At 66.3% G+C, this 57,671-nt stretch carries 47 protein-coding genes (1 of these 47 running past the window's edge); 24 read left to right on the top strand and 23 right to left on the bottom strand.

Features of this window, described 5'->3' with window-relative positions; all coding sequences use genetic code 11:
• Positions 1-642, bottom strand: the beginning of a protein-coding gene (locus G0A00_RS14110; protein WP_066111304.1) for an AAA family ATPase. Its footprint begins 762 nt before the window's first position; the window shows 642 of its 1,404 coding nt (coding positions 1-642); it begins with the start codon at positions 640-642; its stop codon lies beyond the left edge, outside the window.
• A gap of 589 nt (positions 643-1,231) precedes the next feature.
• Between G0A00_RS14110 and G0A00_RS14105 the strand changes: the two genes are divergently transcribed.
• Positions 1,232-2,431 carry a replication initiation protein gene (locus tag G0A00_RS14105; protein ID WP_164180615.1) on the top strand — a complete coding sequence of 400 codons (1,200 nt, stop codon included), beginning with the start codon at positions 1,232-1,234 and terminating at the stop codon, positions 2,429-2,431.
• A gap of 24 nt (positions 2,432-2,455) precedes the next feature.
• Here the strand turns inward: G0A00_RS14105 and G0A00_RS14100 are convergent, their stop codons facing one another.
• The 7 genes from G0A00_RS14100 to ectA form a co-directional block, all read right to left on the bottom strand.
• Positions 2,456-3,697 (bottom strand): MFS transporter, encoded by a 1,242-nt coding sequence (locus G0A00_RS14100; protein WP_164180613.1) that lies wholly within the window; start codon positions 3,695-3,697, stop codon positions 2,456-2,458.
• A gap of 249 nt (positions 3,698-3,946) precedes the next feature.
• Positions 3,947-5,182 (bottom strand): saccharopine dehydrogenase family protein, encoded by a 1,236-nt coding sequence (locus G0A00_RS14095; protein ID WP_066111298.1) that lies wholly within the window; start codon positions 5,180-5,182, stop codon positions 3,947-3,949.
• Between the two features lie 41 nt (positions 5,183-5,223).
• A complete protein-coding gene (locus tag G0A00_RS14090) occupies positions 5,224-6,315 on the bottom strand; it encodes a carboxynorspermidine decarboxylase (protein WP_164180611.1) in 1,092 nt (363 codons plus the stop codon).
• 304 nt (positions 6,316-6,619) lie between these two features.
• Positions 6,620-8,044, bottom strand: coding sequence for an aspartate kinase (locus G0A00_RS14085; protein WP_066111294.1), 1,425 nt, complete (start codon positions 8,042-8,044; stop codon positions 6,620-6,622).
• A gap of 3 nt (positions 8,045-8,047) precedes the next feature.
• Complete coding sequence (locus tag G0A00_RS14080) at positions 8,048-8,440, bottom strand: ectoine synthase (RefSeq protein ID WP_164180609.1); 393 nt, start codon at positions 8,438-8,440, stop codon at positions 8,048-8,050.
• Positions 8,441-8,444: 4 nt separating this feature from the next.
• On the bottom strand, positions 8,445-9,734 hold the full coding sequence (gene ectB / locus G0A00_RS14075) for a diaminobutyrate--2-oxoglutarate transaminase (protein WP_164180607.1): 1,290 nt from the start codon (positions 9,732-9,734) through the stop codon (positions 8,445-8,447).
• 61 nt (positions 9,735-9,795) lie between these two features.
• Positions 9,796-10,332, bottom strand: coding sequence for a diaminobutyrate acetyltransferase (gene ectA, locus G0A00_RS14070; protein WP_066111288.1), 537 nt, complete (start codon positions 10,330-10,332; stop codon positions 9,796-9,798).
• 215 nt (positions 10,333-10,547) lie between these two features.
• Here ectA and G0A00_RS14065 point away from each other — a divergent pair, with 215 nt between their 5' ends.
• Entirely contained in the window at positions 10,548-11,048 is a 501-nt protein-coding gene (locus G0A00_RS14065) for a MarR family winged helix-turn-helix transcriptional regulator (RefSeq protein WP_164180605.1), read from the top strand.
• A 24-nt stretch (positions 11,049-11,072) separates the two neighbouring features.
• On the opposite strand, the gene G0A00_RS14060 is transcribed toward G0A00_RS14065, so the two are convergent.
• Positions 11,073-14,807, bottom strand: coding sequence for an AAA family ATPase (locus G0A00_RS14060; RefSeq protein WP_164180603.1), 3,735 nt, complete (start codon positions 14,805-14,807; stop codon positions 11,073-11,075).
• Between the two features lie 326 nt (positions 14,808-15,133).
• Here G0A00_RS14060 and G0A00_RS14055 point away from each other — a divergent pair, with 326 nt between their 5' ends.
• From G0A00_RS14055 to G0A00_RS14045, 3 genes are all read left to right on the top strand, one after another.
• On the top strand, positions 15,134-16,417 hold the full coding sequence (locus G0A00_RS14055) for a hypothetical protein (RefSeq protein ID WP_164180601.1): 1,284 nt from the start codon (positions 15,134-15,136) through the stop codon (positions 16,415-16,417).
• Between the two features lie 19 nt (positions 16,418-16,436).
• Positions 16,437-17,309 (top strand): histidine decarboxylase, pyruvoyl type, encoded by an 873-nt coding sequence (locus G0A00_RS14050; RefSeq protein ID WP_083191476.1) that lies wholly within the window; start codon positions 16,437-16,439, stop codon positions 17,307-17,309.
• 131 nt (positions 17,310-17,440) lie between these two features.
• Positions 17,441-18,394, top strand: coding sequence for a 2-hydroxyacid dehydrogenase (locus G0A00_RS14045; RefSeq protein WP_164180599.1), 954 nt, complete (start codon positions 17,441-17,443; stop codon positions 18,392-18,394).
• Positions 18,395-18,410: 16 nt separating this feature from the next.
• Here G0A00_RS14045 and G0A00_RS14040 read toward each other — a convergent pair whose 3' ends face one another.
• Positions 18,411-19,334, bottom strand: a complete 924-nt coding sequence (locus tag G0A00_RS14040) for a LysR substrate-binding domain-containing protein (RefSeq protein ID WP_164180597.1) — start codon at positions 19,332-19,334, stop codon at positions 18,411-18,413.
• A 101-nt stretch (positions 19,335-19,435) separates the two neighbouring features.
• On the opposite strand from G0A00_RS14040, the gene pcaD reads away from it, so the two are divergent.
• The 7 genes from pcaD (at position 19,436) to G0A00_RS14005 (ending at position 26,653) form a co-directional block, all read left to right on the top strand.
• On the top strand, positions 19,436-20,218 hold the full coding sequence (gene pcaD / locus G0A00_RS14035; RefSeq protein ID WP_164180595.1) for a 3-oxoadipate enol-lactonase: 783 nt from the start codon (positions 19,436-19,438) through the stop codon (positions 20,216-20,218).
• The gene (gene pcaC / locus G0A00_RS14030; protein ID WP_066111273.1) at positions 20,219-20,602 is read left to right on the top strand and encodes a 4-carboxymuconolactone decarboxylase; all 384 of its coding nucleotides are present in this window, start codon (positions 20,219-20,221) and stop codon (positions 20,600-20,602) included.
• Entirely contained in the window at positions 20,599-21,342 is a 744-nt protein-coding gene (gene pcaH, locus G0A00_RS14025; protein WP_066111271.1) for a protocatechuate 3,4-dioxygenase subunit beta, read from the top strand. The genes pcaC and pcaH overlap by 4 nt, the downstream gene beginning before the upstream one ends.
• Before the next feature lie 2 nt (positions 21,343-21,344).
• Entirely contained in the window at positions 21,345-21,944 is a 600-nt protein-coding gene (gene pcaG / locus G0A00_RS14020; protein ID WP_083191474.1) for a protocatechuate 3,4-dioxygenase subunit alpha, read from the top strand.
• Positions 21,945-22,017: 73 nt separating this feature from the next.
• Positions 22,018-23,088, top strand: a complete 1,071-nt coding sequence (locus G0A00_RS14015; RefSeq protein WP_164180593.1) for a 3-carboxy-cis,cis-muconate cycloisomerase — start codon at positions 22,018-22,020, stop codon at positions 23,086-23,088.
• Between the two features lie 252 nt (positions 23,089-23,340).
• On the top strand, positions 23,341-24,804 hold the full coding sequence (locus G0A00_RS14010; RefSeq protein WP_164180591.1) for an aldehyde dehydrogenase: 1,464 nt from the start codon (positions 23,341-23,343) through the stop codon (positions 24,802-24,804).
• A gap of 172 nt (positions 24,805-24,976) precedes the next feature.
• Complete coding sequence (locus tag G0A00_RS14005) at positions 24,977-26,653, top strand: BCCT family transporter (protein ID WP_083191473.1); 1,677 nt, start codon at positions 24,977-24,979, stop codon at positions 26,651-26,653.
• A gap of 11 nt (positions 26,654-26,664) precedes the next feature.
• Here G0A00_RS14005 and G0A00_RS14000 read toward each other — a convergent pair whose 3' ends face one another.
• From G0A00_RS14000 to G0A00_RS13970, 7 genes are all read right to left on the bottom strand, one after another.
• Entirely contained in the window at positions 26,665-27,498 is an 834-nt protein-coding gene (locus tag G0A00_RS14000) for a 3-keto-5-aminohexanoate cleavage protein (protein ID WP_164180589.1), read from the bottom strand.
• Positions 27,499-27,590: 92 nt separating this feature from the next.
• Positions 27,591-29,156, bottom strand: coding sequence for a phospholipase D family protein (locus G0A00_RS13995; protein ID WP_164180587.1), 1,566 nt, complete (start codon positions 29,154-29,156; stop codon positions 27,591-27,593).
• A 181-nt stretch (positions 29,157-29,337) separates the two neighbouring features.
• A complete protein-coding gene (locus G0A00_RS13990; protein WP_164180585.1) occupies positions 29,338-30,402 on the bottom strand; it encodes a patatin-like phospholipase family protein in 1,065 nt (354 codons plus the stop codon).
• A gap of 181 nt (positions 30,403-30,583) precedes the next feature.
• Complete coding sequence (locus G0A00_RS13985; protein ID WP_203595382.1) at positions 30,584-32,731, bottom strand: pyrroloquinoline quinone-dependent dehydrogenase; 2,148 nt, start codon at positions 32,729-32,731, stop codon at positions 30,584-30,586.
• On the bottom strand, positions 32,728-33,072 hold the full coding sequence (locus G0A00_RS13980; RefSeq protein ID WP_235952976.1) for a hypothetical protein: 345 nt from the start codon (positions 33,070-33,072) through the stop codon (positions 32,728-32,730). Before G0A00_RS13980 ends, G0A00_RS13985 begins: the two co-directional genes overlap by 4 nt.
• A gap of 152 nt (positions 33,073-33,224) precedes the next feature.
• A complete protein-coding gene (locus G0A00_RS13975) occupies positions 33,225-34,148 on the bottom strand; it encodes a TatD family hydrolase (RefSeq protein WP_224901428.1) in 924 nt (307 codons plus the stop codon).
• A complete protein-coding gene (locus tag G0A00_RS13970; protein ID WP_164180583.1) occupies positions 34,145-34,888 on the bottom strand; it encodes an EboA domain-containing protein in 744 nt (247 codons plus the stop codon). Before G0A00_RS13970 ends, G0A00_RS13975 begins: the two co-directional genes overlap by 4 nt.
• Before the next feature lie 109 nt (positions 34,889-34,997).
• Here G0A00_RS13970 and G0A00_RS13965 point away from each other — a divergent pair, with 109 nt between their 5' ends.
• Positions 34,998-36,383, top strand: coding sequence for an alkaline phosphatase family protein (locus G0A00_RS13965; RefSeq protein WP_164180582.1), 1,386 nt, complete (start codon positions 34,998-35,000; stop codon positions 36,381-36,383).
• Here the strand turns inward: G0A00_RS13965 and G0A00_RS13960 are convergent.
• The 5 genes from G0A00_RS13960 to G0A00_RS13940 all read right to left on the bottom strand — a co-directional run bounded on the left by G0A00_RS13960 (position 36,380) and on the right by G0A00_RS13940 (position 42,731).
• Positions 36,380-37,237: a UbiA family prenyltransferase gene (locus tag G0A00_RS13960; protein WP_164180580.1), complete on the bottom strand. Its 858-nt coding sequence runs from the start codon at positions 37,235-37,237 to the stop codon at positions 36,380-36,382. The genes G0A00_RS13965 and G0A00_RS13960 overlap by 4 nt on opposite strands.
• Positions 37,234-38,424, bottom strand: coding sequence for a metabolite traffic protein EboE (gene eboE / locus G0A00_RS13955; RefSeq protein WP_164180578.1), 1,191 nt, complete (start codon positions 38,422-38,424; stop codon positions 37,234-37,236). Before eboE ends, G0A00_RS13960 begins: the two co-directional genes overlap by 4 nt.
• Complete coding sequence (locus G0A00_RS13950) at positions 38,424-40,325, bottom strand: 3-dehydroquinate synthase (protein WP_164180576.1); 1,902 nt, start codon at positions 40,323-40,325, stop codon at positions 38,424-38,426. The genes eboE and G0A00_RS13950 overlap by 1 nt, the downstream gene beginning before the upstream one ends.
• A 235-nt stretch (positions 40,326-40,560) precedes the next feature.
• Positions 40,561-42,003 carry a sensor histidine kinase gene (locus G0A00_RS13945; RefSeq protein WP_368667705.1) on the bottom strand — a complete coding sequence of 481 codons (1,443 nt, stop codon included), beginning with the start codon at positions 42,001-42,003 and terminating at the stop codon, positions 40,561-40,563.
• Positions 42,000-42,731: a response regulator transcription factor gene (locus tag G0A00_RS13940; RefSeq protein ID WP_164180574.1), complete on the bottom strand. Its 732-nt coding sequence runs from the start codon at positions 42,729-42,731 to the stop codon at positions 42,000-42,002. Before G0A00_RS13940 ends, G0A00_RS13945 begins: the two co-directional genes overlap by 4 nt.
• 214 nt (positions 42,732-42,945) lie before the next feature.
• Here G0A00_RS13940 and G0A00_RS13935 point away from each other — a divergent pair, with 214 nt between their 5' ends.
• From G0A00_RS13935 to G0A00_RS13905, 7 genes are all read left to right on the top strand, one after another.
• Complete coding sequence (locus tag G0A00_RS13935; RefSeq protein ID WP_164180572.1) at positions 42,946-44,190, top strand: ABC transporter substrate-binding protein; 1,245 nt, start codon at positions 42,946-42,948, stop codon at positions 44,188-44,190.
• A gap of 87 nt (positions 44,191-44,277) precedes the next feature.
• Positions 44,278-45,150 carry a carbohydrate ABC transporter permease gene (locus G0A00_RS13930; protein ID WP_066111233.1) on the top strand — a complete coding sequence of 291 codons (873 nt, stop codon included), beginning with the start codon at positions 44,278-44,280 and terminating at the stop codon, positions 45,148-45,150.
• Complete coding sequence (locus G0A00_RS13925) at positions 45,143-46,048, top strand: carbohydrate ABC transporter permease (RefSeq protein ID WP_224901407.1); 906 nt, start codon at positions 45,143-45,145, stop codon at positions 46,046-46,048. Before G0A00_RS13930 ends, G0A00_RS13925 begins: the two co-directional genes overlap by 8 nt.
• A gap of 5 nt (positions 46,049-46,053) precedes the next feature.
• On the top strand, positions 46,054-47,151 hold the full coding sequence (locus tag G0A00_RS13920) for an ABC transporter ATP-binding protein (protein WP_164180570.1): 1,098 nt from the start codon (positions 46,054-46,056) through the stop codon (positions 47,149-47,151).
• A gap of 255 nt (positions 47,152-47,406) precedes the next feature.
• Positions 47,407-48,546 (top strand): isochorismate synthase MenF, encoded by a 1,140-nt coding sequence (locus G0A00_RS13915; RefSeq protein WP_164214211.1) that lies wholly within the window; start codon positions 47,407-47,409, stop codon positions 48,544-48,546.
• Positions 48,547-48,565: 19 nt separating this feature from the next.
• Complete coding sequence (locus G0A00_RS13910; RefSeq protein ID WP_164185438.1) at positions 48,566-49,213, top strand: isochorismatase family protein; 648 nt, start codon at positions 48,566-48,568, stop codon at positions 49,211-49,213.
• Positions 49,214-49,667: 454 nt separating this feature from the next.
• The gene (locus G0A00_RS13905; protein WP_164185440.1) at positions 49,668-51,380 is read left to right on the top strand and encodes a type I secretion protein; all 1,713 of its coding nucleotides are present in this window, start codon (positions 49,668-49,670) and stop codon (positions 51,378-51,380) included.
• A 33-nt stretch (positions 51,381-51,413) separates the two neighbouring features.
• Here the strand turns inward: G0A00_RS13905 and G0A00_RS13900 are convergent, their stop codons facing one another.
• Positions 51,414-52,376, bottom strand: coding sequence for a GlxA family transcriptional regulator (locus G0A00_RS13900; protein ID WP_368667704.1), 963 nt, complete (start codon positions 52,374-52,376; stop codon positions 51,414-51,416).
• 112 nt (positions 52,377-52,488) lie between these two features.
• Here G0A00_RS13900 and G0A00_RS13895 point away from each other — a divergent pair, with 112 nt between their 5' ends.
• From G0A00_RS13895 to G0A00_RS13880, 4 genes are read left to right on the top strand one after another with little or no spacing between them, the layout of a single operon-like run.
• A complete protein-coding gene (locus tag G0A00_RS13895; RefSeq protein ID WP_164185441.1) occupies positions 52,489-53,769 on the top strand; it encodes a sarcosine oxidase subunit beta family protein in 1,281 nt (426 codons plus the stop codon).
• Between the two features lie 9 nt (positions 53,770-53,778).
• A complete protein-coding gene (locus tag G0A00_RS13890; RefSeq protein WP_164185442.1) occupies positions 53,779-54,069 on the top strand; it encodes a sarcosine oxidase subunit delta in 291 nt (96 codons plus the stop codon).
• Positions 54,066-57,011, top strand: coding sequence for a sarcosine oxidase subunit alpha family protein (locus G0A00_RS13885; protein WP_164185443.1), 2,946 nt, complete (start codon positions 54,066-54,068; stop codon positions 57,009-57,011). Before G0A00_RS13890 ends, G0A00_RS13885 begins: the two co-directional genes overlap by 4 nt.
• Entirely contained in the window at positions 57,004-57,561 is a 558-nt protein-coding gene (locus tag G0A00_RS13880) for a sarcosine oxidase subunit gamma (protein WP_164185444.1), read from the top strand. Before G0A00_RS13885 ends, G0A00_RS13880 begins: the two co-directional genes overlap by 8 nt.
• Positions 57,562-57,671 lie beyond the last annotated feature (110 nt).

Genomic DNA, 57,671 nt, shown 5'->3' with positions numbered 1-57,671 from the left:
CACCTTGTTCTCTTGCTGCAGATGCTGCGCGTAATCGCGCGCCAGCATCGGGAACACGGTCTGCCATTCGTCCTCGACCTTGCCGCCCATGATCGAGGTCATCGAGCCTTGGCTGTCGAGATCGATCACCAGCACCTTGTAGCCATCAAGCGCGGCGGACATCGCCAGATGCGCGCAGGTCGAGGTCTTGCCGACGCCGCCTTTGAAGTTGGCCACAGAGACCACCTTCGCGGGCTGCCCCTCGGGACGCCACGCGCGATACTCGCGGTCCTTGGCACCTTCCTCGGCGAAATGGTCGCGCAGCCGCAGCACTTCTTCGAGGGTGAACCACTTCGAGCCGCCCTCGCCTTCGCCCTGCGGCAGGTCCGGGTTCTGGCGCAGCACACGGCGCAGATGCGCGGCGTTCACCGGGATCAGATAGCGGCAGACTTCCCATGTGGAGAACCGCCGCAGACGCTTGGCGCCATCGGGGGCATAGCCGCGCCGGGCCAGATCGTCGCGCCCGCGCATGGCAAAGGCGGCGGCCTTCGCAAAGCGCGCGGTATCGATCGGATCAGAGAGCTTGGCAGCCGCCTCCGCTGGGTCGATATTGAAATAAGGGGGAAGATCAGCCTTCGGGGAACTGCCCGGTTTATGTGCCATGTCGCCTCACCACGTTCGCTGTTTGCCGCGATATCGCTGAAACTATGGCACATGGGTCTGGCGAAGTTAACCAGCTTGAGACCCTAAGTCCTCTAAATATGGATCATTCTGGCACATCGGCACCAGATGTTTGAGAGTATTTGGATCTTCTTTTGAATCTTTAGGCTGTAGAAAATTCATAGTTACAAACACTTACGTGGCCTAGGGTGCCTGCGTCCGGGTTAAAGGGCATCCGATTCCGGGACCAAAGGCACCCATTTCCGGGATCAAGGGCCCCGATTCTCGGGTTCCCGAGTCCCAGAGCCTTAATCAGTGTCGATTTTCCCCGTCTTAGGGTCTTTTCGCCACGAATCGGACTCGCCCTGCCCGGCCCCGGATCCGAGGAATCCCGCAAATGGATACCTTTCCTGACCCCGCCAAAACCATGGGTACCCGTTTCCGGGAATGCCCTGAGGTGCCAGAGAGCCACTTGCCCGTGGATACCTTTTGGCCGATCATAGCCGCAACCGGACCATGGCGACTCGCCTCCACGCGCCCGGAGCCTTGAGGATCGAGACTGGGGCCCGACGGCCCGGAAAGCGAGAGCAGAATGGACGACATTCCCCGCGAGCGGCTGAGCGGCCCCCTGCGCCGCGGCGCGGTCAAGAAACACGTGGCGGCGATCCACGTTTCGGGCAAGCTGACGCTGTTGCAGCGCAAGCTGTCGAACGTGCTGCTGCTTAACGCTTACGACACGCTGACCTCGCAGAGTCGTCACCAGATCGACGCGCGCACCCTGTGCCTGATGATCGGCTACAATTCGAACGACATGGAGACGCTGAAACAGTCTCTGCGTGGCCTCGCCGAGACGGTGGCGGAATGGGATATGCTCGATGAGAAGGGTCAGCAAGAATGGGGCGTCAGCTCGCTGCTCAGCTACGCCAAGCTCAAGGGCGGTATCTGCGAGTATGCCTATTCCCCGGCACTGGCCGAGAAGCTGCACGATCCGAAGGTCTTTGCGCTGATCAACCTCAACATCCAGCGCCGCTTCACCTCGGGCCACGCGCTGGCGCTTTACGAGAACTGCTACCGCTTCGTGCGCACCGGCTCCACCGGCTGGTGGTCGCTCGATCTGTTCCGGCGGCTCATGGGGGTTTCCGACAGTCCCTATTACGAGGTCTACAAGCAGCTCAACGCCAAGATCATCAAGCCCGCGGTGGCCGAAGTGAACAAGACCTCGAACATCATGCTCACGCCTGAGACCCGCAAGATGGGCCGGACGGTGACCGACATCCGCTTTCTGATCACCGAGAACCCGCAACTGGCGATCCTCGATCTCGACGATGGCGAGGGGCTGCGCAACTCGGACCTCTATGCGCAGCTGCGCGAGCTTGGCGTTTCGGACCGTCTGGCGCGGCAGTGGCTGGGCGAGCATGGCGAGAAATATGTGGCCGAGAAGCTGGATTTCGTGACCGGCCGCGAAGGCGTGAAGAACGCGGTGGGTTATCTCACCAAGGCGCTGCGCGAGGATTACGGCGCGGCGGAGGTTTCGCGGCGAAACCCTCCGAAACCGTCAACGCTGCGCGCGCGGCGGCTGGAGCGCATCCGCGATCTGGCGGCGAGCCGCAAGCCGACGCAGCGGGATGCGGACAAGCTTTTGTTCATGGGTCGGCTGTCGGGCGCGGCGCGCGACGATTTCGAGCGCCACGGCTGGATGTCGGCGCTGAATGCCGAGGCGATCGTGGCGTTCTGGGAAGAGCTGTCGCCCGGCGCCTTCGAGGATATCGAGGCTGAGAGCGAAAAGGGCTGACCACGGCGGTCAGCCCGAGAGGCCTCAGCGCGCGCCATGGGCCAGCTTTGCCGCTTCGGGACGGCGGCGCAGGATTAGCATCGCGGCGGTGCCGATCACCGGGCCGGGTAGCAGGAAGAGGAAGGCCCATTGCCAGCCGCCGATCGCGGCGGCGAAAAGCGGCAGCAGCCAGATCGCCACGACGGTGAGCGCAAAGCCGAGGCCCATCTGCAGCGCCAGCGCGGTGCCGACAAAATGCGGCTCGGCCAATTCAGTGACCGCGGCAGAGAATTGCGCGCTGTCGCCGATGACGCTGATGCCCCAGACCAGCGCCAGCAGCGCCAAGAGCAGCGGCGGACCATCGAAGGCAAAGCCGATCAGTGCCGCGCAGCCGCCCGAGACAAGCATCATCCCGGCGCAGGTAAAGCAGCGTCCGATCCGGTCGGACAGCCAGCCGCCGAGCAGGCAGCCGAGCGCGCCGCTGGCGACCACCACGAAGCTGAGCATCGAGGCCGTGCCGAAGGGGAAGGGCGCGAGGCCGCCCGATTGCGCGGCGGCGGCGAAGGCAAGGAACCATGCCCACATTGCGTAAAGCTCCCACATGTGACCGAAGTAGCCTAGGTTGGCGAGCAGAAGTGGACGGTTGGTAAACACGGCGAGCGACTGTCTTGGGTCGAAGGTGGCGCGGCCAAAGCCATGCGGCCCTTCGCGTAAGGTACCCGCGAACAGGATGGCCGAAACAAGCGCCGCGCCGGAGGTTCCCCAGACCACGCTGTGCCAGTCGATGCCTTCGGTCAGGGCGCGGATGAGGTGCGGCATCGACGAGCCGAGGGTCAGCGCGCCGATCAGAAAGCCGAGCGCCAGACCGCGCCCCCGGACGAACCATGTGGCCATGAGCTTGAGGGCAGGGGGGTAGACCCCGGCCAGCGCGACGCCGGTGGCAAAGCGCGCGGCGATGGCGCCGCTGGGTCCGGTGAACAGCAGCGCCAGATTGGCCAGCGCGGCAAGCAGCGCGGCAGCGGTCATCAGGCGCTTCATCGGCAGGATGTCCGGCAGGTTGACGAGCGACGATCCCACCGCGCCAACCACGAAACCAAGTTGCACCGCATTGGTGAGCCACGCCGCCTGCGCCGGGCTGAGGCGCCATTCGGTGATCAGCTCGGGCACGATGGCGGTGGCCGAGAACCATGTGGTCAGAACGCCGACGACGCCGAGGCAGATCACCGCGAGCATCGGCCAGCGACCGGCGGCGGCGGGCGGGGCAGGGGAGGGGGACGCGGGGCTCATGCGGGCGGCCTTTGTTCTATGGTCTTGGAAGGCGCACTGTGCCGGAGCGGGCCTTGGGGCGCAATTGGTGGGGGCGGAAAGGGGGCGCTGCCCCCTCTTGGCCGGAGCCCAATTCACCCCCGGCGTATTTTCAAAGAGAAGAAGCGGGGAGGGGGGCGCGGGTGTGCTGGCTGGGGCTGAAACGAAGAACGCCCCGAAAGCTTGGCTTCCGGGGCGCGAATTTTGGGATTTTACTTTTTGGTCAGACGCTTACGCGTTCCAGGCGCGGTCGCCCTTGGCATCCTTGACGCGGGTCGGCAGGCCGATGTCGTCGAGGATGGTGAAGAAGGGCTTGGGGTCGAGCTCTTCGACGTTCTTCATCGTCTTGGCGTCCCACTCACCGGTGGCGACCAGCATCGCGGCGGCGACCGGCGGCACGCCGGCGGTGTAGGAAATGCCTTGGCTGCCGACCTCATTGTAGGCGTCCTTGTGGTCGGCGACGTTGTAGACGAACATCTCGACCTCTTCGCCGTCCTTCACGCCTTTCACCAGATCGCCGATGCAGGTCTTGCCGGTGTAGTCAGGCGCCAGCGACGACGGATCGGGCAGCACGGCCTTGACCACTTTGAGCGGCACCACTTCGAGGCCCTCGGCGGTTTTCACCGGCTGCTCGGACAGCAGGCCGAGCGATTGCAGCACGGTGAAGACGTTGATGTAATGCTCGCCAAAGCCCATCCAGAAGCGCACGTCGGCCTGCGGGTAGTTGGCCGAGAGCGAATGCACCTCGTCGTGGCCCGACTGATAGGCGCGCTGGGTGCCGACGACCGGCAGATCCCAGTCGCGGCCCGAGGCGAACATCGAGGTTTCCTTCCACTGCTGGTCTTCCCAATAGTAGACGGTGCCGGTGAACTCGCGGAAGTTGATCTCCGGGTCGAAGTTCGTGGCGAAATACTTGCCGTGGCTGCCGGCGTTGATGTCGACGATGTCGATGCTTTTGACCTCGTCCATCTGGTCGATGGCGAAACGCGCGAAGGCGTTGACCACGCCCGGATCGAAGCCGGCGCCGAGGATCGCGGTGACGCCCTTTTCAGCGCAGAGGTCGCGCTTTTTCCACTCGTAGTTGGCGTACCACGGCGGGGTCTCGCAGATCTTCGCCGGGTCTTCGTGGATGGCGGTGTCGATATAGGCGGCACCGGTCTCGATGCAGGCGTCGAGCACATACATGTTGACGAAGGCGCTGCCCACGTTGATCACGATCTGCGCGCCGGTCTTGCGGATGAGATCGGCCACGGCGGCGCTGTCCATCGCATCGACCTGATGAGCCTCAAGAACGCCCTCGGTTTTCATGGCGCCCTTTTCGCGCACCGACTCAAGGATCGCCTCGCACTTCGAAAGCGTCCGGCTGGCGATATGGATCGCGCCAAGCACATCGTTGTTCTGAGCGCATTTATGCGCCACGACCTGAGCGACGCCGCCTGCGCCGATGATGAGAACGTCTTTTTTCAACTCAAAGGACCTCCATTTTGTCCGTCTGATCCGCGCGGCGCTCAGGAGAGCGCGTCGCGGAAGTCTTCATAGGTGAAGCCGCGCACCAGCCGCTCGCTGCCGTCGAGCTCGCGGATGGCGATGGCGGGCATCTGCACCCCGTTGAACCAGTTCTTTTTGACCATCGTGTAACCGGCGGCATCCTGGATCGAGAGCCGGTCACCGGGTTTGAGCGGGGCGGGGAAGTTGAACTCGCCGAAGATATCGCCCGCGAGGCAGGATTTGCCGCAGACCATCCACGGCTGATCGCCGCTTTCGTCCATCTTGGCGCTTTCGCGGTAGATCAGCAGGTCTAGCATATGCGCCTCGATCGAGCTGTCGACGATCGCGAGGTTCTTGCCGTTGAAGAGCGTGTCGAGCACGGTGACCTCCAGCGTGGTCGAATTGGTGATCGAGGCTTCTCCGGGTTCAAGATAGACCTGCACCTCGTTTTCGCCAGCGAAACGCTTGAGACGCTCGGCGAGACGGTCGAGCGGGTAGCCCTCGCCGGTGAAATGGATGCCGCCGCCGAGGCTGATCCATTTCATCTGGCGGATGAGATGGCCGAAGCGCTGCTCGATGGAGCCGAGCATGTTGTCGAAGCGCTCGAAATCGTCGTTTTCGCAGTTGTTGTGGAACATGAAGCCGCTGACCTGCTCGAGCACCGGCTCGATGTCCGCAGGGTCATGCTCGCCGAGGCGCGAGAAGGGGCGGGCGGGGTCGGCAAGATCGAAGCCCGAGGTCGAGACGCCCGGATTGACCCGCAGCCCGCGGGTGTGGCCGCGGCTCACCTCTTCGAAACGCTGCAACTGCGCGGCGGTGTTGAAGATCACCTTGTCGGAGCTTGCCAGAACCTCGTCGATCTCGTGATCGGCCCATGCCACGGAATAGGCGTGGGTCTCGCCGGGGAATTTTTCCCGGCCCAGCTTCACCTCGAACAGCGAGGAGGAGGTGGTGCCGTCCATATACTCGCTCATCATGTCGAAGACCGACCACGTGGCGAAGCATTTCAGCGCCAGCAGCGCCTTGGCGCCCGAGGTCTCGCGCAGATGCGCGATCTTTTCCATGTTGGGCAGCAGCCGCGACTTGTCGATCAGGTAATAGGGCGTCTGCATCTGGTCACCTCCGGACAGCGAAACACGGGGAAGAAACGGCAAGAACCCGTCCCACTATAGTGCAAATCTGGCGAGAACAATGCCCTGCGGCATATGGCAGGGGGATGACGGCATGGGAGCGCGGCGGCAAAAGTCTTGGAAAGAGACTTGCGGCGCGGTCCGGTTTGCGGTCTGGCGCGCGCTCGGGGCCACGGTCTGGGCCACGGTCTGGGCCACGGTCGAGGACGTCGGGGCTTGGGGTAAAAAAGGGCAGCCCGAAGGCTGCCCTCAGTCGGTCGAATGGTCCCTGTTGGACCGCGCAGGCTCAGGCGGCCGATTTCAGCTTCTTCGCCTGCGGTGTCACGAAGGCGCCGTGCAGCGCGGCGATGACCGGGTCGAGGTCGTCGCGTTCAAGGATGTACTGCACGTCGACGTTGCGCGGGCCCTGCGTGGCGCCGATCGACTCGTAGCCGGCTTCGGCGATCGCCTGCAGGCCGCGGGTCAGCACCGACAGGCCCTTCAGGTCGCGACCGATGACCGAGGCCATCGCAAGCGTGCGCGAGCTGATCTTGGCCTGCGGATAAAGCTCCGCCAGATCCTTTTCCACCCGGCGCATCGTCTTCAGCGAGCTGTCCAGATAGTGGGTGATCGTATTGGCGTTCGACACTTTCGACACGATGCGCACATCATGACGGGTCAGCACGTCGAGGATCGCGGCGTCATAGCCTTTCACCCCAACCATGTCCTGTTCGAACACCTCCAGCGCAACGATATCGAGGCCGGTGACGATCTCGACCGCGGCTTCTTCGGCCGGTTGGTCGTCGATCAGCGTGCCCGGATCGCCCGGCTCGAACGCATTGGTGACGCGCAGCGGCACCTGCGCCTGACGCAGGGTTTTCGCCGCCTTGGGGTGGATCGCCTCCATCCCCATGTTCGACAGCTGGTCGGCCACGTCGTAGTTGGTGCGGCCCAGCTTGCGGACGTTTTCCGCGCCCACCAGCTTGGGGTCAGCCGAGCTGAGGTGGAACTCCTTGTGGATGATCGCCTCGCGCGCCGACGTCAGTGCCGCCAGCTTCGAAAAGGTCACCTCGGAATAGCCACGGTCGAACTCGCGCATCAGCCCTTCGGTGCACTGGGCATAGCCGGTGACGATGGGCATTTCGCTGGCCGGATCGACCCCTTCGAGCGCCTTGGTGATGCGCTCTTCGAGGGTGTAGTGGCCATCATCGCGCCAGCCCGACAGATCGACGTTGCGGGCGTTCACACCGGCGCGCTGGAGCATCAGCACGGTGACATAGGCCGAATGCGCCTCGCCGAGGCCCGACAGCAGCTCGCGGATCTGCAGCATATGCTCGGACAGCTGGAAGTGCCCGTAGGAGCACAGCCGCTGCAGGTCGATCAGGCAGTTGCGCGCGCCCTCGATACGGTTGCGCACGAAATCGGTCGCCTGCTCGACGTCGCCGGGGTGATCGAGAACCGCTTCATGGGCCTCGATCATCGCCTTCGACACTTCGGTCAGCGCGTCGTGCCAGCCGTGGCCGGAATGGGCGTTGGCGAACTGCCCGTAGACGCCGGGTTGCCCTGACTTCTTGTGTTCGAGCAGCAGGTCGGTGATGCCGCCGAAGGCGGAGACCACGAAGATGCGACCGTAGAGATCTTCGCCCTCGCGGCCGCCGATCAGCAGCGTGTCGCGCAGTTCGTTCAGGCGGGACATGCTCGTCCCGCCGATTTTCTCAACGGTATGGGTCATGGCTTACGCCGTCTCCTCAGCCGGTGCGTAGGACCCGTCTTCGCGGTGCACCTCAGTGCCGGTGACGGGCGGGTTGAAGCAGCAGGCCATGTGCAGCTCTTCTTCCGCACGCAGGATGTGCTTGTCGTGCAGGTTCAGAGCATACATCACGCCGGGCTTGATCTCATGGGTCTCGCCGGTGGCGATATCGGTGATCGAGCCCTTGCCCTTCATGCAGTAGACGCTTTCGAAGTGGTGCTTGTAGTGGAACGTGTGTTCCGAGCCTGCTTCGAGCACGGTGATGTGGAACGAAAAGCCCATGCCGTCATCTGCCAGCAGCATGCGCGTGGAGGTCCAGCGCGCGTCGGCAATGTGCTTGTCGGTTTTCTTCAGTTCGTTGAAATCGCGTACAATCATGGTGTTACTCCGCGGCAATCTTGTGGTTGTTCAGGCAGGCGGCGGTGCTATCGCGCAGGATCTCGAAGCCCTTGCGGAAGGTCTCTTCCGAGGTGGTCAGCGGCGCGAGCACTTTGACGACTTCGTCGTCGGCGCCCGAGGTCTCGATGATGAGACCGCGCTTGAAGGCTTCGGCGCAGATGTCACCGGCCAGATCGCCCGAGACGACGTCGACGCCCCGCATCAGACCGCGACCCTTGAGGTACGCGCCGGGGATCATGTCGGCGATGGTGTTCAATTCGTCTTCGATCAGCTTGGCCTTGGTCGCCAGTTCCGCTTGGAACTTGCCATCGGCCCAGAACTTCTCGAGCGCCACGCGGGCGGTCACGAAGGCATGGGTGTTGCCCCGGAACGTGCCGTTGTGCTCGGCCGGTTTCCAGACGTCCAGCTCCGGCTTCATCAGCAGCGCGGCAAAGGGCAGACCGAAGCCCGAGAGCGATTTCGCCATCGGAATGAGGTCCGGCTCGATGCCCATCTCCTCGAAGGAGAAGAAGGTGCCGGTGCGGCCGATGCCCGCCTGAATGTCGTCGGCGATGAGCAGCGCGCCGTGCTTCTTGGCAAGGCGGGCGATGCCGCGCAGCCATTCGGCAGAGGCGGCGTTGAGGCCACCCTCACCCTGCACCGGCTCCACGAGGAAGGCGGCGGGGGCGTCGAGACCCGACGAGGGGTTCTCGAGCATCATCTCGATCTGCTTCAGCGTATCGACGTCGGGGCCGAAGGCGCCCTCATAGGGCATATGGGTCACGCCCTGCAGCGGCATACCGCCACCGTTGCGCTTGCCCTTGTTGCCGGTCGCCGCCAGCGCGCCCACGGTCATGCCGTGGAAGCCGTTGGTGAAGGCCACGATGTTGGTGCGGCCGGTGACCTTGCGGGCGAGCTTCATCGCCGCCTCGACGGCGTTGGTGCCGGTCGGGCCGACCATCATCACCTTGTGGTCCATGCCACGCGGCTCGAGGATCAGGCGCTCGAAGGTCTCAAGGAAGGCTTCCTTGGTCTCGGTGTGCATATCAAGGCCATGGGCAATGCCATCGCTCATGATGTGCTCGACCAGAGCCGCCTTCATGTCGGCGTCATTGTGGCCGTAGTTCAGCGAGGAACAGCCAGCCAGAAAGTCGATGTAGGTCTTGCCGTTGGCGTCGGTCAGTTCCGAGCCCTTGGCAGAGGTGAAGCTCACCGGGAAGGAGCGGCAGTAGGAACGTGCCTCGGATTCGCGGCGAGCGTAAATAGTCGGGCCGTTAGACGTGTCTTTCGGCATATCAGAAGTCCTTTCTAGGAACTTTGAAAAGATAAGGATGTAGCGATGTAAGGGGGTGCGATCAGGCCGCGGCGCGCAGCGCCTCTTCCTCTTCCGGCAGTTCGATCGTGACCATGTGTTCGGTCGCGTGCATGCCGTCGAAGTGCTCGTCGCGCGTGTAGTGCGGCTCGTCCGAAAGCTCGCCGCCGATAGAGCGGGCGAAGCTGCGGAACAGCCCCCACGACGCATCATTGTCGCGGGTGATCGTCGTCTTCAGTTCAGTTGCGTCCGCGCATTCCTCACGCTCGATCAGATGCGTCAGCATCTTGCGGCCAAGGCCGAGACCGCGGGCCTTGGGGCTCACGGCGACCTGCCAGACGAAGAAGGCGTCTTGGTTCGGGATCATGTGACCCGAAATCCAACCCACCGGCTCGCCGTCGAGTTCGGCCAGCACGCAGGTATCGCGGAAGTGCTCTGCCTGAACGAGATTGCAGTACATCGAATTCTCGTCCAGCGGCTTGCACGCGCGCACGAGATCCCAGATCGCAGCCCCGTCCGTCGCTTCGGGCTTACGCAGCACGGGAGTGCGCGTTTCAGGCTGTGTCATGTCTTTCGGCATTGATCAGGGTCCTCTGGTTCGTTCGTCAATCTAACTAATCGAACAGCGATAAAGTTTCAACCACCGAAGCAGTTTTTACGCTTATAGCGGCTTTTGAGGCCATTTAGCCTCTGAAGTACTAAGTTTTTATGAAGCAAATCCCCTTAGTCTTTCGAATGACCCTGGCAAGTGCTTCGTAGATTGAAGCTTCGGCAGAAAGCTGCCAAAAGATTGCCATGTCCGACCCCGTTCCAGACCGAACCGATCAGAGCCTGATCGCCTTGCGCCGAATCCTGCGCGCTACCGAACTGTACGAGCGCAAGCTCGCGCAGGCTGCTGGCCTGACCCCGGCGCAGCTGCGGGTGCTGCAGATCCTTGCCAAGAAGGACCATGGTGCGACCACGCCCAAGGCGCTGGCGACGCAGATGGGGGTCAGTCAGGCCACGGTGACGGCGCTGGTCGACAAGCTGGTCGCGCGCGCCATGGTTGGGCGCGAGCGCTCGGTGAAGGACCGGCGTCAGACCGATGTGGTGATCTCGGACAAGGGCCGCGAGGCGGTGAGCCAGTCGCCCGATGCGCTGCAGCAGCGCTTTGTCAAAAGCTTCGAGGGGCTGCAGGACTGGGAGCAGGCGCAGCTTGTGGCGTCGCTCGAGCGGGTCGCGGCGATGCTGGACGCGCATGAGATCGACGCCTCGCCGGTGCTGACCATCCGCGACATCCGTCAGGAAGGCCATTAGGCACAGACTTAGCGGGGCCGTAGGCTAGGGCTCGGCGGCGTCCTGCGTCGCCAGCATCTGCTGTGCCTCGGCGATCTCGCCCGCGGCTGTTTGTTCCGGAAGTTCGTGCAGCGCCCGGCGCAGGTCGGCATCGCCATATCCGCGCGCTGCCAAGTCACGGGCAGCACGCACCTCCAGAAGAGCTGCGTTTGAGGCGCGGGCGGCCTTCAGAGCGCCGGTGAGCAAAAGCTGCGGATCGCCGCCGCAGCGCGCCGACAGCCGCAGAAGCTCGGCCTCGAAATAAAGCTCGCCATTGGCGGCGGTGATCTCGCGCGCCTGCTGCAGAAGGCTTTGTGCCGTCTCACGGTCGCCGCCGCGCAGCGCGATCTCGGCCTGCCACGCGCGGGCGTAGGGCAGGGCGAGGCTGGCGCCGGTGGCCAGATAGGCCTCGGTGCCCTTGGTCAGCAGCGCCGCGCCGCTGGGATCGCTCTGCTGGTCGCGGGCGTAGCCGATCACCATCTCGGCCTGCGCGCGCCATTGCGCATAGCCGTGGCGGTCGGCGAGTCGCTCGGCGATCTGGCCGTGATGCAGCGCGGGGCCCGGAGCCTGCAGGAAGTGATGCATCACCCCGGTGAAGACATGAGCGAAGGCCATCGAGAAATCATGCGCATGGGCTTCGGCGGCGGCGATCGCCCCGGCGCTGGCCTGCCGCGCGGCCTCGGGCGCGGCGCAGAGCGCGTGCAGCCAGCATTCGTAACTGCGGGCGCAGACCGAAAGGTCGAGTCCATAGCGCTCGATCTGCGCCTCATGCAGTCCGGGCCGGTGCTGCGCGACCGCCTCGCGGAAGGCGGCGAGCGCTTCGGGCAGATCGCCCGCGTAATATTGCGTGACCCCCAGCGCATAATTCGCCGCCACCTCACCCACCGTATCGCCAAGCTCGCGGCAGAGCGTCAGGTAGCTTTCGGCGATGCGGGTCGCCGTGGCGATGTCGGCGCGCACGACGTAGTAGCTCCATAGACCCCAGTAGACATGCGCCAGTTCACCGCGTTCGCGCGTGCTGTCGGCGAGCTTCAGGGCGCGGGCGTAATTGGCCTCGATCGCGGGGGCACCGAAGCCGTGCAGGGCCAGCAGTTGCGGGCCGCGCAGCAGCAGGTGCTTCAGCTCCAGCGCGGTGGCGTCTTCGGAGGCGGGCAGGCTGCTGGCAAGCTCTGCGGCGCGGGCGAAATGGGCGTCGGCCTCGGTATGGGCGGCGACGCGCAGCGCCTGTTTGCCCGCGGTTTCGAGCAGCGCGATGGCGTCGCGCGGGCGGCCACCCTGTTCGAAATGCCGGGCGATGCGCTCGGCGGGCACGGGCACGGGGGCGGCGGCGAGGATATCGCCAAGGCGGCTGTGCAGCGCCGCGCGCTCGGCCAGAAGAATGGTCTGATGCGCCTGCTCCTGCACCAGCGCGTGTTTGAACTCATAGCGCGCGTCGGCGGCCCGCCCGAGCCGGTAGACCAGATCTAGCTTTTGCAACTCGCGCAGCGTGGGGTCGAGATCCTCGGCCCTCCGTCCGGCGAGCGCTGCCAGCGTCTCGCGGTCGAAGACCCGACCGATCACCGCCGCCTGCTGCAACAGCAGCCGCGCGCCGTCGAGCCGGTCGATCCGTGCGGTGAGCGAGGCCTGCAGGCTGTCGGGGATGCTGCCGTCGGCGCCGGTGGCGGCGGTGTGGACCAGTTCCTCGAGATAAAGCGGGATACCGTCGGAGCGGGCGACGATCTCGGCGATACGGCTTTCGGGCCATGTCTCGGGGCAGATGTCGCGGACCAGCGCGGTCGCCTCGCGCGGGGTCAGCCGGGCGAGCGTGATGCTGTGCATCCGTGGCGGCTTTGGCACGGCGACGCCCTCGGCCTGACGCGAGGTGCCCAGCATCATCAGTGGCAGATCCTCCAGCTCGCGCGCAAGCCGGACGAGCAGCAGCTGCGAGGTGGGATCGAGCCAGTGCATGTCTTCCACGATGAGCAGCAGCGGGCGGCCTTCGGTGGCGGCCAGCCGCAGCAGCGCGGTGATCGCCGAGAGCAGCGCGTCCTGATCGCGCAGCCGCTCGTCGGGCACCGCAGAGAGGCCCAAAAGCGTCGAAAGCACCTGCTCGACCTGTCCAAGGTCGAGGCCGGGACGCCGTTCGAGCCAGTGCCGCAGGCGCGAGCGGCGGGTGCTGTCGTCGGGCAGATCGGCGAAGCCCAGCATCTCTTGCAGGTGCTGAACCAGCGGAAAGAGCACGCTTTTCTGGTGATGCGGCGAGCCGGAGAATTGCAGCAGGCGCGGCGCGTCGGTCAGCGCGCGTTTCTTGAAGTCCGACAGCAGGCGGGATTTGCCGATGCCGGATTCCCCGCGCAGCACGATAACCTGCGTCTCACCTTCGGTCGCGGCGCGCCAGCGGCGCAGCATCTCGTGCAGGTCCTCTTCGCGCCCGGTGAGCCGCGTCAACTGCCGGGTCGCGCCCGAGATGAAGAAGCGGTCGGCATGGTGGCTTTCGCCCAGCACCAGTTGCACCTGAGGGCCGCTGGCCGCATCGCCCACCGGCGACAGGCGGAACTGCCCGCGCAGCGCGTGCTGCATCGCCCCGGCGATGCGGGTCTCCCCCGGACCGGCCTGCAGTTCGATGCGCGAGGCGGTCATCACCGCAGGCCCGGCGACCGAGACCACCGCGCCCTCGCTGCCTTGCTGACCGACCAGCGTCTCGCCCATGGCGAGCCCGGCGCGCAGCGCCAGCGCCCGCCCGCGCGCATCGCGGAAGGGCTGTTCCAGCAGGCCAAGGGCGGCCATCACCGCGCGCTCGGCATCCGCCTCATGCGCGCGGGGGTGGCCGAAGAGCGCGATCATCCGACCATCGGCCTGATCGATGATCTTGCCGCCATAAGCGCCGATGTGATCGCGGCAATGCGCGGCGAAATCGGCCAGAAGCGCCGACAGGCTCTCGGGGTCGCGGTCGAGGTCTTCGGGCAGGGCAAAGCCCAGCACCGCGACGGTCAGTTGCCGCCGCTCGGGGATGGCGCTGCCATCGGGGCGCAGCGGGCCGGTGCTGCGCCCGGTGACCGGCGGGGCAGTGGTGTCGCGGATCTCCTCGAAGAGATCGATCGTGTCGGGGTCGGGCTCGGCGTCGAGCTCGCGGCGCAGCGCGTCGAGGCAGCGCTGATACTGCTGCAGCGCCTCGCCGCGCCGCCCGGTCTGCCAGAAGTGCCGCATGAGCGCGCGATGCGCCTCTTCGTGGGTCTCGTCGATGCGCAGCAGGGCGCGGGCGATGTCGGGCTGGGCGGGATCGTCGAGCAGCGCCTCATACAGCGTGTCGAGCACCCGGTCGCGCAGCTGTTCGCGGTAGAGGCGGCGCCAGTCCTCGAAGGCTTCCGACCGGATGTCGAGCCCGGCAAGAAAGTCGCCCTGATAGACCTCTGCAAGCTCGGCAGCGGCTGCGGGCGAGGGTTTGGCGATCAGCGCCTCGGTGTGCTTGGTGTCGATCTCGATGCGCCGCGAGTCGAGCAGCACCGCCTCTTTGCTGGCCTCGATGCATTCAAGGCCATAGCGCGACAGGGCGCGGCGCAGTACCGAAAGCTCTTGCCGCAGGCTGGCGCGGGCCTGTTCCTCGCCCCGGTCGCCCCACAGCAGAGTGGCGATCTCTTCACGCGGCACGGCGCGGTCGGCCCGCTGCGCGAGGATGGCCAGCAGGGCGAAGGATTTGCGCGAGCTGAGCCGCAGCGGCGTGCCGTCTGCGAGCTGCAACTCGTAGCCTCCAAGCAACCTCAACACGGCCTGCGTCACTTACATCACTCCCCCGGTCCCCAGCGGGCGGTGCCCGGTGCAAGGCGGTGTCGTGCCTGGCCTTGCTGCGGTTTCCGGGCGGCTACTCGCCTTTTGCGATAGTTTTGCGCGGCCCGTGGAACCCTAGGGTATTAAGTCACTACTAAAAATGCGTCTTTACCATTGGGCAGGACGTTCAACGTTACAGAGAGAAATTGCAAGCATTTCCCGAAATGATTGCAGTGGTCTTCGCATGGGATGTGGCGGTCCGGGCATTGCGTGGACGCTGGCGCATGTAGGGCTGGCTTACGAATTGGGGCAAGGAGAGCCGCGTGACGATACCGCAAACACCTTTCAACGGCCTGACCATCGCGGGCCAGCCGGTGGATGATTCCGAGGCCGCCCTGCACGAGGTGGTCAAACATCTGACGGTGCCCGCAGTGCGCCAGTCCGAGGCGGCTTTTGGCGGCAGCGACGCGCAGGCGCTCCGCGCGCTCGAGCTGCCCTTGGCGCGGCAGATCGTCGAGGCGTGGCAGCTGTCCCCGCGGGGACACGCGTTTGCCAGCCTTGCGGATGCGCTTGACGAGATCCGCTTTCGCCTTGCGGCGATCGCGGCGATGAGCCGCTTCAACACCGGCGCCTATGACGTGGATTACTTCAACCCCGACATCCATCTGGTGCCGCGGCTCGGCAGCGCCGGACCGGCGCTCTTGTCGCGCTTCTGGCAGTTCTTTGGTCCCGACGGGGCAAGCGAGGCGCAGTTTGCGCAGGCGCCGGACACACAGGCGGCGCAGGCGATGGCGCCGGTGACGGGGGCGCTGATGCCGTTCCGCGGGGAGTGCGCCGGGGGCTTTCAGATGGCAGTCTATCTGGGGCTGCTGAACGGTCTGGGGGCCGCGCGCTTTGATGAGATGGCCGCCAAATGGCAGCGCATGTATATCGGGCCGTGGCGCATCGGTGAGGCGCAGACGCCCAATCCGGCGACGCTCTTTATGATCTCGGCGCCGCTCGACGCGCCGCCAGTGCCCGGCGATTACCTCTATTTCAAGAACAAGGACGATTACCTGCATTGGGCGCCCGAAGGATTCTGGACCGGGCTCAACGCCATGTACATGGGGATGGATGCGCTTGGCACGCGGCATTACTCGGGCATGGGCGCGAGCTGGCTGAGCGAGACCAACCTGCGCGCCTCGCTGGTCAACGCCTATTACCACGACTGCGCGCCGCATGTGATCGACGATCCCGCCACCGAGGTGCGTTTCACCCAGCGGCGGTTGCTGCAGATCCCGGCCGATATCGAGGCTGCCATGGCTGAGCCCACGACGCCCAAGGGCGGCACCGCCACCCCCACCTCCAGCGCGCTGCTGGCCGCTGGCTTTGCGCCGCAGACGGGCGGGGTTTTTGCCCATCCCGGCACCACGCTGGCCGAGCTTTGCGCGGAGCTTGGCTTTGCGCCCAGCGATCTGCAGCAGGTGCGCAGCGCGGGCATCGACAACACGCCGCACCGGGTGATGCTGGGCGGCGCCATGCTGATCGTCACGCCGGTGGATCCGGGCGGCAGCGCCAGAGACCCCGGCGCATGGGTGCGCGCGCATCTGCGGCTGGACCGAGAGTGACCCTTAGGTGAGTGATCTGATGAGTGAGCATTTCCGCGAGGTGGCCGAGAACGCCATCGGCCCGTTTCCGGGCAATTGCGCCGGTTACGGCAACCCGCCGTCAAGCGGCTGGGGCTATGTGGCGGCGCTGAAGCTGTCGATCGGCACGGTCGCGGCGGATATGGACGAGGGGCTGGAGGGCATCGTCTCTTACGACCGGGCGGAGTGTGAGGACGCCTATATCGGGCAGATCAACATGATCACCGTCTCGAGCTTTTGCGGCGTCAACGGCGCGGTCTGGGGCTATGACCTTGCCCGTGCCGATGATCTGGCGCAGGGCCGTGTGGCGCCGAAGATGGTGCTGCCGCGCCATGATGGCGCCGAGGTGCCGGTGCTGCCGATGGAGCCGCTGCTCGACGCCGCCTACCGGCTGTTCGGCTCGCGCCACGAGCGGCGGTTCGCGCCGCTGCCGGGGGCCATGGTGGTCTGCGCCAACAAATCCCAGACCATTCGCCCCAAGGCTGAAACGACGATCTGGTGCGCGCTGGCGCTGGCCATCGCCGAGGACCGGATGACCACGGCGAACCTCTTCATCGAGGATGCGTCGGACACCGAAAGCACCGGCGAGGCGCCGCTGCAGGACATCGAGGCGAATATCGCCAAGTCGATCCTGCGCTGCGGTGCCGATCAGGGCGTCAAATACCGCGAGATCTTCATCGGCACCAAGACGCTGCGGATCACCCCGGACATGGTCGGCTGCGCGCTGGCCTGCGTGCCCTATGTGGCGCTGCCACCCGCGGCGATCCCGCCGGGACGCAGCGCGGGCGATCTGGCCGATATGACCCTCGGCGAATGGGAGGCGGCGCTGAATTTACCGCCGATGGAGCCCTATCCGGGCCGCTACCGGCGTTAGTTCGGGCTTCGGCGCTTGTAACCCCCGCGGCGCTCGGCGCAGATGGGCGCGAGTTGCGCCGCGCGGGGGAGGGGCGGCGCCGATTAAAGACCCATCCCGCCCTGCGGGGTGCCAGACCGGAGAGCCGCCCGATGCCGCAGCATGTCGCCATCAACATCAAAACCCGTGCCTATCACACTCTGCTGGGGGCGCATTACACGCTGCATGATTGCACCGAAGGCTACGGCCATCTGAGCGAGGAAGAGCGCGCGGAAATCCGCGTTCTGGTCACCGCCGGATTCAAGGGCGCCAAGGGCCCCGATATGGACGCGCTGCCGAACCTTGGGCTGATCTGCTGCGTCGGCACCGGCTATGAGGGGATCGACGTGGCGGCGGCGATCGAGCGCGGCATCAAGGTCTCGCATGGGGCTGGCGTGAACGCCGGCGCGGTGGCCGATCACACGATGGCGCTGCTGCTTTCGGCGGTGCGCCGGATTCCGCATCAGGACCGTCTGACCCGCTCGGGCGCGTGGAATTACGGCGAGACGCCGCGGCCGCTGTTCTCGCGCCGCAAGATCGGCCTTTACGGCATGGGCGGCATCGGCGCGGCGGTGGCGCGGCGCGCGGCGGGCTTCGATCTGGAGGTGCTCTATCACAGCCGCACGCCGAAGGATGATCTGCCCTATGCCTATGTGCCCTCGCTGCTGGAACTGGCGGAGCGCTGCGATTACCTCGTCGCCTGCGTGCCGGGCGGCCCGGCGACGCAGCACGCGGTGAACGCGGAGGTGCTGCAGGCGCTGGGGCCGAAGGGCTATCTGATCAACGTCGGGCGCGGCTCGGTTGTGGACACCGACGCGCTGATCGCCGCGCTGCAGTCGGGCGGGATCGCCGGGGCGGGGCTCGACGTCTATGAGACAGAGCCAGAGGTGCCCGAGGCGCTGATCGCGCTCGAGAACGTGGTGCTGACGCCGCATATGGCGGGCAACGCGCCGGAGGTTCAGGAGATGGCCGCCGATCTCATCCGCGAGAATATCGCCGCCTTCACCAGCGGCGCGGATCTGGTGAGCCCGGTGCCGGAGATGAAGGCGCTGGCGACGGCGGGGTAGGGGGGCAAGGGCGCTCTTACACCGCCTGCGCCGGATGCTCTGCGGCGACGGCGACGAGCGCGTTCACCAGACCCTGCAGCGCCGGGTCTGGCAGCACGCCGTCGCGCAGCGAGATGCCGACCGGGCCGCCCAGCAGTTCGTTCTGCACCGGAAGCACGGTCAGCTCGCCGCTGTCGAGTTCGGCGCGCACCACGCCCGCGGAGATGAACCAGATGGTGTCTGACCGCGCGACGACCCGTCGCCCGAAGGCGTGGGAAACATTCTCATATGCGGGAGCCGGCTCGCCCAGCCCCAGCGATTGCAGGAAAGACCTTACCGAGCCCGAGATCACCGCGCCCGCGGGCGGCAGCATAAGCGGAAAGCGGATCAGGTCCGACGGCTCCCACGGCTGCCCGGCAAGCGGATGGCCGGGGCGGATCACCGGCACCACGCGCTCCCAGTACAGCTGGCGGAAGCTGAGCCCCTCGCCGGTGCCGGTGGCGGGCATGCGCCCGACCACCAGATCAAGCGCGCCCTCGCGCAATTGCGACAGCAGCAGCCAGTTCGGCCCGGTGGAGACGCGCAGCGTGCAGTCAGGGTAGCTGTCGCGAAAGCGCGCGGCGGCGTCGGGGAAAAGCCCGGTGGCGGCGGTGGGCAGCACGCCCACGGCAAGTTTGTGCTGGCTTTGCGGCAGTTCGCGCAGCAGGCGCTCGCCGCGTTCGAGATCGGCCAGCGCCGTGCCCGCGTATTGCTGAAAGATCTTGCCCGCCCGGCTCAGCGCCAGCCGTCGCCCGCTGCGGTCGAACAGCTGGGCGTTCAGGATCTCTTCAAGCTCGCGCACCGTCTTCGAGGCGGCGGGCTGGCTGACGTGCAGCGCCTCGGCGGCGGCGCTGAGGCTGCCGAGGCGGGCGGTCTCGAGAAACACCCTAAGGTGGCGCATGCGCAGGTGAGGATGGAGCATCTATAACCCATCAGTTATGAGTGATGCCTCTACTTATATTTTTCACGGGCGGTTTGCCATGGCAGAAGAGCGCCAGGCCCGACTTGGCCCGAGGAGGACACATGCAGACAATCGACGCCGCAGGGGTGACCCTGCACATCCGCGACGAAGGCCCGAAAGATGGCCGCGTGCTGATGCTGGCCAACTCTCTGGGCACCGACCTGCGGGTCTGGGATGCGCTGCTGCCGCTGCTGCCCGAGGGGCTGCGCGTGGTGCGTTTCGACAAGCGCGGGCATGGGCTGTCGGATGCGCCCGACGCGCCCTATGCGATGGAGACGCTGGTGGCGGACGCCGAGGCGGTCTGCACGGCGCTCGATCTGAAGGACATCACCTTTGTCGGCCTGTCGATCGGCGGGCTCATCGGGCAGGGGCTGGCGGCGAAGCGCCCGGACCTCATCCGCGCGCTGGCGCTGATGGATACGGCGGCCAAGATCGGCACGCCCGAGATGTGGCAGACCCGGATCGACGGCATTCGCGCAAACGGTGTGGCCTCGCTGGCGGACGCCATTCTTGAACGCTGGTTCACGCCGGGTTTCCGCGAGAGCGATCCGCAGTTCGCGCTGTGGAAAAACATGCTCGAGCGCACCCCGCTCGAGGGCTACGTGGGCTGCTGTGCCGCCATCGCGGGCGCCGATCTGACCGAGAGCACCCGCGCGCTGAGCCTGCCGGTGCTGGCCATGGCCGGCGCCGAGGATGGCTCGACGCCGCCCGAGTTGGTGCGCGGCACCGCCGAGCTTTGCGGTGCGGAATTCGCGTTGATCGACGGGGCGGGGCATATCCCCTGCGTCGAACAGCCCGAAGAGACCGCCCGCCTGATCAATGACTTTCTGAGGAGGACCGCCTGAATGGACGAGCTTTACGAACAGGGCATGAAGACCCGCCGCGCGGTGCTGGGCGACGCGCATGTGGACCGCGCCGAGGCCGCCAAGACGCCGCTCGACGAGGCGTTCCAGACGCTGATCACCCGCAGCGCATGGGGCACGGTCTGGAGCTCTGACGCGATCAGCCATCGCGAGCGCTCGATGCTGACGCTGGCGCTGCTGGCGGCGACCGGCAACTTCGAGGAGATCCCGATGCACATCCGCGCCACCGCGCGCACCGGGGCCAGCAAGCAGGATGTGCTGGAGGCTTTCCAGCACGTGGCGATCTACGCCGGGGTTCCGCGCGCCAACCACGCGCTGAAACTGGCCAAGGCGACCTATGCCGAAATGGAGGCGGCAGCCGAATGAGCAACTTCATCACCACAGATAAGGGCCCGCTGATCCCGCGCAACCGCGACGCGCATCCCGTGGCCTATGATCCCGGCTATAAGACCAGCGTCACCCGGTCCCCGAACCTGCCGCTGCTGTCGATGGAAAGCTCGCCCTCGGAAGAGACCGGCCCGACCTTCGGCCACGGCAAGCTGGGCGCGCTCGACAACAACCTAGTGCTGAACTGGACCAAGGGCGCGGCCCCGGCGGTCGGCGAGCGCATCCTGATGCATGGCCGGGTGCTCGACGAGAACGCCAAGCCGGTGCCGAACACGCTGATCGAGATCTGGCAGGCCAACGCGGGCGGGCGCTACCGCCACAAGAAGGACACCTATCTTGCGCCGCTCGACCCGAACTTCGGCGGCTGCGGGCGCACGCTGACCGATGAGAACGGCTATTACCAGTTCCTCACCGTGCGTCCCGGCGCCTACCCTTGGCCGAACCGCGGCAACGACTGGCGCCCGATGCACATCCATATCTCGGTCTTCGGTCACAGCTTCGGCCAGCGCCTGATCACCCAGATGTATTTCGAGGGCGATCCGCTGATCGACCACTGCCCGATCGCCGCGACGATCAAGAACCGCGCCCAGCTTGATGCGCTGGTCGCCCCGCTCGATCTGGCGCATTCGCGCCCGCTCGACTACCTCGCCTATAAGTTCGACATCGTGCTGCGCGGTCGCCGCCAGTCGATGTTCGAGAACAAGCTGGAGGGCATGTGATCATGGTGCAGAAACTCGACACCCTCGTGGAAACCGCTTCGCAGACCGCGGGCCCCTACGTGCACATCGGTCTGATGCCCACCTATGCGGGCAACGCGGGCTATTACGACGAAGAGATCGGCGTCAGCCCCATCGAAGAGGGCTGCGATGGCGAGATCATCGAGATCACCGGCTCTGTCTATGATGGCACCGGCTGGGCGATGCGCGACGCGCTGATCGAAAGCTGGCAGCCCGATGCCAAGGGCGTCTTTGCCGGGCAAGAGGGTGCGGACCCCAAGGTTTCGGGCCATTGCCGCTTTGCCGCCGATGCCGAGACAGGCGAGTTCACCCTGCGCACAGTCAAGCCGGGCAAGGTGAAGGGCCGGGGCGGCGTGGAGAGCGCGCCGCATATCTCGCTTTGGGTCGTGGCGCGCGGCATCAACATGGGCCTGCAGACGCGCATCTACTTCGAGGACGAAGACAATGCCTCGGACCCGCTGTTGGCGCGCATCGAGCAGCGCCCGCGCGTCGAGACGCTGATCGCCAAGAAGACCGGCGAGGGCAAATACCGTTTCGACATCCGCCTGCAGGGCGAAGGCGAGACGGTCTTCCTCGACATCTGAGGCGCGGATATTAGAACGATGCGACGGGGCGGCTGTGCGGGCCGCCCCTTCGGCATGTGGAGGGACAGGACTTATGAGCGCGAGCGTTTTCGATCACCCTTGGCTGGGCGGGCTCTTTGCCGACCCCGAGATGGCGGCGATCTGGTCTGCGGACCGGCAGATGGCGCATATGCTGGCCTTCGAGGCGGCGTGGAGCCGGGCGCTCGGGGCCTGCGGGCGGGCCGATGCGGCGCTGGCCGAGGCGGCGGCGGCAAAGATCGAGGCCGCGAAGATCGATCTGTCTGACATCCGCGCGGGCATGGCGCGCGACGGCGTGCCGGTGCCGCGGCTGGTCAAACAGCTGAAGGACGCGGTGGGCTGCGATCTGGCGGTGGCGGTGCATAAGGGTGCGACCTCGCAGGATGTGGTGGACAGCGCGCTGGCGCTGACCCTCAAGGAGAGCAGCGCGCTGTTGGCGGAGCGGCTGGCCACGCTGGAAGCGGCGCTGATCGAGCTTGACGCGCAGCGCGGCGCGAAGCCGCTGATGGGGCGCACGCGGATGCAGGCGGCGACCGAGATCACCGTCTCGGATCGGCTGCGCCCGTGGCATCAGCCGCTTGCGGCGCATCTCGAGCGGCTGGCGGAGCTGTCTCCGCGGGTCGAGCGGGTGCAGATCGGCGGTGCCTCGGGCGACCGCAAGGCGCTTGGCACCGATGCGCAGGCGGTGGTGGATCACGTCGCCGCAGCGCTCGATCTGGCCAGCGCGGACAGCGCGTGGCACGCCATGCGCGGCGGCGTGGCGGAATACGCGGGGCTTTTGTCGCTGATCACCGGAACCTTGGGCAAGATCGGGCAGGACATTTGCCTGATGGCGCAGCAGGGGCTGGACGAGATCAAACTCTCGGGCGGCGGCGGGTCTTCGGCGATGCCGCACAAGCAGAACCCGGTGAGCGCCGAGCTTCTGGTGACGCTGGCGCGGTTCAACGCGGTGCAGCTTTCTGGGATGCATCAGGCGATGATCCACGAGCAGGAACGCTCGGGTGCGGCTTGGGCGCTGGAGTGGATGATCCTGCCGCAGATGGCGCAGGCCACCGCCTCTGCGCTGGCCACGGCGACCGCGCTGGTGGGCAAGATCGACCGCATTGGGATGCCCGAGGCGAAGTGAGGCCATGTGAGGCGGCGGCTGGGGGAACGGGCGGCTGAAACTCCGCCCGGAAATCCGGCACGGCACCTGCGTGAAAGCTATGGGGCAGGGCGCTTTTCCGAGGCGGCTCTGGCCAGCCGAAAATCCGCTCGCTAAGACTAGCGCACAATCTGTCGCCGCTCTGACAGGCGCGCTTGGCGCGGCGCGGGGCTGCGGCAGCGTTCACTGCGCCTGTTGCGGCAGGCTGGCCCCAAGACCTGAATGAGGTACCCCATGACGTTCGCTTTCGATCCCGCCCGGCTGCCACTGCCGAACCGGCATTTTATCGGAGGCGAATATGTGTCCGGCGATGAGGCGATCGAGCTTGTCTCGCCCTCGACCGGCCAGCGCCTTGGAGCCATTCCCTGCGCGGATGCCGCGCTCGTCGACCGCGCCGTGATGAGCGCGCGCAACGCGCTGCGCACCTCGGGCTGGGCCGGGCTGCAGCCGCGCGCCCGCCTGCGCGCCCTGCACGCATGGGCCGATCTCATCGAGCAGGAAGCCGAAACGCTGGCGATGCTCGAAGCGGTCTGCTCTTCGCGCCCCTATGCCGGGGCGCTGGCGGGGGACGTCATGGTGACCGCCGAGCAAATCCGCTTTTTCGCCGAGTTCGCCGACAAGGAGGCGGGCACGCTGGTGCCGACCTCGGACGCGCAGTTCGGTTTCATCTCGGATCACCCTTACGGTGTCATCGGGGCGATCACCCCGTGGAACTTCCCGATCTCCATGGCCGCGTGGAAGCTGGGCCCGGCGCTGGCGGCGGGCAACGCGGTGGTGCTGAAACCCTCGGAGATGACGCCCTACACCACGCTCTACCTTGCCGAACTGTCGGTGAAAGCGGGCATTCCGGCGGGGCTCATCAATATCGTGCTGGGCGACGGGCCGACCACCGGCGCCGCGATCACCGGCCATCCGGGCATCGACAAAGTGTCTTTCACCGGCTCCACCCGCGCCGGGGCGGCGATCATGGAAAACATCGCCCGCTGCGGCATCAAGCCGATGACGCTGGAGCTTGGCGGCAAGAGCCCGATGGTGGTTTTCGCCGATGCCGATGTCGACGTCACCGCCGACGCGCTGACCACCGGCATCATCCCCAACGCCGGGCAGTTCTGCGTCGCGGGCTCGCGGATGATCGTCGAGGCGAGCGTCGCCGATGAGCTGGCGGCGAAACTGTCGGAGCGCTTTGCCAAAATCACCCCGTCCGAGACCCATAGCGCCGAAGCCGGGTTCTCGCCGATCATTTCCGAAAAGCAGCTGGCGCGGATCGACAGCATCGTCCGGGCCGCGCAGGACGAGGGTGCCGAGCTGATCTGCGGCGGCGGGCGGTTCGATCACGCCGGGGCCTTCTATCGCCCGACGCTGATCGGCGGTGTCGATGAGACCAACCCCGCCGTGCGCGAAGAGATCTTTGGCCCCGTCGCCACCTTCCAGACCTTCAAGACCGAAGAGCAGGCCATGGCGCTTGCCAGCCACCCGACCTACGGGCTGGCCGCCGGTCTCTTCACCCGTGACCTGTCGCGCGCCATGCGCCTGACCCGCGATCTCGAAGCGGGCACGGTCTGGGTGAACCGCTATGGACGCACCCGTGACCACATCCTGCCGACCGGGGGCTGGAAGGCCTCGGGGCTGGGCAAGGATCTGGGCCGCGAGGCCTATCTCGCCAACCGCCGGACCAAGTCGGTGCTGATCGACCTGTGAAGCCACACTGACAGGCAGGCCCGCCTCTCTGGACGCGGGTCTGGCTATCGCTTGGCGCGCCTGCAAAAAGCGGATGTGCCGAAAATATCAATTCCCGTGAAGATTGTGTGGAACCCTGCCGGGGGTGGGTCCGTTGGGTCAGGAGATTTGCCCCAAAACACGGATTTGATCCTTGGAACAGCTTGCACGCCGCCTCGGCCTACGAACCGATCCGACGATTTTCTTCATTTCGGCCGCCTTCACGATCATTTTCGTGCTGGCATTGGTCCTTTTCCCCGAGGCCATCGGGGACGCTTTCGCGGTGGGACGAAATTGGATCGTCACCAACCTCGGATGGTTCTTTGTCCTCGGCGTGAACGTCTGGCTGGGCTTTCTGATCTGGGCCGCCATGTCGCGCCACGGTCATATCAGGCTGGGCCGTAAGGGAGAGCGGCCGGTCTATTCCAACCTGTCGTGGTTCACCATGCTGTTCGCGGGCGGTATCGGCACGGTGCTGATGTTCTGGGGCGTGGCCGAGCCGATCAGCCACTTCTCGAACCCGCCTTTGCCGGGGGTCGAGCCTTACACCGATGAGGCGGCCAAGGACGCCATTTCCATCGCCATTTATCACCTTGGCCTGCACACTTGGACGATCTTCACGCTGCCGGGTCTGGCCTTTGCCTATTTCATCAACCGCTATGATCTGCCGGTGCGCGTCAGCTCGGTGTTCTATCCGCTGCTGGGCGAGGGCATCCACGGCCCCATCGGCAAGGCCATCGACATCGCCTCGATCCTCGGCACGCTGTTCGGCGTTGCCGTGTCGCTCGGTCTCGGCTCCAGCCAGATCGCGGCGGGGCTTGATGCGCTCTTCGGCACCGGGACCGGCGCTTTCGTCAAGGTGATGATCCTTGTGGTGCTGACGGTGGTCGCCGTGGGCTCGATCGTCGCCGGGCTCGACAAGGGCGTGAAGATGCTCTCGAACCTCAACATCGGCATGGCCGTGGCGCTGATGATCTTTGTGCTGGTCTGCGGCTCGACGCTGTTCCTGCTGCGCGGCATCGTCGAGACCTTCGGGCTCTATTTCTCGAACCTGCCGCGGCTGGCGTTCTGGAACGACATGCTGGCCAATGAGAACCCCAACACCGATGGCTGGGGCTGGCAGGGCAGCTGGACGGTGTTCTACTGGGCGTGGACCGTGACGTGGTCGCCCTTCATCGGGCTTTTCGTGGCGCGCATCTCGCGCGGGCGCACGGTGCGTGAGTTCGTCTTTGGCGTGCTGCTGGCACCGTCGCTCTTCACGCTGATCTGGTTCGCCATCTTCGGCTGGCAGGCGATGGATTTCGACGGGCTCGGCCTTGCCGCACGCGAAGCGATGGGCGACAGCGCCGGCGAGATCAGCCGCGCCGTGGCCGACAGCGTGCCGCTGGCGATGTTCGCCTTCTTCGAGCACTTCCCCTTCACCACATTCATCCAAGGCTTTGCGGTGATCATCGTGGCGATCTTTTTCGCCACCTCCTCGGACTCGGCCTCGCTGGTGGTGGATATGCTTTGCACCGGCACGGCGACGCCCGGCCCGGTGCACCAGCGGGTGTTCTGGGGCGCTGCCGAGGGCGTGGTGGCCGCCATGTTGATCGTGCTGGCGGGCGAGGCGGGCCTCACCGCGCTGCAGCAGGTGATCACCGTGGTCGGCCTGCCGATCTTCATCCTCGTGAGCATGATGATCCCCTCGATCATCCGGGGCTTTGCCGCCGAGGATATCGAGCACATCAACATCGGCACAAGGCCCGCGCTCGAAGAGTTCGGTCACGGCCCGGCGAGCGAGGAAAGCACCTCGGGCGGGCTACGCCCCGAGGGCAGCCCGGCCGAGTAAGCCCGGAAAAATCAGGCCGCGCGCAGACCCAGCAGCGCGCGGGCCTCGGCGGGCGTGGCGATGCTGCGCCCGTGCTTTTGCGCCACCTCTGCGGCGCGCTTCACCAGCGCGGCGTTCGAGGGGGCCAGCGTGCTTTTGTCGAGGCGGATGTTGTCCTCGAGCCCGGTGCGCAGGTGACCGCCCGCGGCGGCGGCCCATTCGTTCAGCTCCAGCTGGTGCCGCCCGATCCCGGCGGCGCACCACGGCGCATCCTCGCCGAACAGCACTTTCACCGTCTCCACATAGTAGTCGAACACCCGCTTCACCGCGGGCATGGCGTTCTGCACCCCCATGACGAATTGCACATAGGGCGTGCCCACAAGCTCGCCGCGGTTGGCCATCGCCTTGGCTTGATAGATGTGCGAGAGGTCAAAGGCCTCGATCTCGGGCTTCACGCCATAGGTCTTCATCTCGGAGGCGAGCCATTCCACCAGTTGCGGCGGGTTCTCGTAGACGCGGGTGGGGAAGTTGTTCGAGCCCACCGAAAGCGAGGCCATATCCGGCTTCAGCGGCAGCATCCCGCCGCGTGCCTGACCTGCGCCAGAGCGGCCGCCGGTCGAAAGCTGCACGATCATGCCGGGGCAATGGGTTTCGATCCCCTCCTTCAGCGCGGCAAAGCGCTCGGGGTCCGAGGTGGGTTTGCCCTCGTCGTCGCGCACGTGGCAATGGGCGATGGTGGCCCCGGCCTCAAAGGCTTCCTGCGTGGACTCGACCTGCTCGGCCACGGTGATCGGCACGGCTGGATTGTCGGCCTTGGTGGGCAGCGAGCCGGTGATGGCAACGCAGATGATGCAGGGCTGGGTCATGGCGGAAGCTCCGTGTCGTCAGGGCCGCGCGTGGCGCGGCGAATGGCAAGAGGATGTCGCAACCCCGCGCGCGCCGCAACCAAAGGCGCCGCTCAGAGCATCCATTCCACCGGCAGCCAGCTGATCACCCGGACGAGGGCGCGTTTCAGCAGGCCGGTGTTGGGCTCGCTGTGGAAGGTCTCGGCAGGCCCGTCCGCCGGGTCAGAGACCCATTGCAGATCGCCGCTTTCGTCCAGGGTGACGTGATAGGCATAGCTTGGCTTGTCGAGCTGCTCCGAGAGCGTGGCGGCGATGGTCGGGCTGTCGATCAGAAGACCCATCTCGGTGTTGATCTGCGCCGACCGTGGATCGAGGTTGAACGAGCCGATGAAGGCGCGCGTGCCGTCGAGCCCGAAGACTTTGGCGTGCAGACCCGAGGCCGAGCCCGACAGCACCTCGGGCAGCGAGCGTTTCACATGCTCTTCGCGCATGGCGCGCAGTTCATAAAGCGTGACGCCGCTTTCCAGCAGGGCAGGGCGGTATTTCATATATGCGGCGTTGACCGGCATCACGTCGGTCGATTCCAGCGCATTGGTCAGCACGCGCACCCGGACGCCCTTTTCGGCCAGATCGGTCAGCAACTCGGTGCCGCGATCGCCGGGAATGAAATAGGCCGAGACGAGGTCCGCCGAGGTTTCAGCGCTCGCCACCAGATCGAACAGCCGCTCGACGATCTTATGCTCGGGCGCCACATTGCCGAGCCCCTTGGCCGGGTCGTCGACGATCAGTTCGGCCTCGCCCCACTCCAGATCGAGCGAGTGGCCTCCTTGCAGCGCCTTGACCAGCGGTCCTTCGGCGACTTCCTTCATGTAGCCGGTGCCGACCGAGGAGCCGCGCGCCGTCTTGCCCGCCTCTGTGATCAACGGCGCGGCGGGTTCTGTTTCACCCTCTGGCAACGGATCGAGGATCAGATCGGCATCATAGGACGAGGCGCTGTTCCAGTAGCGGTCGAACGCGCCTGAGACGTCGCTCACGATGGGGCCAAGCGCCAGCGCGTCGACGTCGAAATAATGCGTGCCCTCGCCGTATGCGAAATAGATGTCACCGATGTTGCGCCCGCCGACCACGGTGGCGACGCCGTCCACGGTCATGGATTTGTTGTGCATCCGCCGGTTCAGACGGCTGAAGTCGAAGAGATAAGAGGCCAGCTTCGGTTCGCGCAGGGTGAACGGGTTGAAGATGCGCACATCGGCGGTCGGCATGGCGTCAAGCTCGGCCAGCAGGGCGTCGAGGCCGGGGATGCCGTTGTCATCCACCAAAAGCCGCACACGTACGCCACGCTCGGCGGCAGCGCGCAGCTCGTCAAGCAGGATCATCCCGGTCGTGTCGTCCTGCCAGATGTAATACTGCGCGTCGATGCTGGTCTTGGCGAGCCGCGCCAGCAGCACCCGCGCGGCAAGGGCGTCGCGGCCATCGGACAGCGGGCGCACGCCGTTCTGCCCGTCATGCGCCTCAAGCGCGGCGCGAACCGTGAGCCCGAGCGGCCCTTCCCAGTCGGGCGCGAGGCTTTGCTGTTTCTCGGCGTAGTTGCTTTGCGGCAGGGGGAACGCCAGCTTCATGCCGAAGACGAAACACACCAGCAGAAGGACGAGGACTAGAAGGCCTTGCAGAAACCGCATTGGACGCACCTACAAAATTCGGCCCCGCGCGTCCGGGATCTGCAGTATGCCCCCGCGATGGGGCGGGCCGAAGACTTCCCTTCCGTGACGGGGATTTGCCGTCGCTTTCCCTCAGCCTAGCCGAAACGAACCGCCTGCGTCGAGACTTACCTTGGGCTGCCACACCCGCCGCCACACCCGCCTACGACCCGCTTGGCAGGATCCCTTCGAGATAGCGCTCCATCAGCTTGGCGGTGCTGCTCTTGCCCAGTTGCGCGTAATTCTCCTTGAGCCAGCTCAGCGCGGCACCGCGCCCGGTTTCGTGCAGATCGACCAGCATTTCCCACGCCGGGTACATCTTGGAACTGGGATCGAGCTCGGACATGGAGGCCTGATCGTGGATCTCGTGGATGCGCAGATCGCGCAGCTGTTTCAGCAGGGCCGGGGCTTCGGACAGATCCTGCCCCGACAGCGCCTCGTGGATGATCGACAGCCCCCGCAATTCGGTCACCAAAGCTTGGTTGAACACCATCTCGCTGACCCGCTCGGTGATCTCTTCGGGGGCGCGGGCGGTGAAGCTGCGTTTCGCGGGGTTGATCGTGACCAGCAGCAGATCGGCCTGCGGCGTGAAGCGCACCAGCGAGGTGATCGGAGGGTTGGCGCTATAGCCGCCGTCCCAATAGTCGACCCCGTCGATGTTCACCGGCGGAAAGCTCATCGGCAGGCAGGCCGAGGCGATGGCCACATCGGGGCTCATTTCATAGTTGCGGAAGATGCGGCTCCCGCCGCTGCGCGCATCGGTGGCCGAGATGAAGAGTTCTGGCGCGCCGGGCTGTTGCAGCGCCTCGAAATCCACCTGTTCGGCGAGGATGTCGCGCAGCATCATCTGCGCGCGACGGCCCTGCCATGGCCGCGCCGAGATGGTCACCTGCCCGGCGCTCACCAGCTGCCACCATGCAGAGGAGGCGATGAAGAGGCCGGGAAAGCTTTCGAGCATATGGAAGGCCGGGGTGGCCTCGCGGGCGGCGGCGTTCACCGCGGTCCAGAACCGCCGCAGCGCTTCGCGCCCACCTTCCGAGCCGCCGGTGGCAAGGCCAGAGGCGACGACGATGGCGTTCATCGCCCCGGCGCTGGCCCCGGACAGAGCGCCGATGTGCAGCCGGTCGTCTTCCAGAAGCGCGTCCAGCACACCCCAGGTGAAGGCCCCATGCGCGCCGCCGCCCTGCAGCGCCACGTCGAGGATGATCTTGTCAGTAGAATTGGTCATCGAAATGCAAAAAGCCTCCCGGTTGAGGAGAAATTCTGCGCTGCAGCATAACGCTATAGGAGAGTCGATTCCAGCCCGGCGTCGCATTGGTCGGCGATCTCGCGCCGAGGCGTCACCACGCGGCTTCGTGCACGGACCAAAAGCGCCCGCCCGACCCATTGGGGCCGGGCGGGTCGCGCGTTCACTGCGGCAGGCGGTAGACCGAGACCATGTCGCCGACCGAGGGCTTCAGGATCGAGTTGCCGCCCGAGACAAAGGCCACATATTCGGCGCCGTCATGCTCGTAGATCGCCGGGTTCGACACCGAGGGCGCCTCGGTCAGGTCGCTCCACAGCTCTTCGCCGCTTTTGAGGTCATAGGCGCGGACCATGCCGTCCATCGTGGCACCGATGAAGATCAGCCCGCCCGCGGTGATCGCCGGGCCGCCGATGGTGGGCGAGCCCCATGCTTCGGGCATGTAGAAGCCGTAGCGCTGCGACATGCCGAAGGGTTTGCGCCAGAGCGGCTCGCCGGTGGTCATGTCGATCGCCATGATCTCGCCGAACGGAGGCTCCCAGCAGGGCATGCCCCAGCGGTTCATCGCGGTCTTCAGCGACATGCCGTAGGGCGCGCCGGTCTGCGGGTGGAAGCCGCTTTCGCCGACCCCGGCCTCGCCGTTGATCTCGTCGTATTCCTCGCGCTCGTAAAGCTGGATGTATTGCACCACATGCGACAGGTTCACCACGGCGATCTGGTTCTCGGGGTCATAGCCGACGCCGCCCCATTGCACGACGCCCGCCGAGTTCGGATAGGCGCCTGCGCCTTCTCCCTCGGTGGTGGGCGCGGTGTACATGCCGTCGTAGATCAGCTTGCTCCACAGTTCCGAGCATTCCCCGAAAGAGGCGATGTCGGCGATGTTCCACACGTCGGGCAGCTTCGACTGGTCGAGCAGCGGCGCGGGTGTCGTGGGGAAGGGCTGGGTTGGGGCGTAACGCTCGCCCTCGATTGTCCCCGCGGGGACAGGGCGTTCTTCGATCGGCCAGATGTCCTCGCCGGTCTCGCGGTTCACCACGAAGAGAAAGCCCATCTTGGTGGCCTGCATCAGCGCCGGGATCTCTTGCCCGTTCACCGTGATGTCCATCAGGGTGGGAGCCGAGTTGATGTCATAGTCCCAGATGTCGTGATGCACCCATTGCCGCGACCAGATCACCTCGCCGGTGTCCACGTCGAGCGCGGTGGTCGAGGTGGCATAGGGGATGTCCTCGGTGCGGTTGCCGCCCCAGTAGTTGGGCGAGGGCGAGGCCACGGGCAGATAGACGATGCCGCGTTCCTCGTCGGCGCTCATCGCGGTCCAGACGTTGGCGGTGCCGGTCTTTTCGCGGATCTCCTCGGGGATGGTGTCGAAGGTCCACTCAAGCTCGCCGGTCTGCGCGTTCACCGAGAAGACCGAGCCCGGAGGCGCTTCGGCCCAGTCCCAGTCGTTGCCGGCCCAGCCGATGATCACGTGATCGCCGACGATGGTCGGCGGCTGCAGCAGCGACAGCGGCCAGCGGTCGTTGACGGTGTTCCACTGATTGACGTCGAGCACGCCGCCATCGGCGAAATCCTCGCAGAGCGCGCCGGTGTCGGCATCCATGGCAAAGAGCCGCGCGTCCATCGTGCCCAGATAGACGATCTTTTGGCAGGCCTCGCCCTCAGTGGGGTTCGCCGCTTCCCAATAGGCCACGCCGCGGTTCTTCAGGGCGGGCTGGGTGAGCGCCTCGAGCGTGGATTGGGTGTCGTAGGACCAGATCTCTTCGCCGGTCGCCGGGTCGAGCGCCAGCACGCGATAGAAGGGCGTGCCGATGTAGAGCATGTCGTTGGCGTAGATCGGCGTGGCCGACCAGACGGTGGCGGGCAGATCGCCCGAGCCGTCCGAGACGTCGCCGGTCTCGACCCGCCATGCCAATTCCATATCGCCGACGTTCTCGGGGGTGATCTGGGTCAGCGGCGAGTATTTCGCGCCAGAGACCTGACCGTGGAAGCTGGGCCAGCCGGTGCCGGGGGCGGGCACTTTGGCGTCCGACGCGGGGCGCGCGGCGGGCACTTCGACCACCGCCGTCTCGGCGTTGGGTTCGGGTTCGCTGTCGTCCTGCGAGGCGGCGCCTTCAGGGCTCTCCGGCTCCTCGACTTCGGCGGGTGTTTCGCCGCCCTCAGTGGCGGTTGCGCCGGGCGGCGGGGTTTCGGGGGCGTCGGTTTCCGGCGCGGCGCTTTCGGGCGCGGCGGGCGGAGTCGGCGTATCGGCCTGCTGCGCGAAGGCAGGACCGGCGAGCAGGGCGAGAAGGGCGGTGCTGCGGAGCAGATAGGTCATGCGTAAGCTCCTTCTTCGGGACCGGAGAGTGCAGCGATCCAGCCCAAGGCGCAGACGCCGAGCGCGGCCAGCATCACCCATTGGTGCATCAGAAAGGCGGCGAAGGCGGTCGGCACGATGCCGATGGCCAGCAGCAGCATCAGAATGACCCGTGCGCCGCGGCTGCGCGCTTTGACCATCAGCGCACCGCCGATCAGCAGGCAGAGCGCGCCGAAGGCGGCGGCGAGGGGACCCCAAACACCGGTGACACCGGTGAGCGGGACGAAATAGGCGTAAAGGCCGCATCCGATGGCGACCAGCGCCGAGACCATTATGACGGTCAGGCCGGTTCGATAGGGCATGAGAGTGTTCCCGTTCAGTTTCGCGGCGGGCCGCTCGGCGGGAAGCTCGCGACCGCGTCACAACAAGGAGTAGTGCGCGCGAGCGAACGGGCAAATTTTCGTGTGGAATTTGTGAGGGCTGCGCCCGCCAGAGGGCAGGCGCAGCAGGGGCGTTACTCGATGGTCAGCCCGGCACGGCGCTGCGCGCCCGGCTCTTCGATCACCGGCTCGCGACCGCCGCGCAGGATCGAATTGCCTTCGTAGAGCGTGCGCTGGTCGATCGCCGGAGGCTCGAGCCAGTCGCTTTCCTTCATCTGCCCGCTCTGGCCATAGGCCGCCAGCGCATTGCCATAGCAGACCGCGCGCACGGTGCTTTCGGGAACGCCGCTCTGCAGCGCAAGCTGCGCGGTTTTGGCGACGCCGAGGCAGTCGGAAATGCCCCAGTCGCAGGCGCTGTCGACGATGATGCGCTCGGAGCCGTATTGCTTGAGCAGCTCGACCATCCGCGCGTTGCCCATCTTGGTCGAGGGGTAGATCGAGAAGCCCGCCCAATAGCCGCGCTGCAGCACCTCGCCGACGGTTTCCTCGTTGTTGTGGTCGATGATCACCATCGACGGGTCGAGCCCCATCTCCTCGCAGACATCCATCGAGCGGGTGGTGCCCTGCTTCTTGTCGCGGTGCGGCGTGTGGACCATCACCGGCAGGCCCAGTTCCTTGGCCAGCGACAGTTGCAGGCGGAAGTATTTGTCCTCGAGCTCGGTCTGCTCGTCATAGCCGATCTCGCCGATCGCCACGACGCCTTCCTTGAGGGCGAAACGCGGCAACCATTCCATCACGCCTTCGGCCAGTTCCTCGTTGTTGGCCTCCTTCGAGTTGAGCCCGATGGTGCAGTAATGGCGGATGCCGAATTGCCCGGCGCGGAACCGCTCCCAGCCGACGATGGTCGAGAGGTAATCGACGTAGGTGCCCACGAAGGTGCGCGGCTGGCCAACCCAGAAGGCAGGCTCGATAAGCGCCACGACACCGGCGGCGGCCATCGCCTGATAGTCGTCGGTGGTGCGCGAGATCATATGGGCGTGGGGGTCAATCAGCATCATGATACAAGGTCCTCAAATGTACGGCCTTCGGCGCGGGCTCGGTCGAGCTCGGCACGGATTTCAGGGGTTTCGGCAAAGGGCGCCACGAGCGGCCAGAGCTCGGGCATGACGGGCCGCCCAGCGGCCCAGCGTTCGCGCGCGTATTGCACGAGGATGCGCGCCAGTTCGGGGTTGGCGCGGGCCGCAAGCCCGGTGATCGGGCCAAGCTCGGCCCCGATGAAGAGCGCCTTCAGAACCATGTGGTTCCAGCGGTGCTCGTCGAAATGGTCGCGCGGGTAGGGGTTGTTGTGGGCGATCGCCTCGAACACCGGCTTGAGGTTCGAGCGCAGCCCCTCGCCAACCTCGAAATGCAGGCTCTCGGGCGCCGGGTAGAGCGGCAGGCCGCGATAGAGCGCGATCATCTCGGCAGCGTCCGACGTGCGGCGCAGGTCCTTGAAGGTCTCGGCGAAGGGACGGGTGCCGCTGTAGGTCAGCAGCCCCAGAATGCGCGCGGCACCGTCGACGCTCCAGCCCGAGGGGTCCCAGCCAGAGCGCGCGGCATCGGCCTGCGCCAGATCGTCCGGCGTCAGCGCGAGATCGGCCTTGCCGAGCCGGCGCGGCGCAAAGCCGAGGTACATGTGCAGGTCGCGCTCGGTCGCGTCCGGCGCGGCGAGCTGCGCCAATTGCGCGTCGAGCCAAGGCCTTTCGTCCCCGGCGCGCTCACTTATCCATCCATACAAAAGGTCTTTCGGATCGGTCATCAAACTCTCTCCCGAATAATCAATGAAACACTGGACTGAGGGGATGGCGGCGCGTCATAGTTGCGCCCATATTCTTCTTGTTTTTTTCGAATGGATTTTGGTTCACAGCATGAAACCGACCCTTGTTATTCTTGTCGTCGGCCTGACACCCAAACTTGTCGGAGCTCATACCCCCCACCTTGCAGCCCTTGCCGAACGCGGCGGAATGCGCCCGCTGGAGACGGTCACACCGGCGGTCACCTGCACCGTGCAGGCGACGCTGGCGACCGGCTTGCCGCCCTCGGGCCATGGCGCCGTGGCCAATGGCTGGCTGTTCCGCGATCTCAAGGAGGTGCTGCTGTGGCGGCAGCCCAACTCGTTGATCGAGGGAGAGAAAATCTGGGACGCGGGGAAGGCGCGCGATCCGGGTTTTACCTGCGCCAAGATGTTCTGGTGGTACAACATGTACGCCACCGCCGATTACTCGGCGACGCCGCGCCCGATGTATCCGGCCGATGGGCGCAAGATCCCTGACCATTACGCCTATCCGCCCGAGCTGCATGACGAGCTTGATGCCAAGCTGGGGCGCTTCCCGCTTTTCACCTTCTGGGGGCCGACGGCGGATATCACCTCCTCGGCGTGGATCACCGAGGCGACGCTGCATGTGATGGAAACGCGGCAGCCGACGCTGACCCTGACCTATCTGCCGCATCTGGATTACGACCTGCAGAAGTTCGGCCCCGATCTGGCGCATCCCGAGGTGCAGACCTCCCTCAAGGACATCGACGCGCTGGTCGGCAAGCTGGTCGCCGCGGCGGATGCCGAGGGACGCCGGGTGCTGGTCGTGTCGGAATATGGCATCACCCCGGTCAGCGAGGCGATCCACATCAACCGCGCACTGCGCAAGGCTGGGCTGATCGCCGTGCGCCCCGAGGAACATGGGCGCGAGATTCTCGACGCAGGTGCTTCGGCGGCCTTTGCGCTGTCGGACCATCAGCTTGCGCATATCTACGTCAATGACGCCGCGCGTCTGGCCGAGGTGAAGGCGCTGGTCGAGGGGCTCGATGGGGTCGAGACGGTCTGGGACGAGGACGGCAAGCGCCAGAATGGCCTCGACCACCCGCGCTCGGGCGAGCTTGTGGCCGTCTCGAAGCCCGACCGCTGGTTCAGCTATTACTACTGGCTGGACGACGACAAGGCCCCGGATTTTGCCCCCACCGTCGATATTCACCGCAAGCCCGGCTACGACCCGGTCGAGCTGTTCCTCGACCCCGATCTGCGGTTTCCCAAGCTGGCGGCGGGCTGGAAGCTGGCCAAGCGCAAGATGGGCTTTCGGCAGCTTCTCGACGTGATCTCTCCCTCGCGGACCGATCTGGTGAAAGGCAGCCACGGGCGGCTCACCGATGATCCCGGCGACGGGCCGCTGGTGATCTCCTCCGAGGCGGGCCTGCTGCCGGAAGGATCGGTCCGGGCGGTGGATTTCAAGGCGCTGACGCTGAGCCATATCTTCGACTAAGTCCCCGCAATGACCCGCTGCAGCGCGCGGGTGAGGCCAAAGCCAAGAACCGCCAGCAGCGCCGGGATCCATCCTCCGTGGACCCCGGCGATCAGCGCGGCGTCATAGAGCGAGATGGCGGCGATCAGCAGGGTGACGGCCTTCGGCACGTCGCCCTTTGCCCGGCGAAAGAGATAGTGCAGCGCCAGCCCGGTGGCGGCGAAGAACCCCAGCGCGATCAGCAGCGCCAGCGCGCTGCCCCAACTGAAGATCAGCACCAGCAGGCAGGGAAAACCCATCACCGCCAGCGGCCACGCGCGCTCGATCCGGTCGTAAGCCTCTTGTTTGGCGGCGTAGGTGAGGCCCACCACATAGGCCAGCAGCCCCAGCGCGCCCCAGATCGCCACGCCCGGAAAGCTGCCCGTCGCGCCGAAGGCGGCCAGTGCGTAGCAAAAGAACCGGGTGACCCCCATGATCACCGGCGCCAGCGCGGTGCGTTTGTGCAGCCAGTCGTAGAGGAAGATGCTGATGCTCAGCAGTACCGCCGAGACCAGCGCCCAGCCTCCCAGCGGCAGGGTCAGCAGGATGCCGGTGCCCAGCATCACGAAACCGCCGACGAAAACATCGCCCTGACGGATGTCGCCGCGGGGGATGGGGCGGTCGGCCTTTTGCGTGCGGTCGTGCTCGGCGTCGAAAGCATCGTTGAGCCACATGCCGCCCACGTAAAAGAGGGTCAGCGCCAGTGCGCTCAGCACGATTGGCCAGAACGCCGTGCCGGGGGCCGCCGAGAGCGCCAGCAGCGCCCCCGCCATGGCATTTGTCCAGACCGTCGGCAGGTTGGACACGCGGCCCAGTTCCAGAGCGGTGCGGATCATTGGCCCAGCCTTTCCAGAACCCAGCGCAGCTCTCGCGCGATGGCGGCATCGACGCTGGAGGTGCGCAACTCGGGTGGCAGCACATCCCAAGTGTAGGTCTCGACCTCAAGATGCGGCGAGATCGGCGCGGCGCGGTGCAGGTCGAGGATTTCCTTCAGAAACTCCTGTGTGCTGTCGAAGAGCCCAAGCGAGGCCAGAAACACCGGCACGTGGAAATGGATGCGCCACTCCTCGCCATCCGCCTCGGCGCCGCGGGCCAGTGCCTCGGGCAGATCGGAATAGGCGGTGATCGGCCCGTCGCCGCGCCGTGTGAGCACCTGATGCAGGTAGGTGGGTTCCGAGAAGGGCTGCAACGCCTTGCGCACCTTGGGCGAGACCTCGGCCGCCCGCAGCGCCGAGCTGAGCTGCAGCTTGTGGATCGGAATGCCCGCGGTTTTCAGCGCATCGAGGCTGCCTGCCGCATCCTCATATTCCACCGCCGCGTGGCAGACGTCGTAGCACAGGCCCAGATGGCGGCGCAGCGCCTCTTCGGCTGCCTCGCCCTTCAGCCCGGTGAGCTCTGCAAAACGGGCGACAGCGGCGGAGGAATAGAGCCAGTTTTCAAAGAAATCGACGCTGCCTGCGATGGTCTCCAGAAAGCAGAAAGGCTCGGGCTCGATCGCCAGCGCGACCGCCACGCCGGTGTGTTCGCGCACCGACAGGCAATGCGCCGCGGCGCGCAGATAGTGCTCGGCCATCTCGGCCTCGGCGCCGCCAGCGAGGGTGCGGAAGGTCCCCGGCACGGTGCTGAGGCTGACGTTGGCACCCGGCTCGGCCAGTTCGGCCATCAGTTCGGTCAGCCGGTTGGTGTAGGCCAGCCGCTCTTCGGTCCGCCAGTCGGGCTGATAGACCTGCTCCTTCACGCGGGTGCCGTGGAAGGGGCCATAGGGAAAGCCGTTCATCGTCAGCGGGATCAGGTCGTGGCGGGTCAGAAACTCGCGCAGCGCGGCGCGCCGTCCGCCCTTGTCCAACCCTTCCAGCGCCTTGGCCGATAGGCGCAGACCCACGGCGAAGGGCGCGTCGGGGCTCAACTCTTCCTTTACCGCCAAAAGCGGACCGGTGAGCGCGGCGGAACATTCCTCCCAAGTTTCCGTGGGATGGATGTTGAGGCAGTACGTCAGGCTGCCCAGCCCGTTGCCGAGCTGCATCAGTCCTGTCCCTGCGCCGCCAGCCAGCCGAGCGCTTCGGCCACCAGTTCCGGCTTCATCTCGTGCATCTCGACGCCAGTGCCGAGCCCGAGCAGCAGCGTGACGGTCAGCTCGCCGCCCAGATGCTCGCGGAACTCCTCGAGGCCGTTGAGGATCTCCAGCTGGCCGCCCGCATCGCGCTGTTCCAGCGCCTGATGCCAGACCGGCAGATCAAGCGCCTGCAGCAGCGCCAGCACGCGCTCTTCTCCGCCTTCGGGCAGCAAGCCCGCCAGAACCGAGTAGCGGCTGTCGAGCGCGATGCCCATGGCCACCGCATCACCATGGCTGACCGCGTAATGCGTCAGCCCCTCGAGCTTGTGCGCCGACCAGTGGCCGAAGTCCAACGGCCGGGCCGAGCCGCGCTCGAACGGATCGCCGCCATGGGCGATCTGATGCATGTGCAGCTCTGCCGAGCGCCGGATCATATACTCTTCGGCGGCGGGCTCGAAGCGGCGCAGCGCCGCGGCGTTCGTCTCCAGCCACAGGAAGAACTCGGGATCGCGGATCAGCGCCACTTTCACCGCCTCGGAGATACCGGCGCGGCGGATGGCGGGCGGCAGGGTTTCGAGCATGTCGAAATCGTTGAGCACCGCCCAAGGCGGCGCGAAGCTGCCGGCGAAATTCTTCGAGCCCTCGAAGTTCACCGCGTTCTTCACCCCCACGCCGCTGTCGTTCTGCGACAGCACGGTGGTGGGCACACGGATGTGGCGGATGCCCCGGTGCGCGGTGGCGGTGGCCATGCCCACCGCGTCGAGCACCGCGCCGCCGCCAATCGCCATCACGTAGCAGTGCCGGTCGATGCGGTGGCGCAGGATCAGGCGGTAGATCTCGAAGACCTGCGCGAAGCCCGCCTTGATATCCTCGCCACCGGTGACCGGAAGCGGCGCGGTGGCCAGCGTGACCTCGGTGCCGAGACGGTCGAAACAGGCGGTGATCTCATCTGCTAGCGCGGGGCGCTGGCGCAGCATGTCGGCATCGACGAAGACGAGGCAGCGTTGCGCCCGGCCATCGGAGGCCTCGCGAAAGACCTCGCCCAGCGTGTCGTTGCCCGGCGCAAAGAGGCCGCGGGTGAAGACCACGCGATAGCTGTAGTCGACGCTGAAGCGCTGCAGCACCGAGGTGCCCTGAGGCGGCGCGGTGGGGCGCAGCGCGGGACGGGTGATCGGCGCGGGATCGGGCGCTTCGGCCATGGCGAGCGTGCCGCTGAGCGGCTGGCTCTCGGGGCGCATCTGCGCATAGATCAACCGTCCGCCGAGGCCCGCCACCGGCAGGGCCAGCGCGGCGCAGAAGGCGAGCAGGAAGGAGTCCGCCTCGACCGCCATGGCGCCCAGCGTGGCGTAGGCGGCGGCGATGCCGAGATTGGCCAGCGCCACCACGCCGAGGAAACGGCGCAGCGGCAGGCGGGCGATCCCGGCGGCGATGGTCGAGGTCTCGGCCAGCACCGGCACCGCGCGCAGCAGCAGCAGCGAGCCAAAGGCGAAGCGGTTCGACATGCGGGTCGAGCGGGCCAGTTCCTCGGCGCCGAGCAGCCTGCGCAGCGCGCTGGTGCCGCCAGTGGCGCCGATCCAATAGCCCAGCAGACAGCTCAGCGTCATGCCAAGCCAGCAGGTCAGCGTGCCGCCCGCAACCCCCAGAACGGTGCCAGCGGTGACATTGACCACGCTCGAGGGGACCGGCAGCGCCACATCAAGCGCCAGCGCCCCCACGATGAGGGCGGACAGCCCCGCAAGGCTCTGCGCGCCGGACATCATGCCCAGCACGATCTGTTCGGTCTTTCCCTCGAAGAGCAGGAACGAAAAGGCAATCACGAGCGCCGGAATCCCAAGGATCGCAAGCCGGCGCAGGGTGAGGGAAATTGACATGTAAAATATCCTTTCTAAACCTCACAAGGTTGCCCGACATGCTGCGGCCAACCAGAAAACAAATGTATTCAAATACTTATCTTATAATCCGGAGAGAAAATTCCGGGGCGGGCGGGCAATAAACCGCTGATTCCGCACAATCAGGTTAGGCAAGACTGAGGCGGCAGGCCAGAAGTATCGCGGCTTTGCCTGCGGGAATGCGCATATGAGCGGCGTCGGTGCCCGCCTTCGCGGCTCAGGCGCGCTGGATGGTCAGCACCGCGCGCAGCCCTTTGGGCGCGGTTTCGAAACGCAGCGTGCCCCCGTGCAGCATGGCGATGGTCGACACGATGCTGAGGCCAAGCCCGGTGCCGTCGCTGGAGCGCGCATTGGCACCGCGCCGGAAGGGGGCCATGAGCGCCTCGATCTGTTCGGTGGAGCGCAGGCCGCTTTCATCCTCGACGATGATCGTCGCGGTGTCGGCCGTCGCCTCGAGGTGCAGCTCTGCCCGGCGCCCGTATTTCAGCGCATTGTCCACGAGGTTCGAAATGGCGCGCTGGATCGACACGGGCCGGGCGGTGACGAGGATGCGATGCGCGCCTTCGATCACCTGTGCGCCGCGCCGCGCCGAGAACAGCGAGCGCCCGCCGCGCAGCACCATCGGCTCGACCCGGGCGAGGGTCACCGGATGGCCCATGTCCTGATAGTCGTCGACTAGCGCCTCGACGAGCGCCGAAAGCGAAAGCTGGCGCGGGTCTTCGACGCTGAGTTCGGCGCGGGTGTAGGTCAGCGCGCTTTCGATGATCGCGGTCATCTTGTCGATGTCGGCCTCGAATTTGCCGCGCAGCGCATCGTCCTCGATCAGCGCGCTGCGCAGCCGCAGGCGGGTGGCCGGGGTGCCGAGGTCATGGCTCACGCCCGAGAGCACCACGGCGCGTTTCGCCAGCTGCTCGCGCTCGTCCTCGAGATAGGCGTTCACCGCATCGACGATGGCGCGCAGTTCGGCGGGGCCTTCGGTCTCATAGCTCTCGGGGCCGCCGAGCCGCCGCCGCGTGGCCAGCGCCTGCGCGAAGTCCGAGAATTGCGCGGCGGTGCCAGTGACGCGGGTGAAGAACACGCCAAGGGTGATCAGCGCCAGCGCGATGGCGGGCAGGCGCAAATCGCGCGGCGCCGCCTCGCAACCCCAGACGCCGGGCGCCTCGACGCGCAGCCAGCCGCTCTCGCCCGAGCGGGCGATGATTTGCGGATGCGAGCAGTAGCGCGCCATCAATCGTGTGAGCTGGCCCAGCGTCTCTTCGGGGCGCTGGCCGGGGCGCGAGGGCAGCTCGGCGACGCGGTATTGCAGCCCGTCCGAAATCACCGCCAGTTCGATCCCCTCGCCGCCCGTGCCGTCGGGCAGGATCGGGGCGAGCGTCACATAGCGCGGTTTCGGCAGGCCCGAGACCAGTGAGAAATTGCCGACCGCGGCGGCATTGGCGTCGATCTCGGCCAGCGGAGTGACGGTAACGCCTTCGGGCGGCGCGGCGCCGCGGGTGAGCGTGTGGTAGAGCAGGATCCCGGCCCGCTCGGCGTGGTCGAGATGGCTGGTCCAGCGGGTCTGCGACAGGCTCCACATGCCGGTGATCACCATGCCCGCCAGCGCCGCGCCGATCATCAGGACCAAGCCCGAAACGCGCAGAGAGAGGCTGCGGCGGCTCACGTCTCTTCCGTCGTCACGTCGACCGCGAAGACATAGCCGACACCGCGTTCGGTGCGCAGCATCTGCGGGTCTTTGGGCGACTTCTCGATCTTCGAACGCAGGCGCCCCACCAGAACGTCGATGGCGCGGCCCTGCGCCTCTTCGGCCCCCTCGCCCGTGACGTCGAGCGCGGCGGCGATCTCGTCGCGGGTGAGCGGGATGAAGGGATTGGCCAGAAGCGCCTGCAGCAGCATCGTCTCGCGCCGCGACAGCGCCACTTGGAACCCCTCGGGTGAGATCACTTCGTCCCGCTTGGCGTCATAGCGCCAGCCTGCAAAGCGGAAGGTCTGGGTGCGCCGCCGGTGCACCAGCGAGGCCGAGCGCCGGGCGCGGGCCAGCACGGCGCGCACGCGGGCGACCAGCAGCTCGGGGTTGAACGGTTTGGCGATATAATCGTCGGCGCCGACCTCATAGCCCGCCATGCGCTGGTGATCCGCCGACAGCGCCGAGACCATGATGATCGGCACATCCTGCTCGCGGCGCAGGCGCGCGCAAATCTCGATGCCGCTTTCGTCGCCGAGCATCACGTCGAGCAAGATGAGATCGATCCGACCCGCGTCCATCGCGGTGGCGATCTCGGCCATGGACTGCGCGCCAAGCGCGATGAACCCCTGCCTTTGCAGGAACTGGGTCATCATCATGCGCATCTCGGAATCGTCGTCGACGACCAGCAGTCTGGAAATGCTCAACGGACCCTCCCTCGCATGTGCCTGAAATACCGGAAATCCTGCCGCACCGCAGCGATTTCGGCCCCTCTGTAACAGGCTGTAACAGATCGCCGCTCTTTTAGCGCCATCACCGTCGCGGCAGCCTGTCTACACCCTTGCGAAGGCGACGGCCAGCGGCGCAGGATTTGAGCCATAGCTGCCCCGGGGAGGGGCAGGACCAAGGGAGGACTACCTGATGAAATTCACCGCTAAGGCGGCAATCTCTGCCGCTGCCCTGTCGATTGCGGGCGCAGCCTATGCCGAGCCGCAGGCCGAAGTTCTGCACTGGTGGACCGCGGGCGGCGAAGCCAAGGCCGTGGCCGTGCTGCAGCAGGAATTTTCGGACCAGGGCGGCACCTGGACCGACATGCCGGTCGCGGGCGGCGGCGGCGATGCCGCGATGACCGCGCTGCGCGCCCGCGTGCTGTCGGGCAACGCGCCCACCGCCGTGCAGCTGAAAGGCCCGGCGATCCAGGAATGGTACGAAGAAGGCGTGCTGGCGGATATCTCGTCGGTGGCCGAAGAGCAGGGCTGGGCCGACGTGCTGCCCGCGCAGATCGCCGAGCACATGAAGTGCGAAGGCAGCTGGTGCGCGGCGCCGGTCAACGTGCACCGCGTCGATTGGATCTGGGCCAATAAATCCGTGCTCGAAGACAATGGCATCGAGATGCCGACCACCTGGGACGAGTTCAACGCCGCGGCCGAGAAGCTGCAGGCGGCGGGCGTGATCCCGCTGGCGCACGGCGGCCAATCCTGGCAGGACGCGACCGTGTTCGAGACCGTCGTTCTTGGCCTTGGCGGCCCCGAGTTCTTCCAGAAGGCGCTGGTCGATCTCGATCAGGACGCGCTGACCTCGGACACGATGGTGCAGGTGTTTGACCAGATGCGCACCCTGCGCGGCTTTGTGGATGACAACTTCTCGGGCCGTGACTGGAACCTCGCCACTGCCATGGTGATGAACGGCGAAGCCGCCTTCCAGATCATGGGTGACTGGGCCAAGGGCGAGTTTCTGGCCGCTGGCAAAGTGCCCGGCGAGGATTTCCTCTGCGCCTCCACGCCGGGTGATGGCTTCCTCTACAACGTCGACAGCTTCGCCATGTTCGAAGTGGACGGCGACGACAAGAAAGCCGGTCAGAACCTGCTGGCAGAGCTGATCGTCGGGCCGAACTTCCAGAAGGTGTTCAACCTCAACAAAGGCTCGATCCCGGTGCGCACCGACGTGTCGCTCGACGAGTTCGACGAATGCGCGGTGAAATCCTCCGAGGACATGAACGCCGCGGCTGAGAATGGCGCGCTGCTGCCGTCCTACGCCCATGGCATGGCGCTGCGCGGTGCGCAGTCCGGCGCGATCACCGACGTGGTGACGGCGCATTTCAACTCGGACATGAGCTCCGAGGACGCGGTGCAGATGCTCGCCGACGCTGTCGCGAACTCCATGTAACCGTCCCCGGTCTCGGGCTTAACGTCTCTGACCAAACTCACGCGGGCCCGTCTCCGATCCGGGGCGGGCCCGTCATAGGAGAACACCATGGCCAAATGGTTCGAAACCCATTTGCCGAAGATCGTGCTGGCGCCCAGCTTCATCGCGGTCCTGATTTTCGTCTACGGTTTTATCGGCTGGACCGCATGGGTGTCGCTCACCCGCTCCAAGCTGCTGCCCAAATACGAAATCGACGGCTTCATCCAATACGAACGGCTTTTCGCCTCGCCGCGCTGGGACACGGCGATGGACAACCTCTACATCTTCGGGGGCATGTTCATCGTGATCTCGATGCTGCTGGGGCTGATCCTCGCGATCCTGCTCGACCAGCAGATCCGCGTCGAAGGCGCGATCCGCACCATCTACCTCTACCCGATGGCGCTTTCGATGATCGTCACCGGTACCGCGTGGAAATGGATCCTCAACCCCGGTCTCGGGGTGCAGGCCATGGTGCAGGGCTGGGGCTTTGAGAACTTCAAGTTCGACTGGCTGGTGAACCCCGACATGGCCATCTACACGGTGGTGATGGCGGCGATCTGGCAAAGCTCGGGCTTCGTCATGGCGCTTTTCCTCGCGGGGCTGCGCTCGGTCGACACCGAGATCATCCGCGCCGCGCAGATCGACGGCATTCCGACGTGGCGCGTCTATACCGCGATCATCATTCCCTCGATGGCGCCGATCTTTCTGTCGGCCTTCATCGTGCTGGCGCACCTTGCCATCAAGAGCTTTGACCTCGTCATCGCGCTGACCGGCGGCGGCCCCGGCTATGCCACCGATCTTCCGGCCACCTACATGTACGCCATGGCGTTCTCGCGTGGCGACGTGGGGCAGGCGGCAAGCTCGGCGATGATCATGATGATGGTGATCTTCATCATCGTGGTGCCCTATCTCTACTCCGAACTGAGGGCGAAAAATGACTGATGTCTCGACAACGCCCGCCGCAGGCGCGGCCCGCCGACAGGGCGCGGGCATGAAGACCGCGCTGCGCTGGGGCCTCTATGTCATCCTCGGGCTCTTCGCGATCTACTACCTGATGCCGCTCTTCGTGATGCTGACCACCTCGCTCAAAAGCCTCGAGGAGATCCGCACCGGCGATCTCGTGGCGCTGCCGCGGGAGGTCACCTTTGACGCATGGGCCAAGGCATGGTCCGGCGCCTGCACCGGCATCCAATGCGAGGGCGTGCGGCCCTACTTCTGGAACTCGGTGCTGATCGCGGTGCCGGGCGTGCTGATCTCGACCCTGCTGGGCGCGGTGAACGGCTATGTGATCGCGCAATGGCGCTTCAAGGGCGCCAACATCATCTTCGCGCTGATGCTCTTTGGCTGCTTCATCCCGTTCCAGGTGGTGCTGCTGCCCATGGCGCGGCTGCTGGGTCTGCTCGGCATCGCGGGCACCATTCCGGGGCTGATCTTCGTGCACGTGATCTACGGGCTCGGGTTCACCACGCTTTTCTTCCGCAACTACTACGTCACGATCCCGCAAGAGCTGGTGAAGGCGGCCAAGGTCGACGGCGCGGGCTTCCTGCGCATCTTCTGGTCGATCTTCCTGCCGCTCAGCATTCCGATCGTCGTGGTCAGCGTGATCTGGCAGTTCACCCAGATCTGGAATGACTTCCTGTTCGGTGTGTCCTTCAGCTCGGCTGGCACCCAGCCGGTGACCGTGGCGCTCAACAACATCGTCAATTCGACCACCGGCGTGAAGGAATACAACGTCGACATGGCTGCCGCGATCATCGCCGCGCTGCCGACGCTCCTCGTCTATGTCGTTGCCGGCAAATATTTCATCCGCGGCCTGACCGCCGGATCCGTCAAAGGATGATCCCCATGGCTCCCATTCTCGACATCCAGAACCTCTATAAGAACTACGGCGCGACCGAGGTCCTCAAGGACATCAACGTGTCGATCGAACCGGGCGATTTCCTCGTGCTGGTCGGCCCCTCGGGCTGCGGCAAGTCCACGCTGCTGAACTGCATCGCCGGGCTGGAGCCGATCTCGGGCGGCACGCTGAAGATCGGCGGCGAGGACATGACCCATGTCTCGCCCAAGGACCGCGACATCGCCATGGTGTTCCAGTCCTACGCGCTCTACCCGACCATGAGCGTCGCCAAGAACATCACCTTCGGCATGAAGGTGCGCGGCGTCGATCAGGCCACGCAAGAGCAGAAGCTCGCCGAGGTGGCCCGCCAGCTGCAGATCGAGCCGCTGCTCAAGCGCCGTCCCGGCCAGCTTTCCGGCGGCCAGCGGCAGCGTGTGGCCATGGGCCGGGCGCTGGTGCGCGATCCCAAGCTGTTCCTTTTCGATGAGCCGCTGTCGAACCTCGACGCCAAGCTGCGGGTCGAGATGCGCACCGAGATCAAATCGCTGCACCAACGCCTCGGCGCGTCGATGGTCTATGTGACGCACGACCAGATCGAGGCGATGACGCTGGCCACCAAGATCGTCGTCATGAAGGGCGGCATCATCCAGCAGATCGGCACCCCGGCGGAGATCTACAACCAGCCCGCCAACCTCTTTGTCGCCGATTTCATGGGCTCGCCCGCGATGAACCTGATCCCGGCCAAGGCGCAGGCGGGCGGCAATGGCACGCAGATCGAGATCGCCCGCGATGGCGCGGCACCCATCGTGCTGACCGATCCCGGCGCGGCGGGTCTGCCCGAGGATGTGATCCTCGGCCTGCGGCCCGAGGACATCTCGGAGCCGGGCTTCCGCAGCGGTGCGGCGGTGCAGCAGGCCGAGTGCCGTGTCGAGATCGTCGAGCCCGCGGGCGCCGACACCTATGTGATGACCACGCTGGGCGGCAAACAGGTGACCGCACGTCTGCACGCCGAGACCGAGGCCAAGCCGGGCAGCGCCCATACCTTCGCCTTCGATCTGGGCAAGGTTTCCTACTTCAATCCGGGCACCGGCGAGCGTATCGCCTGACCCCGCGTTCAGCGCTGAACCAAAGGCCTCCCGCGTGATCGTGGGGGGCCTTTTCCTGTCGTGCGGCGTGTCCCGAATGGGGCGGGCGGAAGACCGGATTGCGGAATGTCGCGCAGGCACGGTAATTCCCGACTTATTTACTTGCCTACTCCCTTCCTGATTGCGTACCACGCCCGCGGCAGCCAAGCGGCTCTCTTCGAGTCGGTCAGCCTCCACGCCACCCAGATCCGTAACGGTCATGATGGAGGAGGACTGATGACGCGCCCTCTCACGCATTTCGACACTCGTCCCGAGCTGCCCGGCCCGGGCCTTGCCTTTCTGAGCGGTCGCGACACGCGCATCGCGCGCGGCCCACTGCGGCCCGTGCCGCGCGGCGATGCGGCCAGCCTTGGCGCACGGCTGGCACCGGCGCTGGCGGCGCTGCCGCAGGGCGGGATGATCGGCGGGGCGCTGCCGTTCGACCGGGCGGCGGAGGATTGTCTCTGGAGCGCCGAGGCGCAGGGCGGGCACCTGCCTGTGGGCGCACCCGCGCCAACGGGCCAACTGCGCCTGACCCCGGAGCCGCAGGCGCGGGATTATGCCGCGGCGGTCGCCGCCGCGCTGGCCGAGATGCAGGCCAAGCCCGCGCTCGAAAAGGTCGTGCTGGCCCGAACCTTGAGGCTTGAAAGTATGCTTCCTATCGACCGCGCCGGATTGCTCGCCCGGCTCGCCGTAGATCCGGCGGTCACCGCCTTTGATGTGGCGCTGCCCGGCGGGCGGCACCTTGTGGGGGGCACGCCCGAGCTGCTGCTGGACAAGCGCGGCGCGGATATCCTCTCGCACCCGCTGGCCGGCTCGGCACGCCGTAGCACCGATGCCCGCGAGGACCGTGCCGCCGCCGAGGCGCTGGCAGGATCCGAGAAGGACCAGCGCGAGCATGCGCTGGTGGTCGAGTTCATCCTCGACACGCTGGCCCCGCTCTGCAGCACCCTTGGCGCGCCCGAGGGCACCTGCATCACTTCGACGGGCAGCATGTGGCACCTTGGTACGCGCATCGCGGGACGGCTGCGCGACAAGGATCAGCCCGCGCCCGTGCTGGCCGCCTGTCTGCACCCGACCCCCGCGGTCTGCGGCTTGCCGCGCGATCCCGCGGCCGAGCTGATCCGCCAGCTTGAGCCGGTGCAGCGTGACTTCTACGCCGGGGCGGTGGGTTGGTGCGACGCCCGCGGCGACGGGGCGTGGCATGTGGCGATCCGCTGCGCCGAGCTGCGGGGGACGCACGCGCGGCTCTACGCTGGGGCCGGGATCGTGCCCGGCTCGGACCCCGACAGCGAGACCCGTGAGACCGGCGCCAAATTCGGCGCCATGCTGAGCGCCTTCGGCCTCGCGCCGGATGCCGCCCTCAACCTGACCTGACACTGAAAGACTGACCACGATGGCCCTGCCCGGAATTGCCCCCTATCCGCTTCCCACCGTCGCCGAGCTGCCCGCGGCCCGCGCGCCTTTTGCGCCGGAGCGCGATCGCCTTGCCCTGCTGGTGCACGACATGCAGCGGTATTTCTGCGCGCCATACCCCGACGATGCTCCGCTGCGCCCGGCGGTGGCCAATATCGCCCAGCTGATCGCGGGGGCGCGCGCGGCGGGCATCCCGGTGTTCTACACCGCGCAGAAGGGCAATCAGTTTCGGCCCGACCGGGGTCTGCAGGCGGACCTCTGGGGGCCGGGCATGGCGGCAAAACCCGAACATGAGGCGATCCTTCCCGATCTTGCGCCCGCGCTGGACGACATCGTTCTGGTCAAACACCGCTACAGCGCCTTCCAGCGCTCCAACCTCGAGACGCTGCTGCGCGCGCGCGGCCGAGATCAGCTGATGATCACCGGGATCTACGCCCATATCGGCTGTCTGTGCACCGCGACCGAGGCCTTCCAGCGCGACATCGAGCCCTTTGCCGTGGCCGACGCGCAGGCCGATTTCGACCGCGCGAAACACGATATGGCCATGCAGTGGATCGCCGCCACCTGCGGCGGCGTCACCTCGACCGGGCAGATGCTGGAGGCCATTGGGGTCAGTGCCGCGGCCTGACGCCAGCCCCTGCAAAGCCGGACGGCAGCCCGTGCCATAGGCGCGGGCTGGCAGAGACCTGCGCATGCGGTGATCCCGGTGCAATCACGCTTGCAGGATCGGATTGAGCAAACTACCCTAGATTGAAGGGCGCCGTGGGGTTTTGCGCCTTTTCAGCTTAGTAGAAAATAGCTTTTCTAAATCACGACGGTGCCGCAGATTTTGCGGCCTTTCTACGCATACACGCAAAACGAGCGACCATTCGGCCTCCCTCTGACATGGGGACCGGCGCTTTCGGCGTGCCTGCCCGTCTGTTTGCCCGTCTGCCGGGCCTGTGTCCGATCCGCGGCCTCGCTGGCTGATCGGTTCGAGCGAGTTTTCCCCGGTTTTCCTGAACTTCGCTGACCGTGCGCGGCCTGCGGCACCTTGGTGCCGCTCAGGGCCTGTCTGCGGGGCGGCTTGCCCGGAGAATGCCATGGCCGACAGTCTGCCCCTTGCCCTCGCGGCCACCGGCGCGCCCGTCGGCGCAGCGCTGTTCGGAGGCAATATCCTCGCGCCGCGCGGCGAGATGACCGGCACGGGGTCCTATGCCGAAGCGGTCTCGCAGCTTGGGGTCACGGGCCTGCGCTATCCCGGGGGGTCGCTGACCGAGTATTATTTCGATCTGGCCGATCCCGATGCGACGCTGGCAAGCCATGCGATGACCGGCGCGGAAACCGCCTTTATCCCGCTGTCGGAGTTCATCGTCTACGCTGCCCAGACCGGCCACGCGGTGACCATCGTGCTGCCGACCCGCGACCAGCTTTCGGATGTGCGAGACGAGACCGGCAACCGCCTGCCGGATATCGACGAGGAGGTGCTGCGCGACTTCGTGCATGATCTCGCGTCGGGCGGCTACGGCGCGGCAGAGATTGCGGCGCTGGAGATCGGCAACGAATACTGGGGCTCGGGCGAGATGACGGCGGTGGAATACGGTCGCCTCGCCGCGGACATGGCCGAGATCATCGCCGACGAACTGGCGCTGGTGGCCGAGGTGCAGGGGATCGACACCTCGGGCATCCGCGTTTTGGCGCAGATGGGGCAGAACTACGGGTTCTCGAACCTTTCCGAAAGCTACGAGGGATGGGACGCCGAAGAGGTCATCGCCGATCTGACAGCGCTCTACCCCAATGCCGGGCTGAGCGAGGCCAACATCCGTGGCAGCGGCGAGGTCAACTGGTCCGAGGTGACCAACGCCTTGGTGCAGATGGGGTTCGAGACCGAGGCGGAGCGCGATGCGCTCGACGGGATCGTCACCCATGTCTACGCCCGAGGGACAGACGCCAGCCGATCCTATGCGCTCGACACCATCCAGAACACATGGCTCGAGCACGCGGGGTTCGAGCACCTCGAGATCCATGTCACAGAGTGGAACCTCAAGTCGACGCAGGGCCTCGACCGTGTAAGCGACTACGGGCTGTTTCAGGCGCAGGAGATGCTGCAGATCGTCGAGGAGTTCATCCTCGCCGGGGTCGATCAGGCGCATGTCTGGCCGCTGATCCAGAACACCGCCAATGCCCTGTCGACCGGGTTTACCTTCGAGGCCGCCACGGTGCCCGGCGAGATGTTTGCCATGATGGCCAATGCGCTGCCCGGTAAGACCTTGTTGGATTTCGTGCCCAGCGATGACGACACCGAAACCGAAGCAGGGCCGGTGACAGTGCATGCCTTTGCCGGGTCGGGCGAGATGGTGCTCTATCTGATGTCGCAAAGCGATGCGGCGAGCGTGTCGGATCTCGATCTGTCGGGGCTGGTGAGCGGTTTCGGCGCGATGGAAATCACCGTGCTTGGCGTGGCCGAGGGGGAGGCCGTTGGAGACACCGGCTCTGTGCCCGATGTGCAGAGGCTCAATGCCGAAGAGGTCTATGCGGATGGCGTGCTCGAGGTCGATCTGGACCCGCGCGAGATCATGCAGGTGGTGATCCGCGCCCTGCAGCCAAGCGAGGCCTTCGCGCCCGTGCTGGCCGAGATCGACGGCACCGCGGCGGAGGAGAGTGAAGCGGCGGTCTCCCTCGACATGTTGCTGCCGGAGACGCCGGTGGAGGAAGACGCGCCCGAGCCGGAGGAAGAGGAGGGCGATGCGGGCGGCTGGGGCAGTTTTGGCATGATGCTCGCGCTGCTGCCGCTGGCCGGGCTTTTGGGGTTCTGAGCGCCAAGGGTCCGACCCCGCCCCAAGGCGGGACTAGCCACGGGCAGCCTTGCGCCGCGCGGCCGGGCCGCTGCCGAAACGGCGGCGGAAGGCGCGGCTGAACGGGCTGCGCTCGCCAAAGCCGGTGGCCTGCGCGATGGCGTCGATGCCAAGGCTCGAGCGGCGCAGGATCTCATCCGCCTTGTCCAGCCGCAGCCCACGGTAGAAGGCCATCACGCTTTGCCCCAGTTGCGCCCGGGACAGCCGTTCGAGCTGCCGCGCGCTGACCCCGCTGAGCTTGGCGAGATCCTCTAGCGTCAGCGGGTCGGCGATATGGCTGCTCATGAGGTCGAGCATCGCCTCAAGCGCCGGGTGGGTGACCCCAAGGCTGCGCGCGGGGCTTTGCTGCTGCGGCGCCTCGGCGCTGCGAATGCCGGTATGGATGAACCAGTCGCTGACCGCGCGTGCCAGTTCGGCCCCATGCTCGGCGGTGATCAGCGCGTGCATCATGTCGAGCGGCGCCATGCCGCCCGCGCAGGTATAGCGGTCGCGGTCGATGACGAAGAGGCGGCGCTCGATCATCGCCTCGGGATAGAGGCTGCGCATCTCGTCCACATGCATCCAGTGGATGGTATAGCGCCGGTCCTGCATCACCCCGGCGGCGGCAAGCAGCGCGGCACCGCCCGAGATGCCCCCAAGCGGCACGCCCTGCCGGGCAAGACGGCGCAGCGCGGCGAGCGTGGCGGGATCGGTCGCCTGCATCGGATCGCCGCCCGAGACCACGAACAGCAGATCAAGCTGGCCCGGCATCTCGCTGAGGGGGCGCGTCTCGAAACCACCCAGCACCGAACTGCGCAGCAACCCACCTTCGGAGGAGAGAAAGATCAGCTCGTAAAGATCCCGTCCGCTCAGCAGGTTGGCGGCGCGCAGCGGCTCGACCGCCGAGGCCGCCGACATCAGCGCAAAATCGGGGGTGAAGAGAAAGCCGATGCGGCGGGCGGGGGATCTGCGGGACACGATGGCGCCAATTTCTGTCGTGGTATGTCCTGAAATGTCACAAATCCGGCTGCTATGGAACCGGATTTCGGCAGCACTCCTGTCATTTTGCAACGCAACAAGGAGTACGCGCATGAGATTCTCCGGCTCTAGATCGTCCGGCCCTAAATTCTCTGGCCTTCGCGTGATCAAGGAAGCCCTCACCGGCCACAGAGGCTGGAAACCGCTCTGGCGCGATCCCGAGCCGAAAGCGGCCTATGATTTCGTCATCGTGGGGGGCGGCGGTCACGGTCTGGCCACGGCCTTCTACCTCGCCAAGACCTTTGGGCAGGCGAAAGTGGCGGTGCTGGAAAAGGGCTGGCTTGGCTCTGGCAACATCGGGCGGAACACGACGATCATCCGCTCCAACTACCTGCTGCCGGGCAATGAGCCCTTCTACGAGTTCTCGATGAAGCTCTGGGAAAATCTCGAGCAGGAGACCAATTTCAACTCGATGGTCAGCCAGCGCGGGATCATCAACCTCTTTCATTCCGACGCGCAGCGCGATGCTTACCGGCGGCGGGGCAACGCCATGCGGCTGGCGGGGGCGGATGCCGAACTTCTGGGGCCGGAGGACCTGCGCGCGCGGCTGCCGTATCTGAACTTCGACAACGCGCGCTTCCCGATTAAGGGTGGGCTTCTGCAGGCCCGCGCCGGGACCGCGCGGCATGATGGTGTGGCTTGGGGCTATGCGCGTGGCGCGGATATGCGCGGCGTCGACATCATCCAGAACTGCGAGGTCACCGGGTTCCGCATCGAGGGCGGCGCGGTCAAGGGCGTCGAGACCTCTCGCGGCTACATCGGCGCGGGCAAGGTCGGCGTGGCAGTGGCGGGTTCGTCCAGCCGGGTGATGCAGATGGCCGGGATGCGCCTGCCGATCGAAAGCCACGTGCTGCAGGCCTTCGTGTCGGAGGGGCTGAAGCCGCTGATCGACACGGTGATCACCTTCGGCGCCGGGCATTTCTACATCAGCCAGTCCGACAAGGGCGGTCTGGTCTTCGGCGGCGACATCGACGGCTACAACTCCTATGCGCAGCGCGGCAATCTGCCGGTGGTCGAGGATGTGGCCGAGGGCGGCATGGCGCTGATGCCGATGATTGGACGGGCGCGACTGCTGCGCAGCTGGGGCGGCATCATGGACATGTCGATGGACGGCTCGCCGATCATCGACGCGACGCCGGTGGACGGGCTCTATCTCAACGCGGGTTGGTGCTACGGCGGTTTCAAGGCGACCCCGGCGTCGGGCTACGCCTTCGCCCATCTGCTGGCGACGGGCCGCCCGCATGAGACCGCCGGGGCCTTCCGCCTCGACCGTTTCGCGCGCGGCCATCTGATCGACGAAAAGGGCGCAGGCGCCCAGCCGAACCTGCATTGAGGTGACACGATGCTGATCCCGCACCCGCTTCTTGGCCTCCGCGACGCGCAGGAGTTCACCTATCTTGGCGACGCCGCGCTGCTGGATCGCCCCTCGCCCGACGGAGAGGGCGCGGAGGCGGCCTTTTGCGACTATGTCTTCCTGCGCGGCAACCCGGCGGGCGTTCATCGCGAGCTGTGGTTCCACGAGCAGGGCGACCGGTCTTGGCTGGTGGTGACCCGCAACACGCTGACCCATGAAATCATCAAGGCCGAACTGGCCTCGGACGTGGCGCTGGCGCGCAAGGGAGCCCAAGAATGACCCGCATCCCCGGTGGCCTGATCGACCGCAGCCAGACACTGACCTTCAGCTTCAACGGCAAAAGCTACACCGGCCACACCGGCGACACGCTGGCCTCGGCGCTGCTGGCCAATGGCGTGCGCCTCATGGGCCGCAGCTTCAAATATCACCGTCCGCGCGGCGTGGTCTCCGCGGGGTCCGAAGAGCCCAACGCCCTTGTCACCCTGCGGACCGGTGCCCGCGCCGAGCCCAACACCCGCGCCACCGTGGCCGAGCTTTATGACGGGCTGACAGCGCGCAGCCAGAACCACATCGGTCCGCTCGGTTTCGATGCGCTGGCGGTGAACGATCTGCTCTCGCCCTTCTTCGCGGCGGGCTTTTACTACAAGACCTTCATGTGGCCTCGCGCCTTCTGGGAGAAGCTCTACGAGCCGATGATCCGCCGCGCCGCGGGCCTTGGCGCGCTCTCGGGCGAGGCCGATCCCGACGCCTACGACCGCGCCTATCTGCATTGCGATCTGCTGGTCATCGGCGGCGGCGCGGCGGGTCTTGCCGCGGCGCTGACCGCCGGGCGGGCAGGCGCGCAGGTGGTGCTGGCCGATGAGGACTTCCGTCTCGGGGGGCGCCTTCTGGCCGAGAGCGATCCGCTGGACGGCGGCCCCGCAAGCGATTGGGTGGCTGAGGTTGAGGCCGAGTTGCGTGCGCTGCCGAATGTGCGCATCCTGACGCGGACCACCGTCTTCGGCACCTATGACCACGGCATTTTCGGCGCGGTCGAGCGGGTCGCCGACCATCTGCCCGAGCCCGGTGCGCGCGTGCGCCAGACGCTCTGGCGGATCACTGCAAAGCGCAGCGTGCTGGCGGCGGGCGCGACCGAGCGGCATATCCCCTTCGCCAGCAACGACCGACCGGGGATCATGCTCGCAGGCGCCATGCGCGCCTATGCCAACCGCTGGGCGGCGCTGCCGGTGGCGAAGCCGCAGGACCGGATCGCCATCTTCACCAGCACGGACGACGGCCACCGCACCGCGCTCGACCTCATCGCCAAAGGAGCCAAGGTCCTTGGTGTGATCGACCCGCGCGAGGATGCGCCGCGGCTCGGGGACTATCAGGTCTTTGCCGGGGCGCAGGTCACTGGCACGCGCGGGCGGCTGGGGCTGAGTTCGATCGAGATCACCCGCGATGGCCGCTCCGACTGGCTCGAATGCCACGCGCTTGGCGTTTCGGGAGGCTGGAACCCCAATGTGCATCTCGCCTCGCACCACCGTGGCCGCCCGGTGTGGAATGACGATTTGTTGGCCTTCGTGCCGGGCGAGGGCGGCCCTCAGGGCCTCATCCCCGCCGGTGCCTGCGCCGGACGTGGCACGACCGCTGCCGCGCTCGGGGACGGTGCGCGGGCGGCGCAGAAGGCCCTGTCGGATCTCGGCATCCGCGCGGCGCTTCCCCGCCTGCCCGAGGCCGAAGACCGGCCCCTGCGCCAGACGGCCTTCTGGCATGTGCCGGGCAAGGCGCGCGCTTGGGTGGATTTCCAGAACGACGTGACGGTGAAGGACATCGCGCTGGCGCATAAGGAAAACATGCGCCCGGTTGAGCATCTGAAGCGCTGGACCACGCTTGGCATGGCCACCGATCAGGGCAAGACGGCCAATGTCACCGCGCTGGCCGTTATGGCCGAGCTGACCGGCAAGGCGATCCCCGAGACCGGCACCACCATCTTCCGCCCGCCCTATACCGGCGTCTCGCTTTCGGTGCTTGGCGGGGGGGATACCGGCAAGGACTTCCGCCCGACGCGCCTGACCCCGACGCATCATTGGGCCAAGGCACAGGGCGCGGCTTTCGTCGAAGTTGGCCCATGGCTGCGCGCGCAATATTTCCCGCGTCCCGGCGAGACCCATTGGCGCGAAAGCGTCGACCGCGAGGCCAAGGCCGTGCGCAGCGCCGTCGGTCTCTGCGACGTGACCACGCTGGGCAAGATCGACGTGCAGGGGGCCGATGCTGGTGAGTTCCTGCACCGCATCTACGCCAATATGATGGGCACGCTGAAGGTCGGCAAGGTGCGCTACGGGCTGATGCTGCGCGAGGACGGGCATCTCTACGATGATGGCACCTGCGCGCGACTGGCCGAAGATCACTATGTGGTCACCACCACCACGGGCAACGCGGGCCTCGTCTATCGCAACATGGAGTTCGCGCGGCAGTGCCTCTGGCCGGATCTCGACGTGCAGATCATCTCGACCACCGACGCATGGGCGCAGATCGCCGTGGCCGGGCCGCGCTCGCGCGAGTTGCTGTCGCGGATCGTGGACGGGTTTGATCTGTCGAACGAAGCTTTCCCCTTCATGGCCTGCGCCGCGCTCACCATCTGCGGGGGGCTGCGCGCGCGGCTCTTCCGCATCTCCTTCTCGGGCGAGCTGGCCTATGAGATCGCCGTGCCCGCCCGCTATGGCCATGCGCTGATGCAGCGGCTGATGGAGCAGGGCGCGGACCTCGGCGTCACCCCCTATGGCACCGAGGCGCTCGGCGTGCTGCGCATCGAGAAGGGCCACGCGGCGGGCGCTGAACTCAACGGTCAGACCACGGCGGCGATGATCGGGCTGGGGATGATGGTGTCGAAGAAGAAGGACTCCATCGGTGCCGTCATGTCGCGGCGCGAGGGGCTCGCGGGCGACACCCGGCGGCTGGTCGGGCTGCAGCCGGTGGACCCAGAGGCCAAGGTCGTGCCGGGCGCGCATCTGTTCACCAAAGGCGCCGCGCAGGACATGGCCCATGATCAGGGTTGGATCACCTCGGCCTGTTTCTCGCCGCATGTGGGCAGTTCGATCGGTCTGGGGTTCCTCGAAGACGGGGACAGCCGCACCGGCGAGGTGATCCTTGCCGCCAACCCGCTCGAGGGCAGCAGCGCCGAGTTGCGCGTCGTCCCCGCGCATTTCATTGATCCCGAAGGAGAGCGTCTGCGTGGCTGATCTCATCCCCCTCACGGCGCTTGGTGCCGAGGCGCCGCGCCTCGCGAGCTTTGCGGCGCTCACCCTCACCGAACGCCCCGACATTGCCCTCGCTTCGCTTGCGCTGCGCAAGGGCGGCGCCGCGCCGCAGGTCTTCGGCCTCGCGCTGCCGGGACCGGGCGGCATGGTGACCTCGGACGGAACCGCCGCCTTCTGGACCGGGCCGGGTCAGTGGATGGTGATGGCGGACGGGCGTGCAGAGGAGGATTTCGCAGCAGCGATGTCCGCCGCCGCGCCCGGCTGCTCGGTCACCGAACAGACCGACGGCTGGGTCGCCATCGAGATCGACTGCCGCACGCCCATCGCTGCCGAGCGGCTTCTCGAGCGGCTGGTGAACCTGCCGCCAGAGGCATTGGCGCCGGGCCGGGCCACGCGCAGCATGCTGCACCATATGGCGGTTTACATGCTGCGGCCCTCCGAGACGCGGCTGCTGGTCTGGGGCATGCGCTCCGCTGCCGGCAGCCTCTGGCACGCGCTCGAAAGTGCCGCCGCCCGCCTCACAGCCGACTGAGCCGAAACCAGAATACCGCCGCAAGGCGGCCGATCAGACCGACCGGAGACCCCCATGTCCTCCTACGCCCTCACCGTGCAATGCCCCTCGACCCGCGGCATCGTCGCCGC

This window comes from Salipiger sp. PrR002 (assembly GCF_010500775.1).
Taxonomy (GTDB): Bacteria; Pseudomonadota; Alphaproteobacteria; order Rhodobacterales; family Rhodobacteraceae; genus Salipiger.
This window is presented reverse-complemented; position numbering and strand designations above follow the sequence as displayed.

Bases quoted from the DNA above. Each gene is read 5' to 3' on its own strand.
- G0A00_RS14105 (WP_164180615.1), top strand. From the start codon at position 1,232: ATGGACGACATTCCCCGCGAGCGGCTGAGCGGCCCCCTGCGCCGCGGC.
- G0A00_RS14100 (WP_164180613.1), bottom strand. From the start codon at position 3,697: ATGAGCCCCGCGTCCCCCTCCCCTGCCCCGCCCGCCGCCGCCGGTCGC.
- G0A00_RS14090 (WP_164180611.1), bottom strand. From the start codon at position 6,315: ATGCAGACGCCCTATTACCTGATCGACAAGTCGCGGCTGCTGCCCAAC.
- G0A00_RS14085 (WP_066111294.1), bottom strand. From the start codon at position 8,044: ATGACCCATACCGTTGAGAAAATCGGCGGGACGAGCATGTCCCGCCTG.
- G0A00_RS14080 (WP_164180609.1), bottom strand. From the start codon at position 8,440: ATGATTGTACGCGATTTCAACGAACTGAAGAAAACCGACAAGCACATT.
- ectB (WP_164180607.1), bottom strand. From the start codon at position 9,734: ATGCCGAAAGACACGTCTAACGGCCCGACTATTTACGCTCGCCGCGAA.
- ectA (WP_066111288.1), bottom strand. From the start codon at position 10,332: ATGCCGAAAGACATGACACAGCCTGAAACGCGCACTCCCGTGCTGCGT.
- G0A00_RS14065 (WP_164180605.1), top strand. From the start codon at position 10,548: ATGTCCGACCCCGTTCCAGACCGAACCGATCAGAGCCTGATCGCCTTG.
- G0A00_RS14050 (WP_083191476.1), top strand. From the start codon at position 16,437: ATGAGTGAGCATTTCCGCGAGGTGGCCGAGAACGCCATCGGCCCGTTT.
- G0A00_RS14045 (WP_164180599.1), top strand. From the start codon at position 17,441: ATGCCGCAGCATGTCGCCATCAACATCAAAACCCGTGCCTATCACACT.
- G0A00_RS14040 (WP_164180597.1), bottom strand. From the start codon at position 19,334: ATGCTCCATCCTCACCTGCGCATGCGCCACCTTAGGGTGTTTCTCGAG.
- pcaD (WP_164180595.1), top strand. From the start codon at position 19,436: ATGCAGACAATCGACGCCGCAGGGGTGACCCTGCACATCCGCGACGAA.
- pcaC (WP_066111273.1), top strand. From the start codon at position 20,219: ATGGACGAGCTTTACGAACAGGGCATGAAGACCCGCCGCGCGGTGCTG.
- pcaH (WP_066111271.1), top strand. From the start codon at position 20,599: ATGAGCAACTTCATCACCACAGATAAGGGCCCGCTGATCCCGCGCAAC.
- pcaG (WP_083191474.1), top strand. From the start codon at position 21,345: ATGGTGCAGAAACTCGACACCCTCGTGGAAACCGCTTCGCAGACCGCG.
- G0A00_RS14015 (WP_164180593.1), top strand. From the start codon at position 22,018: ATGAGCGCGAGCGTTTTCGATCACCCTTGGCTGGGCGGGCTCTTTGCC.
- G0A00_RS14010 (WP_164180591.1), top strand. From the start codon at position 23,341: ATGACGTTCGCTTTCGATCCCGCCCGGCTGCCACTGCCGAACCGGCAT.
- G0A00_RS14000 (WP_164180589.1), bottom strand. From the start codon at position 27,498: ATGACCCAGCCCTGCATCATCTGCGTTGCCATCACCGGCTCGCTGCCC.
- G0A00_RS13995 (WP_164180587.1), bottom strand. From the start codon at position 29,156: ATGCGGTTTCTGCAAGGCCTTCTAGTCCTCGTCCTTCTGCTGGTGTGT.
- G0A00_RS13990 (WP_164180585.1), bottom strand. From the start codon at position 30,402: ATGACCAATTCTACTGACAAGATCATCCTCGACGTGGCGCTGCAGGGC.
- G0A00_RS13985 (WP_203595382.1), bottom strand. From the start codon at position 32,731: ATGACCTATCTGCTCCGCAGCACCGCCCTTCTCGCCCTGCTCGCCGGT.
- G0A00_RS13980 (WP_235952976.1), bottom strand. From the start codon at position 33,072: ATGCCCTATCGAACCGGCCTGACCGTCATAATGGTCTCGGCGCTGGTC.
- G0A00_RS13975 (WP_224901428.1), bottom strand. From the start codon at position 34,148: ATGATGCTGATTGACCCCCACGCCCATATGATCTCGCGCACCACCGAC.
- G0A00_RS13970 (WP_164180583.1), bottom strand. From the start codon at position 34,888: ATGACCGATCCGAAAGACCTTTTGTATGGATGGATAAGTGAGCGCGCC.
- G0A00_RS13965 (WP_164180582.1), top strand. From the start codon at position 34,998: ATGAAACCGACCCTTGTTATTCTTGTCGTCGGCCTGACACCCAAACTT.
- G0A00_RS13960 (WP_164180580.1), bottom strand. From the start codon at position 37,237: ATGATCCGCACCGCTCTGGAACTGGGCCGCGTGTCCAACCTGCCGACG.
- eboE (WP_164180578.1), bottom strand. From the start codon at position 38,424: ATGCAGCTCGGCAACGGGCTGGGCAGCCTGACGTACTGCCTCAACATC.
- G0A00_RS13950 (WP_164180576.1), bottom strand. From the start codon at position 40,325: ATGTCAATTTCCCTCACCCTGCGCCGGCTTGCGATCCTTGGGATTCCG.
- G0A00_RS13935 (WP_164180572.1), top strand. From the start codon at position 42,946: ATGAAATTCACCGCTAAGGCGGCAATCTCTGCCGCTGCCCTGTCGATT.
- G0A00_RS13930 (WP_066111233.1), top strand. From the start codon at position 44,278: ATGGCCAAATGGTTCGAAACCCATTTGCCGAAGATCGTGCTGGCGCCC.
- G0A00_RS13925 (WP_224901407.1), top strand. From the start codon at position 45,143: ATGACTGATGTCTCGACAACGCCCGCCGCAGGCGCGGCCCGCCGACAG.
- G0A00_RS13920 (WP_164180570.1), top strand. From the start codon at position 46,054: ATGGCTCCCATTCTCGACATCCAGAACCTCTATAAGAACTACGGCGCG.
- G0A00_RS13915 (WP_164214211.1), top strand. From the start codon at position 47,407: ATGACGCGCCCTCTCACGCATTTCGACACTCGTCCCGAGCTGCCCGGC.
- G0A00_RS13910 (WP_164185438.1), top strand. From the start codon at position 48,566: ATGGCCCTGCCCGGAATTGCCCCCTATCCGCTTCCCACCGTCGCCGAG.
- G0A00_RS13905 (WP_164185440.1), top strand. From the start codon at position 49,668: ATGGCCGACAGTCTGCCCCTTGCCCTCGCGGCCACCGGCGCGCCCGTC.
- G0A00_RS13895 (WP_164185441.1), top strand. From the start codon at position 52,489: ATGAGATTCTCCGGCTCTAGATCGTCCGGCCCTAAATTCTCTGGCCTT.
- G0A00_RS13890 (WP_164185442.1), top strand. From the start codon at position 53,779: ATGCTGATCCCGCACCCGCTTCTTGGCCTCCGCGACGCGCAGGAGTTC.
- G0A00_RS13885 (WP_164185443.1), top strand. From the start codon at position 54,066: ATGACCCGCATCCCCGGTGGCCTGATCGACCGCAGCCAGACACTGACC.